A 57541-nucleotide genomic window follows, 5' to 3' on the forward strand; every position below is an offset into this window, starting at 1 on the left:
TGGGGCCCGAATTTGGTACTTAATTAAAAGTTAGGTACTTAATAATTTAGAAAGGACGCTTTAGAGTCGATCGGCGAACAACGGTTCGTCGAGCAGCTTCATGCCGAACTCGCCGCTGCGCTGATAGCCCAGTGATTCATAAGCGCGTTGGGCAGCAAAGTTGTCGTGGCCGGTAAACAGCACCGAGCGCTGCACGCCCTGATCACGCGCCAGCAACAACGATCCCGCCACCACCGCCCGGCCGTAACCATGGCCACGCTGTTGTTCTGGTGTGAAGACGCCGCCGATCTGCACCGTCTGCGCTGCCTGCGCATTAAAACCGGACATGGCGACCGGCTGGTCACCGCGACACAACACAAAGAGATTGCCGCTGGGAATTTCCTGCTGCATCAGCGCACGGGCACGGCGTCGGGTTTCGGCATTATCCGGTTCGGCCATGGTTTCCCCGGCATAGACAATGCGCCATTCCACCAACAGATCTTCATCGGCCGGCGTCGCCAGACGGATGTTCAGTTCACCGCTCAACAAGGCTTCAGGAATTTGCAGTTGATCCAGATCGAGGCTGTAGAGCGGTTCGGGGTTATCCATGCGCCAGTGCTGCACCTGAAAGAAATCCCCCAACCAGTCGACTTGCGCCCGTTCGCCGATAATCCCCTGCACTGGCCGGTCGGCCTGTTCAACCACCAGGGGTGCTAGTTGCTCAAGCCCTCTGGGCGCCGAGGGTAACAACATGCCTTGCCAGTAGTGCGCCACCACGCCAACCAACTGACCGTTTTCGAAGGCGCCCCAATACTGCCCCTGATAGGGCACATCACCGGCGACCACGCCGCTGTGTTCAAGGTTGTTCAACAGGAACAGGCTGACATCGCGGTGGCTCAGCAAAAACTCTCGCAGTTGGGATTCGTCGGATGCATTCAGGCGGCGGGCGGCAAGGGACACAGCAACTCTCCAGAACCTTGGAAACCGCCAGTATCTCAACTCGCTCTCTGTCCGCAAGGGCTTTTGCCCTGATCGCCAGGAGTCGCTATATTCTCGGCCACTGCGCCACCGTGCGCCCAATGCCGTCGCCGAGGAACTTTTTTTGTCCCGCCGCCTGACCGACCTTTGTGTTGCCCTGACTGTCACCATTTTGTTGCTACCGCTGGTGGCGCAGGCGGACGTCATTCATGTCGGTGGCGACGATTCCTTTCCGCCTTATGAGTTTGTCGATGACGACGGCAAGGTGACCGGCTACAACGTCGACATGACGCGCGCCATTGCCGAGGTGATGGGACTGGATATCGAGATCACTCTGAGCAGCTGGTCGTCGATGCGCTCGGCGCTGGATAACGGCGAGATGGATGTGCTGCAGGGCATGATAGCGTCACCCGAACGGGCCAAGGATTATAGCTTCAGCCCGCCCTCGGTGATCGTGAATTTTTCCTTCTTCGCGCGCAGTGACGATCCTGAACCGAACAGCCTGGTCGATATTCGCGGCAAAACCGTTGTGGTGCAGCGCGAAGACATTATGCACGACTACTTGCGCGAGCGGGATTTAGGCGTGCGCATTGTGCCGGTCCGCACCCACTACGATGCGCTGCGTCAGATCGCCGCCGGGCGTTTCGATTACGCCCTCGGCGCCACCTTGCCGAGCCTCTATTACAGTCGCGAATACGGTCTGTCGAATGTCGAATCGGTGTGGCGACCGGTGCAGGCACAGCCCTATGGCTATGCGGTGAAAAAGGGCAATGAAGACATCCTGGCGCTGTTCTCCGAAGGCCTGGCGATTCTCAAAAACACCGGCCAGCAACAGGCCATTTACGACAAGTGGCTGGGCTCATTGGAAAATCCACAAAGCCGCGACTGGCGCCTGGTGGGCATCGCCACCGGTGCGACTTCAGCGGTGTTGCTGTTCGGTCTGGGTCTGGTGGTGATCTGGAACCGCACGCTGCAGCGCCGGGTCGAACGCCAGACTGAAGAAGTGCGCAAACAACAGCAGCAATTGATTCAGGCCGACAAGATGAGTTCGCTCGGTACCCTGGTGTCGGGCGTGGCGCATGAAATCAATAATCCGTCAGGACTGATTTTGCTCAACCTGCCGATGCTCAGCGACGCCTGGGATGACGCGCTGCCGTTGCTGGACCGCCTCTACGACAGCGGCCGTTTCGACATCGCCGGGCTCGACTACCAACGCATCCGCAGCGAAATCCCTTACGTGATCAGCGAGATGAACGAAGGCGCCCAGCGCATCCGCCGTATCGTCAACGACCTGCGCGATTTCGCCCGCCAGGAAGCCAAAGACACCGCCGTGCCGATCAACCTCAATGAGGTCGTCGCCACCGCCGCGCGCCTGCTCGATGTCACCATTCGCGGCTACACCCGCCACTTCTCGTTGGTGCTCGATCCCTACCTGCCGTCGATGCTCGGCAACGCTCAGCGCATTGAACAGGTGGTGGTCAATCTGATCATTAACGCCTGCCAGGCCTTGCCGGACGACAGCCGGGCGGTCAAGGTGGAAACGCGCATCCACCACGCCAGTCAGCGCCTGGTGCTGGTGGTAGAGGACGAAGGCTGCGGCATCGAACCGGAAGCGCTGTCGAATCTGACCGATCCGTTCTACACCACCAAGCGCGAAAGCGGCGGTACCGGCTTGGGACTGTCGGTGTCGGCCGGTATCGTCACCGCCTATCAGGGCAAAATGAACTTTTATTCCCAGCCGGGTGAAGGCACACGCGTTGAAGTGACTTTCCCCTGGAATCACCACGAAGAGACAGCCGTTCATGAATAAGAGTGCCGATCAGACCGATAGCCGCTACCCGGAATTCGGTATCCTGCTGGTGGATGACGAGGCCTCCTATCACCGCAGCCTGGGGCTGATGCTGGAACGCAAAGGCGGCATCAACCATCTTTATTACTGTCAGGACAGCCGCGATGCCATGGCCATGCTGGAAACCTATCCCATCGGCGTGGTACTGCTCGATCTGAACATGCCGCATCAGTCCGGCCAGTCACTGCTGCGCGAAATGAGCGAAGCCTTTCCCAACGTTGTTATCGTCATCATCAGTGGTCTGAACCAGGTCGAGACGGCGGTCGAATGCCTGCGCATGGGCGCCTTCGATTTTTATGTGAAGACCACCGAATCGACGCGTCTGCTCGAAGGTATCAAGCGCGCCATCCAGTTGCAGGAAATCAAACGCGAAAACGAAGAGTTGCGTCACCGGGTGCTCAGTCGCCGGCTGGATTCGCCCGAGGTGTTTTCCGACATCCTGACGCAAAGCCGCGCCATGGCCTCGGTGTTTCAGTATCTGGAATCGGTGGCGCGGTCGTCCCAGCCGCTGATGATCTGCGGTGAAAGTGGCACCGGTAAAGAGCTGATCGCGCGCGCCGTGCATCGTTTATCCGGGCGAACGGGGAAACTGGTTACTGTCAATGTCGCCGGCCTCGACGATCACATCTTCAACGACACCCTCTTTGGTCACCGCAAAGGTGCCTTTACCGGCGCCGACACCGAACGCGCCGGCCTGGTCGAAGAAGCCTCCGGCGGCACGCTGTTTTTGGATGAAATTGGTGACTTGCCGCCGCCAGCGCAGATCAAGCTGCTGCGCCTGTTGCAGGAAGGTGAGTATTACCCCATCGGCGCCGACCGACCCAAACGCACCCAGGCGCGCATTTTAGTAGCCACCCATCAGGATCTGGCAGAACGTCAGCAAGCTGGCGAGTTTCGGCGCGACCTCTATTACCGGCTGTGCACCCACCAGGTTCAGATCCCGCCACTGCGTGCCCGGCGCGAAGACATCCGCCTGCTGTTCACCTATTTCGCCGAGCTCGCCGCCGAAGACCTGGGTCAGTCGGTGCCCGATTACAGCCCGGAACTCTGGGCCGTACTGCAGAACTACGACTTCCCCGGCAACGTGCGTGAGCTGCGCGCCATGGCGTTCGATGCGGTCAGCCGGCACCAATCCAGCGGCCCGCTCAAACCCAGCGATCTGCCCTGGCAACAGGACCGCGATCCGAATATCGACGCCAGCCAGGGGGGCGCTCTGGTGAACTTCCCGCTCGACGCCCGCCTGCCCACGCTCAGTGAAATGGATGAGCTGCTGATTCTCGAAGCCATGCACCGGGCTGACAACAATCAGTCCATCGCTGCCCGCATTCTGGGCATTTCCCAACCGGCGCTGAGCAAGCGGCTGAAACGGCAGCGCGATGGTGAATCGCGCAAAACCAGCCTGTCTGACTGATCTCGACTATTCCTTTGGTTATAACTATTCCAAAAGTTATAGGCACTTTGTGATCTTGGTCACACGCACAACGGCTGTGCATTTGCTCTATGCCACCCATGGAGGGCGATTGAGCATTGTTCAAAGTTTCCACAGGCGCACTTTTATCGCCCATCAAAACGCACCCATTTAGTGCTATGACTCATGACGGTGCAAAGGCTTTGTTGAACCCGCTGCACCACTTTATTCCATTCGTTATAGTCCCTTGACCTTGTCTTTACGCCGCAAATCGCTTATTTCTACAATAAAAACAATAACTTAACTTGTATCGATACAAGTTGGCCCTGTCCTTGCTCTATGGAACCGGGCGATAAAAAGAACGATCTGATAACGAGAATAACAATGCCGGTTTGCCCGATACTCGATGCCCCGCTTTGTGTAAGCCCACCAGACCCTGCGTGTCTGCTGTCATGACGAAGATTCAAGGCGTCCTCACCTGGCGGTGACTGGACGACCGGAATTCGGATCGTCGGGCTGTGATGACCGTCCGGCATCGTGAATAACCCGCCTGCCAAAAGCAGTCGAGGTTGTAGGGCCGAAGGAAGACGCTTTCATCTTTCGGCAATAAAAAAAGCAATGTGAAACGGAGAGTAAGATGCTTAAGAAACTGACCAGCACGACGGCTGCTGCCGCTCTGTCCCTGTCTATGGTGGCTGGCGGCGTTCAAGCCGGCGATACCGTCGACGCCGTTATGGATCAAGGTTACGTCCAGTGTGGCGTTAACACCTCCCTGCCGGGCTTCGCTTCCAGCGCTAGCGGTTCCTGGGAAGGTCTGGACGTGGACGTTTGCCGCGCTGTTGCGGCTGCCATGTTCGGTGATTCCGAAGCCGTTCAATACACCCCTCTGACCGCTGCTCAGCGTTTCACCGCGCTGCAGTCTGGTGAAATCGACGTGCTGTCTCGTGTAACCACCTGGACACTGACTCGTGACACCAGCCTGGGTCTGAACTTTGCCGGTGTGAACTACTACGACGGTCAAGGCTTCCTGGTTCGTAAAGACCTGGGTGTGACCAGCGCGACTCAACTGGACGGCGCTGCTGTCTGTGTTGAACCGGGTACCACTACCGAGCTGAACCTGGCTGACTACTTCCGCGCCAACGGCATGGAATTCGAACCGGTGGTTATCGAAAACACCACTGAAGTAACCGCTGCCTTCTTCTCTGGCCGTTGCGACGTTTACACCACTGACCGTGGTGGTCTGGCGTCTGCCCGCATGGTTTCCGCTGAAAACCCGGACGACTACGTGGTACTGCCTGAAGTGATCTCCAAAGAGCCGCTGGGCCCGGTTGTTCGTCACGGTGATGACGAGTGGCTGGACATTGTTAAGTGGTCTTTGATCGCTATGATCGAAGCGGAAGAGTACGGCATCACGTCTGAAAACGTTGATGACATGCTCGACAGCACCAACCCGGGCATCCAGCGTTTCCTGGGCGTCACTCCGGGTATGGGTGAAGCTCTGGGTCTGGAAGAAGACTGGGCTTACAACATCGTTAAGCAAGTCGGTAACTACGGCGAAGCTTATGACCGCAACATCACTGAGAAACTGGGTCTGGACCGTGGTCTGAACGCCCTGTGGAAAGACGGCGGCCTGATGTACGCCTACCCGGTTCGCTAAGTCAGTGAACCTGAGTCACTCCCAAGGGTGACTTTTCCTGAGCGGGCCCAACCGGGCCCGCTTTATACGCTCTGTTAATCACGGTATTTCCAATTTTTTTGGAAACCTCGGGCACTTCATTGGAGACCTCGGGTTATGGATCCCAAACACCCAAGCGACGCCTCCCGATCCCTGATGGCTCTTCTGTACGACAAGACCGTACGCTCCATTATCTATCAGGTGCTTGTCTTCGGCGGCGTCTTCTTTCTCGGCTGGTATCTGGTCAGTAACGTCCAGACCAACCTGGATGAACAAAACATCGCCACCGGCTTTGGCTTTCTCGATCGCGAAGCCTCCTTCGGCATCAGCGAAAGCGTTATTGCCTACAGTCCGGAAAGCAATTACGGCCGCGCTTTGCTGGTCGGCATTCTCAACACCATCAAGGTGTCACTGACCGGTATTATTCTGGCCTCCATTATCGGCACCCTGATCGGCATTGGCCTGGTTTCAAAAAACTGGCTGGTGCGCTTTATGGGCAAGACCTATATCGACGTTTTCCGTAACGTCCCCTTATTGCTGCAACTGTTTTTCTGGTACGCCATCATCACCAACGGCTTACCGGGTGTGCGTCAGGCGTTGAATCCGCTGCCGGGCACTTTTCTGACCAACCGTGGCCTCTATCTGCCCATTCCGGCGGATAACCCGGCCTGGTTCTGGGTCTTTATTGCTTTCATTGTCGGCATCATCGGCGCCTTTGTACTGCGTAAGTGGAGTTTCAAACGGCTCGAAGCCACCGGCCAGGTGTTCCCACACCTGAGTGTCGGCCTGGGCATCATCGTCGGTTTACCGATTCTGGCCTGGCTGCTGTTCGGTGCGCCGCTTGAGATGAACGTGCCGTCACTGCAGGGTTTTAACTTCAAGGGCGGCCTGAATATGTCGCCGGAATTTTTCACCCTCTTGCTCGGGCTGACGGTCTACACCGCCACCTACATCGCCGAGGTGGTGCGTTCCGGTATTCAGTCAGTGCCCAAAGGCCAAAGCGAAGCCTCCACCTCCCTGGGTTTGAAATCCAGCTGGACCATGCGTCTGATCGTGCTGCCCCAGGCCTTGCGCGTCATCATTCCGCCGCTGACCAACCAATATCTGAACCTGACCAAGAACTCCTCGCTGGCGGTGGCCATCGGTTATCCCGAACTGGTCTCGATCTCCAACACCACCATGAACCAGACCGGTCAGGCGGTGGAAGGTGTGGCGATCTTCATGACGGTTTATCTGGGTATCAGCCTGCTGATTTCCCTCTTTATGAACTGGTACAACAAGCGCATGGCGCTGGTGGAGCGTTAAGATGGCAACCATGATTCCAAGTCAGGCGCGTCCGACCGGTGGCAACACCCTGCGTCGCAGCACGCGCTGGTTGAAGAGCAATCTGTTTTCTTCGCCCACCAACACCATTATCAGCCTGCTGTGCATTTACGTGCTTTGGGAAATCCTTAGCGCTGCGGTTGGCTGGGCCCTGGTTAACGCCAGCTTCAGTGCCAACAAGGAATTCTGCGGCGATGTCAGCGGCGCCTGCTGGGCGTTCGTGCACGACAACTATCGCTTCCTGATGTTCGGCACCTATCCGGCCGAAGAACAGTGGCGTCCGTTGATTGCCATCTTCATGTTGGTCGGCGGCATTCTGGTGAGCATGAACCGCCGCTTCTGGAGCCCCTGGCTGGCAGTTGCCTGGATCGTCGGTTTCTTCGTCATGTACATCATCCTCGGCGGTGGTGTACTGGGCCTGGAACGCGTCTCCAGCAACAACTGGGGCGGTCTGACACTGACGCTGATTCTGGCCGTGGTCGGTATCGCTTTCGCGGCACCGCTGGCGTTGATTCTGGCGCTGGGTCGGCGTTCAGAAATGCCGTTCGTGCGCGTCATCTGCGTGGTCTTTATTGAGATCTTCCGTGGCGTACCGCTGATTTCGGTACTGTTTATGGCGTCCTTAATGTTCCCGCTGTTCCTGCCCGATGGCGTGTCTATCGACAAAATGCTGCGCGCTCAGGTGGGCATCATCTTCTTCCAGGCGGCCTATCTGGCAGAAGTGTTCCGCGGCGGCATGCAAGCGATTCCATCCGGCCAGTACGAAGCGGCCGATGCACTGGGTCTGACTTACTGGCAGAAAATGAGCAAGATTGTTCTGCCGCAGTCACTGCGTCTGGTGATTCCACCGACGATGAGTACCTTCATCTCGCTGTTCAAGGACACCTCTTTGGTGACCATCATCGGTCTGTTCGATTTGCTGGCGGCAACCAAGGCAGCCATCAACGACCCGGCCTGGCGACAGCAGTACATTGAAGGTTATGTATTCATCGCGCTGATTTATTTCTGCTTCTGTTTCTTTATGTCGCGTTACGCCCTCTATCTCGATCGCGAAATGCATAAAGGCATGTCTCACTAGGAGAGTTCGACCATGACTGAACAACGCCAACTGGCCGATCGCGAATCGGTGATTCAGGTCAACAACATGAACAAGTGGTACGGCGAATTTCACGTACTGCGCGACATCAATCTGGACGTCAAACAGGGCGAGCGGATCGTTATCTGTGGCCCATCCGGCTCTGGCAAATCGACCATGATTCGCTGCTTTAACCGGCTCGAAGAACACCAGCAGGGTGATGTCATCGTCAACGGCATCGAGCTGACCGACAACGTTAAGAACATCGAAGTCATCCGCAAGGATGTCGGCATGGTGTTCCAGCACTTCAATCTGTTCCCGCACCTGACGGTGCTGGAAAACCTGACGCTGGCACCGATGTTTGTCTTGAAGCGGCCCAAAGCGGAAGCCGAAGAGACCGCGATGAAATATCTGGAGCGGGTCAAAATTGCCGAACAGGCGCATAAATATCCGGGTCAGCTGTCCGGTGGTCAGCAACAGCGTGTGGCCATCGCCCGCTCGCTGTGCATGAACCCCAAGGTCATGCTGTTCGATGAGCCGACCTCGGCGCTCGACCCGGAAATGATCAAAGAAGTACTCGATGTCATGATCGAGCTGGCCAAAGAAGGCATGACCATGCTGTGCGTCACGCACGAAATGGGCTTCGCCAAAGAAGTGGCCGACCGGGTGATCTTTATGGACGCCGGTCAGATTATTGAACAGAACGAGCCACACGAGTTCTTCAATAATCCGCAGAACGATCGTACCAAGCTGTTCCTCAGCCAGATTCTGGGACACTGATGCCAGCCGGGGGAGGCGTTCTGTCTCCCCCAGATTCCTGCCAGCCGGGACCTTCACCTCAAGGTTCGCTATAGTTTGAGCAAGTCGTACAAACAGGCGAACGTCCATGACCCCTTTGCGTGCTTTGTTGTTGTCGACACTGCTGTCGATGCTGGTGCTGATCCCGCTCATCAGCCATGCCGAAACCGGCACCGACATCTACCTCTATACCGAAAATTACGGCCGCTATAACTACTCCCTGAACGGTCGGGATTTTGAGCATTGGCGCGATGACATCGGCGGCTCCTCGACCGAACTGGTCAAGGCCATCCTGGCAGAATCCGGGCTCAGCTATCGGCTGCGGCTGCGCACCTGGCGGGTGGGTTACGAACGCACGCTGGAACGACCCAACTACGGCCTGTTCTCCACAGCCCGCACCGAATCACGCGAAGAACTCTTTGACTGGGTCGGCCCTATCGCCCAATACAGCTGGGTGCTGTTCAAGTACGCGGGCAAGGATCTGAACATCGACAGCATTGATGATCTGGCCGGGCTGCGCATCGGCGGTTATCAGGATGACGCTGCCACGCTCTTTCTGCAGGAACAGGGTTTCAGCGTCTCCACCCTGCCCAATGATTCACTCAACCCCCAGCGCCTGGCGCAGGATCAGATCGACGTCTGGATCGCCTCCGATGCCAGCGCTTACCAACTGGCGCAGGACGCCGGCTACCCGAATATCGAGCCGGCGCTGATTATCCGCAGCGTCGATATGTACCTGGCGATGAACCCCGATACCGATGCCGATAAGCTGCGACGACTGCACGAGGCGTACGATCGAGTCATGGCCGAAGGTGACTCTATCGCTGTTCAGCAAAACCACGGCGGAGTAGAGTAAGCGGTCGCCAACACTGTTCGAGAAAGGTTTCACCATGACAGGGATTCAGTCACGGAAACTCCTGCGCCATCGCTTGGAAAAACAGGTCGCCGGCACCATTCGCCGCGCCCGCCGCCACACCACTATCCTCTTTACCGATGTCGAAGATTCCACCCGCTACTGGGATAACCAGGGCGATGTGCGCGGCCGTCTGGCGGTCGATCTGCACAACCGCCTGGTGTTTCCGGTGGTCAAACGCTACGGCGGTAAGGTGATTAAAACCATCGGCGATTCGGTCATGGCCACCTTCCGCAAACCCAGCGATGGCGTTCGCGCTGCCATTGGCATTCAACAGGCACTGGCGGCCGAACGCACGCGCAATTCCGACTTCCACCTGAAAGTTCGCATCGGTTTGCACGCCGGCGAAGCGCTGGTGGAAAAGGGCGACGTTTACGGCAATGCGGTCAACACGGCGGCGCGCGTGGAATCCTGCGCCGAAGGCGACCAAATTCTGATTTCCGGTACCACCTTGAAGCAGCTCGGCAAGGGCGCTCAACAGCGTTACGCCATCGAACGCGGCGAGCGCATCACACCACGCGGGCAAAAACGCGCCATGACCTTGTATCAGGTCGGCTGGACGCAATTGGAGGAAAACCTGGCCGGCAATATCGATCCGGACCAATGGATGACGCCGCGCGACAAAGGCCGACTGCTGCTCTACGCCCTGGGCACGCTAGCCGGGCTGGGCTGGCTGTTTTTCGATCTGGGTCGTTACCTGCTGCTCGATTGGGACCGGGTCGCCACCCTGGTGCTCAATCCACAACAAATTCTGACGCACCCCTGGGTTGTCGCTGCGCTGGCACTGGCGGTGCTGGCATTGGTGATGACCCTGGTGCGCTTGCAGCGTCGGCCGGTCGGCATGCTGCGCGCTTTGCGCGGCAGCTTCAGTTTCAGCCTGGCTTTGATCGTGGCGCAGCTGGCCATCGCCTTCTGGCCGACAGTCTGGACGCCGCCGCATCACTGGCAGCAGCCGCTCTATGAATCCGACCATCTGTTTGTCGAGGTCCAGGCGCCGCGTGCCTGGATTTACAGCGAACCCAACGAAAGTGCCGAGCCGCTGCGCGAAGTGCGGGCCGGCACGCTGTTGCTGTTAGCCGATGTGCGGCAAAGCGACGCCTTAACCTGGAACCGCGTGCTGATCGACGCTGAGCAATACGGTTGGATTGTCCGCGTGCTGCCGGCGCGCATCGGCGTACCGGAAACCCGGGTCAGCCTGACCGACAAATTCTATCTGCGCTGGACCGACCTCTATGCGTTGGCGGCCGGTCTGGTTGGTCTGCTCTGGGGTCTGATCGGTTTCCGACTGCGGCCCATCTGAGTCCCCGACTGCGGCCGTTATGAATCAAAGCATCAACAGGCCGCGGCTGATGTAGACCACGCCGACCACATTCAACACCCAACGGGTATAGCGCCGGAACTGCTGATCATCGAGACGATGCAGCACTTCCGCGCCCAAACGAGTGCCCATAAAGGCCGCGGGAATCACTGCCACATAAACCCAGACCGGAATGCCCAACGACTGCGGCTGGGCGAACACCAGCGTGCCATAAAAAGTCAGCTTCATCAGATGACCGCTGGTCTGGGTAATCGCCTTGGTGGCAACCACCTGATAGCGATTGAGCTTGGCGTGCACAAAAAACAAATCCAGCAGACTGCCCGCCACCCCAACAAACAATTGCCCGCCAGTGACCAAAGCGCCACAGACCACCGACTGTATAGGCCGGGTCACGTCGAGTTGCCACGACTTGGGCAGCACATTACCGAGTAGCGCCATCAGCCCCAGGCCGATAAAGAACCACGACTTGGGCACTTCAAACCAGAGAAAGAAAAACAGCCCCAGTACCACCAGACCGCCGAGCAGATACCAGCGCAAAACGCCCCAGTGAATATGACGCCGATGCAGCCAGGCGCGACTGCCGTTGGCGGCAATCTGCGTTAAGGCGTGCAACACCATGGCGCTGGCCAGGGGCAGCAGCAACACCAGCACACCCATCAAAATGATGCCGCCGCCCATGCCTAAAATACCGGACAAAAAACTGGTCGCGGCCATCACCGCAACAATGCCAAACCACATAGCCTGATCCTCTGTCTTATTAGCGACGCCACTCAGCCTGGCCAGGACCGATGGCGGAGACACAGTATCGACTGGGCAGATCCCTGAAAATAGCGAATAATTGGCCATTATCAGTTTCCATTTAGGAATACTATGTTCAGTCAATTGGAAGCGCTGCTGGCGCTGGTTCACCACGGCACTATGAGTGCAGCGGCCTTGTCGTTGCGCATCAGTCAGTCGGCCGTCAGCAAACGCATCGGTCAACTGGAACAACAGCTGGGCAAAGTGCTGGTTCGGCGCCAGGGGCGACGCGCTGTCTTGACCGCCGAAGGTGAAGCCCTGGTGGCCGAAGTCGCGCCACTGATGGCCGATCTGAAAACCGTACTCAACCAGCGGCAGTCGGGCGCGCGTGAGCAAATTGCCATCGCCGTGTCTGAAGCCATCCTCAGCTCCTGGGGTGCGCCCTTGCTGGTGCAACTGCGCGATGCCCTGCCGCAAGCCGATCTGATCGTCCATACCCACCGCTCACCGACCATCGTCGACCGGGTACTGGCCGGTACTTATCCCTTTGGGCTCTGCGCTGGCGAGTTGCCCAACCACACGGGTCTGATGGTGGAACAATTGCTCGATGAACCGCTGGTGCTGGTCGCCAGAAATGGCGACCGGGCGGCGCTGGAAGCAGAGCGGGCCAGCAGCAACGCCTTGCCGATCATCTGCATCGAAGAGAAATCGCACACCTGGCGCGGTATCGAAGGACGCGCCCGGGCGCTGGGACTGGAACCGAAATGGCCGGTGGAATCGTCGCTGGCGGCGACGCGATTAGCGTTGTCGGGCTGGGGTCATGCACTGGCGCCGCGCGGTATTGCCCGACTGTTAGCCGACGACAGCGCCTGCATCGATCTGGGTCAAGCCGGGCTCAGTCGCCCGGCTTATCTGATTTGCCGCAAGCAGGTTTATCACCAGAGCAGCGGCCAGGAACTGCGCCGGGCGCTGGCACGCCTGATGCCGGCGTTAGGTGCGTAAAATCCCCACCACCAGACGGCCGGCCAGCGCGATCAAAATGACGCCGAACACCCGCTCCAGCCACAGGCTGCTGCGCCGCAACGCCGCCATCCAACGCGGATTGGAGAACAGCCAGACCACCAGCAGATACCAGCAACCATCGATGACCATGGCCGTAGCCGCATAGGTCAGCTTGGCCACAAAGCTGGTGTCCAGACCCACCACCTGCGAGAACAACGCCAGAAAGAAGACCGCGATTTTGGGGTTCAAAAACACCACCAGAAAGCCATCACGCGCCGAACTGGCCTGACTTGGCCCGGCCTGAAAATCACTTTCCGACGCCGGCCGGGCGCGCAAACCCTGAATGCCTAACCAGACCAGATAAGCCGCGCCACCCCATTGCAACACCGCAAAGGCCAGCGGCGAAGCGGTGATAACAGCCGCGAGACCGAGAATGCTCAACAGCGCGTAGAAGCCGACGCCCAGACCGTGCAGTAAAGCGACGGTCACGCCATTGCGACGTCCACCGGTCAGCGTATGGCGCAACACCACCGCCAAAGATGGCCCGGGCGACATGGCGCCGAGCATGCAAATTCCGACCACTGCCAACCAAGTTGCCCAACTCATAGAGGTGTCTCCATAAAGTGAATCGCTAAAGGGTGCTGCCTTAAAGAAGGGCGACTCTACCCCAGGGCTGTGAGCGCTGTCATCCGACTGTCGTCCCACTGTCATCTTTGATCACTAGGCTCTGCGGCCACAGCCATTCAAACAACGAGAATCTCATGCCTACCCTGACACACCGCCTTGCCAGTGGTTTGCTGGCCTTTGCTTTAACCGGCACTGCCTTTGCCGAATCAACGCTGTCAATCGACGTGCTCGGTCGCCACACCAGTGGCATTCTGGGCGAAAGTGCCGCCGAGATTGTGTCCTACCATCCGGCGTCCGGCTACGCCTACATGACCAACGGCGCCACCGGCCAGATTACCGCCATCAATCTGAACCAGTTACCCACCAGCGCTGCAGCCGATCCGCTGCGCCTGAGCAACCTGCGCGCCCGCGCCGGTGATCTGCCCGGCTCAGTGCGCGTCGCCACGCCCGGTGGTGGTATTCGTGGCATCGATATCGGCGGCGCCAACAGCCTGGCGGTGAGCAACGACCTGCTGGCCATCGCCGTTGAACACGACGACAAAACCCAAGCCGGCGCCGTGTTGTTTTACCGCCTCAACGAAGACGGCGACACCCGCTTCGTTAAAGGCGTGCTCGCCGGCGCGCTGCCGGATATGGTGACTTTCTCGCCCGATGGTCGCTTTGCGCTGGTCGCCAACGAAGGTGAGCCGCGCAGCGACTATCTGCGCGATCCCGAAGGCAGTGTCACCGTCATTGCCATCGATAACGGCATGCCGGCTGATCTCGGCATCCAGCTCGACTTCACCGCCTTCGATCACAACCTTCCAGCCGACGTGCTGATCGGCAACAACCCGAGACCGCAAGTCATTCGTGCGTCGCAGGACATCGAGCCGGAATACATCAGCGTCAGTGCAGACAACCGCACTGCCTTTGTCTCGCTGCAGGAAAACAATGCCGTCGCGCGCATCAGCTTGACGGGCACACCGCGCATCACCGCCATACTGCCGCTCGGTTTTAAAGACCACGGTCGCCCGGAAAATGCGCTCGATGCCGACAAGGATGACGAGGCTGCGGTGCTGCGCAGCTACGCCAAGCTGTGGGGCACCTACCATCCGGATACCATCGCCAGCTATTCAGTGGCCGGCCAGGATTATTTCGTCACTGCCAACGAGGGCGATGCGCGCGAATACATCACCGATGTTGATAGCGAAGCCGACTGCAGCGGCACCTTACCCAATGCCCAGTACGATTTTGATGCAGACGACGGCTGCCTGGTGTACACCGATGAAAGCGAAATCGGCGATGCCAACCTCGACCCGTCGCTGGCGCATCTGAACGCCATTGCCGATCTGAAAATTCAGGCCGGCCGCGGTGACACCGATGGTGATGGCGATCTGGATAAGGTCTACGCCTTTGGTGCCCGCTCCTTCTCCATCTTCAGCGCCAACGGCGAGCTGGTGTACGACTCCGCCGATCTGCTCGAACGCGTCACCGCCGACGCCTATCCAGACTTCTTCAACACCACCGACGATGCGCTGGCAATCGACGACCGCAGCGACAACAAAGGCCCGGAACCGGAAGCTCTGGCGCTGGGACAGGTTGGCGAGCGCATGCTGGCCTTTGTTGGTCTGGAACGGATGGGCGGCTTTGTCGTCGCCGACATCACCAACCCGCGTAACGTCCAATACCTGCAGTACATCAACAACCGCAACTTCAACGCGGCGCAAGCCACCGAAGACGGCGATGTCACCGACGCCACCCTGGCCGAGGCCGGCGATCTGGCCCCGGAAGGCATGGCTTTTATCCCGGCCGACATCAGCCCTACGGGCGACGCCCTGCTGGTGGTTGCCAACGAAGTCAGCGGCACCACCACCGTTTATCGCATTCGCGATTAAACACCGCTGAGTTCACTCCAAACCCGGCCCAGCGCCGGGTTTTTTACGTTCAGTGCAGCGTTAGAACTGAGAACCCAGGTTGACTCCTTCCGGCTTTTATTGAGAATGCTTATCAAATTAAAAATGAAACTCTGTTGGAGACAGCACGATGCGAGCACTGACCAAAGCCATCTGGATGGCCCTTCCCCTCGCCGGTAGCCTGGCGGTAAGTTCCGCCCAGGCCGACGAAGTCAACATTTACTCCTACCGCCAACCCTTTCTGATCGAACCTCTGCTGGAAGCCTTCACTGCCGAAACGGGTATCGAAACCAATGTCGTCTACGGCGATGGTCTGGTTGAACGGATGGAAACCGAAGGTCGCAACAGCCCGGCCGATGTGCTGATCACGCCCAACACCACCATCCTGATGAGTGCTTACAACAAAGGCCTGACCCAGGCGGTCGACAGCGATGTGCTGACCGACAATATCCCGGCCCAGTACCGCGCCGAGGATAACCACTGGTTCGGTCTGACCACCCGGGCGCGCATCATCTATGCGTCCAAAGAACGCGTCGCACCCGGCGAAATCACCACTTATGAACAATTAGCCGATCCCGAATGGCAAGGCCGGTTGTGCACCCGCAGCGGCAAACACAGCTATAACCTGTCGTTGTTCGCCTCGATGATTGCCCACCACGGCGAAGACTACACCCGCGAATGGCTCGAAGGCGTCAAAGACAATCTGGCGCGTCGTCCGCAGGGTAACGACCGCGCTCAGGTTAAAGCCATCTACGAAGGCGTCTGTGATATTTCTCTGGGTAATTCCTATTACTTCGGCGCCATGCTGACTAACGAAGAAGCGCCGGAACAGCAGGACTGGGCACGCTCCGTTAACCTCATCTTCCCCAACCAGGATGATCGCGGCGCGCATATGTTTATCTCCGGTATCGCGCTGTCCGAACACGCGCCGAACCGCGACAACGCCGTCGCGCTGATGGAGTTTATGGTCAGCCCGGAAGCGCAGTTTCTGTACGCTCAGGACAACTTCGAATTCCCGGTCCGCCCAGGCATTGAGCGCTCTGAACTGATCAACGAATATATGGGCGAATTTAAAGAAGATCCGCTCAGCCTGACCACCATTACCGATCACGTCGACGAAGCCTCGCGCCTGGTCGATGAAGTGGCTTACGACTTCTAATGCTGTGACCGGCTCCCAACCTTCACTGACGGCTGCGGCCGTCAACGCCATTTCCCGCAACAAGGCTGCGCTGGGTCAGAATCGTCTGGCCCGGCGCTGGCGTTTTGCAGTGATCATGACCGCTGCCCTGGTGTTGCTGCCGGTGGCCTCGGTGTTCTATCTGGCGCTCTTTCCCAGCCATAACATCTGGGCGCATCTGGTCGACACGGTTTTGTTCTACTACCTCGACGCCACGGTGCGATTGCTCGCTGGCGTCGGTCTGGTGGCCTTGCTGATCGGCGTCAGCACCGCCTGGCTGGTCAGCACCTGCGACTTTCCCGGGCGGCGTTTTTTCGAATGGTCGCTGCTGTTGCCCTTCGCGGTACCGGCCTACGTGATCGCCTTCGTCTACACCGACCTGCTGGAATACGCCGGCCCCGTTCAGGCCACGCTGCGCGACTGGTTTGGCTGGCGCACCATGCGCGATTACTGGTTTCCGGAAATCCGCTCCATGGGCGGCGCCATCGTTATGCTGGCGCTGGTGCTCTATCCCTATGTGTATCTGCTGGCGCGCGCCGCCTTTGTCGATCAGGCACACGCCATTCAGGCCGCCAGTCGTTCACTCGGCTGCACGCCCTGGCAGAGTTTTCGCCGCGTCTCCCTGCCCATGGCACGACCGGCCATCGCCGTCGGTTTATCGCTGGTGTTGATGGAAACGCTGAACGATTTCGGCACCGTCGATTACTTTGCCGTACGCACCCTGAGCATCGGCATTTACGACACCTGGCTGAACCAGTCGAACCTCGGCGGTGCCGCCCAGATCGCCAGTTTGATGCTCGGCTTTGTGGTGCTGTTGATAACGCTCGAGCGTTTCGCCCGGCGCCGACAAAAGCATTTCACTCAGGTTGGCCAGCCCGGCGACACCGCTCGCTATCAATTGCGTGGCCTGCGCGCCGGTTTGGCTTTGATGGTTTGTGCCTTGCCGCTGATCGTCGGTTTTGCAGTGCCGGCACTGCGCTTGTCGTACTTTGCGCTGCGTGGTTTTGGTGCTTATTGGACGCCGGACTTTATTCAGTTATCGCTGAATTCTTTACTGCTCTCGGCCAGTGCCGCATTGGTGACCGTCGCCCTGGGTTTATTGCTCGGCTATGGCAAACGCTTGTTTCCCGGTCGCGGTTTGAACGCCAGCGTCGGCCTGGCCAAACTCGGCTACGCCATGCCCGGTACGGTGCTCGCCATTGGCGTGATGATTCCGCTGGCCGCTTTCGATAACGGCATCGATGCACTGCTGCGCAGTACGCTGGGTATTTCCACCGGTTTGATTTTAAGCGGCACTCTTTTCGCGTTGATCTTTGCCTATTCAGTGCGTTTTCTGGCGGTCGCCGCCGGCGCCGTGGAATCGAGTCTGGCCAAGGTAACGCCGGCCATGGATCGTGCCTCGCGCTCCCTCGGTCACAACAGTCTGCAAACGCTGTGGCGCGTGCACCTGCCACTGATTCGTCCTGGCTTGTTGACTGCGGCCTTGGTGGTCTTTGTCGATTGCATGAAGGAATTACCGGCCACCTTGATTTTACGGCCGTTCAATTTCGATACGCTGGCCACGCACGTTTATCAGTTTGCTTCGGATGAAAAACTCGAAGCCTCAGCGCTGGGTGCGCTGTTGATTGTGCTGGTGGGTTTGGGGCCAGTGATTTTGCTGAGTCGTTCGGTGCGGGGGCAAAGACGGGAGACGCCGGTTAGCTAAAACTCGGCTGACTGGCTGAATTAAATCATCGCTGCCTGGCGCGAAACAGGGCGCTCAAAGGCTACCAACTGACTCGGTGCAAAGTGCAGTTGCACACTGTCATTCAGAACATGCGCTCGTGACGGCAACAAGGCCTGAACCTCAGTCCCATCGGCCAAAGCCAGACGCAGTCGAATCTGAGTGCCGAGAAAGGCACGGCTCAGCAGGCGTGCCGGCACGCCATCCTGGGTGACCAATTCAACCTCATCGGGACGCACATACACCTCAAGCTCGGTACCGACCGGCCAGTCAGTCGCGGTCATTACCTCGCCCAAGGCGGTGCGCACCCGACCGACGGCCACTACCGTTCCGGCAATAAAATCACCATCGCCGACAAAGCGCGCAACCGCCGGTGTTGCTGGCTGATGGTAAACCACATCCGGGGTGTCCCATTGTTGCAAGCGGCCTTTGTCGAGCACGCCCAGTTTGTCGCTGACTACAAAGGCTTCTTCGCGATCATGAGTCACCAGTATGGCGGTGGTGCCGGCAATCTTAAGGATTTCGCGCACCTCGGCAGACAGGGTGCGACGCAATTCGGTATCGAGATTGGAGAAGGGTTCGTCCATCAGCAGCAGGTCGGGTTGCGGAGCCAGCGCTCGCGCCAGCGCCACTCTTTGTTGTTGCCCGCCGGATAATTCATGCGGATAGCGCTCGCCAAAACCCTCGAGTTTGACCAGCGCCAAGGTATCGGCAACACGTCGCGCGCGTTCCGCTGCGCTTAACGAACGCAACCCAAAGCCGACGTTGCCAGCCACGGTTAAATGCGGGAACAGCGCGTATTCCTGAAACACCATGCCGATGCCGCGTTGCTCCGGCGGCACCGAATCTTCCTCGGTCGCAATGCTCCGACCATCCAGTTCAATACGACCGCCACTGGGCTGGCTAAAACCGGCGATGGCATGCAGCAGGGTGGATTTGCCGCAACCGCTGGGACCGAGCAATGCACAGATTTCGCCGCGCTCCACCGTCAGCGACAACGCATCGATAACGACATTGTCACCATAACGGCACTGCAACTGATCCAACCGCAACAACATGGCATTTCCCCAAAGCGCGTGAACGCAGCAGTGTAAAACAAAGCCGCTGCGCCAACCACGAGCCAGGGACGACAAAACTCATCCAGAGCGCTAAGCTGTGCGCCCTTCGCCCACTGTGATTGTTGGAGTTCCAGCCATGGCCGACCTGTACCGCGCCCACCTCGACACCCTGATGCAACGTTACCAAGCCAGCCTGGAGCGCTGCGGTTTCGATGCCGTCATCATCAGCGCCGGTGTGGCGGAAAAGGTGCGCGACGACGACCATGCCTATCCCTACCATCCGGGCGCTTTCGCCCAGCAATGGTTGCCCGAAGCCATAACGCCCGGCACCTGCCTGCTGATTCGACCGGGCCAGACACCGCAACTGTACTGGCCGGCACAGGCCGATTTCTGGCATCTGTCACCGACCGCACCAAGCGGTGACTGGACCGCACATTGGCAATTGCAGGGCGCGGCCGACCTTAATGACTGGTTACCGGCCGTATCCGGTCGCCTCGCCTGGATCGGACCGGCCCATCCGGGCCTGAAAAACTCAACCAAAGACGTTGAGTTAAACCCGGCCAATTTGTGTTCAGACCTGGCTTTTGACCGCGCCTACAAGACCGAATTTGAAGTCGAACAACTCTGGCTGGCCAGTCGCAAAGCCGTGCCTGGCCATCGCGCCGCGAGCGACGCCTTTAACGCCGGTGCCAGCGAAGCCGAGATCTACGCCGCCTTTCTGGCCGCCAGTGGTCAGCTGGAAAGTCTGGAACCTTACCCGGGCATCATCGCGCTCAACGAAAATGCCGCCACCTTGCATTACGAGCGCCGTTTGTTTGCCAAGCCGCAACAGCATCGCAGCCTGTTGATCGACGCCGGCGCTCAGGTCGGTGGTTATGCCAGCGACATCACCCGCACCCAGGGTCAGGGCTCGGCGAGCTTCGATGCGCTGCTCGCGGCCATGGAAAAATTCGAACTGGATTTATGCGCCGCTGTGCGTCCGGGCTTGCCGATGGCTGAGTTGCATCAGCAAGCGGTCGAAGGCGTCGCCGGTATTTTGAAGGAACTGGATCTGTGTCGGCTAAGCGTCGCAGAGCAACTGGAAAAACGCGTTCCCCAAGCGTTCTTCCCGCACGGTCTGGGTCACTTATTGGGCTTACAAGTGCACGACATCGGCGGTCATCAACAGGATCGCGCCGGCACCCTGGCGCCGAATAAAGATGCGCCCTTCCTGCGTCTGACGCGCACGCTGGAAGCAGGCATGGTACTGACCATCGAACCCGGTCTGTACATCATTCCGATGCTGCTCGATCAGCTGCGCGCTCGTGGTGACATGGGTTTGAACGAAACCGCCATCGCCGAACTGCGTCCCTGGGGTGGTGTGCGCATCGAAGACAACCTGGTGGTCATCGCTGAAGGCTCGCGCAACTTAACGCGCGACGCCTTCAGCGAACTGGATTAAAGCCAGCCGCTGAACTGAAAGCCGATGCCCAACGTCTGGGAGCGTCTTCTGTAGTCGATCAGGCTTTCGCCATAACCATCGAAGTAATGCACCCGGCCACGAATGTGGTCGGAGATGGGGAAGGTCCAGCCGGCCTCTATGGCGCCTCGGTTATGTTCCAGATCGAGGTTATTACGCGCCGTCAGCGAGAGGGTGTTGTACTCGCCGACCCAGGCGGTGGTGAAATCGAAATGCCCCAGGTAATCGAGAATATCCGGGTTGTCATCAGCCAACGGATCGCCTTCAAAGCGCGGCTCCGGTGCCGGTATGCGCAGCCAGGGGCGAAACTCGAAATGCAGCCGGTCGCGTTCCCACTGGGTTTGCAGAATCACCCGGTTCCAACTGCGCGAGTCTTCACCGCTGCGGCCGTTGGATTCGTGATTCAACGACACCGCATTGGACACATTGGTAAAGCCGAGCAGATCGAAATCGTTGGCGAAGGTCAGAATCATTTCCGGTTCGTGGTTGGTTTCACGAAACGGCGATGACAGATCAAAGTTGTAGGCCTGCCAGAACGATTTACCGGTGTAGGCAAAGGCCAGATTGCCGTGATCACCAATCAGACCATCGACAACGATCACCTTCAGGCTCAACTGAAACTGAATCTCAATGGGCTGAAATTCGCCGTTACCCGGCACCTGGGCGGAGTCGTCATCGAAATCGGAATAATTCACCGGCATTAAATAATTGGGCCGATGCGGCAACAAGCTGAACGGATTGTTCAATACCAGCCGCTCCATTTCGCGGCGCTGCTGTAACGGCGTATCACTGGTTTGCGCCGTCTCGCCTTGTTCGCGTGCTTCACGGGCACAGTAGTTACGAACGTTGCCAGCGCTGAGCATATTGGATGCACTTTGTGTCAGCCGAATCAGGCAGGTCTCGTAGGCCGTCAGTGATGACGACTCTTCTTGCTTTTCCGGCTCAGCGTCTTCCGCTGTGGGCGTGTTTTCTGCCGCGACCGGCATAACCACTGACATAACGACAGCCAGCAGGCCAAATGCCAGCGAGAGGAAACCTCTGAAGGCTGGCCGGACGCCAAATTTCAACATTGAGTGGGTTATCCTAAGAATCAAATTGAGGCAGCACCCTACCAGAGTCTGAGCACGCCGTTTCGAACAAGCGCACAATTTTTGACCACAAAGACAAGATATTGCTTCGATCGGTGTCGATCTTGCTTTACAGCAACACTATCACGCCGGCCAACATAACCACCGCCCAACTCAAGCGATGGCGCAGATAGCCTTCATTAAGCAACAACGAACCCAAGAGCACGCTGAACAAGACGCTGATTTCCCGGGTCGGCGCCACATAAACCAGGGGCGTAAAGGTCATGGCGGTCAACACCAGAATATACGCCAACGGACTGAACACGGCGATGCCAACCACCTTCCAGCGATGCGCCTGCCAGACATCGCGCACCGACGACCAGCGACGCACGGCGACCGGTGTGAGTATCAAGGCACGCACGATGTTGGAGCCGTAATCCAGCAGCAACGGCGGGATCAGCAAAGCGGCAACCGCATGGGCGTCCCAGAGTGTGTAAGTGCCAATCAGCAAACCGACCAGAATGCCAAATCCCATGGACTGAAAGGTTGGTTGTGATGAGCTGCCCGGCTTACGGCTTAAATTCAGCACGCCGAATAAAATCAGCGCAATGCCAACGGCCATCCAGGCATTCAGATGTTCGCCAAAAAGCAGCACCGCCATAACGGTGGAAATCAACGGGCCGGTGGCGCGAGCGGTCGGATACACCACCGATAGATCGCCCACTCTATAACCCTGTTGCAGCAGCAGAAAATAACCGATGTGGATCACCGCGCTGCCAACAATAAAACCGATTTCCAGCCAGCCCCAGCCGCGCCAGTCCCAGGCGAAATACACCGCCAGCGGGAAATAAATAATGACCGTCAGAAAAGAAAACAGCCAGGTTAAAGCAGCATCACCATTGATGCGTTTCAGCAGGAAATTCCAGGTGGCGTGACACAGAGCGGCAGCAAAAACGAGTAAAAAACCAGCGAGAGACATAGGCGTTCCAGATAGATGCACCACGGCTAAGCGCAGTCATACCCGTCGGCACACCAGCCCGCCAAAGATGACAAGGTTAACGCCCTGTCATCAAAACGTCACGGACGCAGGCTGTCGAACAGCAGGGTGGTTAAATTACGCAGCGTCTCATCAAAGAAGTCCGGATCATCCAGAGTGCGGCCGGCGACCGCTTCGATCTGCACGCGGAAATCGGCGTAATGTTGCGTCGTCGCCCAGATGGAAAAAATCAGATGGTAGGGTTCGATCGGTTTCAGTTTACCCTGATCAATCCACGACTGAATCACTGCTACTTTGGCTTGCACGCGATCGTGTAGTGGCTGTTGTAATTCGGCCAATAACAGCGGTGCACCCTGCAGAATTTCCATACAGAACAGCCGCGATTCTTCCGGATTATCGCGCGAAAATTCCAGCTTGATGCGCAGGTAATCGCCCAGCGCTTCGAACGGATCCTGATCCTCGCTGAAACTGCTCAATGGCAATAACCAGACGCGCAACAACTCGCGCATCACCTGCACATAGAGTTCTTCTTTGGTGGGGAAGTAATAGAGCAGATTGGTTTTGGAGACGTCCGCTTCCTGAGCAATCTGATCGAGGCTGGCACCGTGCAGACCATAGTGAGAAAAGGTGCGTAGCGCCGCATCCAGAATCGCCGCCCGCTTAATTTCCTGATTGCGCTGACGACGTTTGATCGACGCTGCAGTCGGGGTGCGCTTAGGTCGGTCTGCCGCTGTGGCGGTCTTATCGTTCAACGCTCTCTCCTGCCGATTTTGCGGGCCTCATTCTAGCATCGACCACCCGGCGCACGGCCAGCGTCTTATCGGTTAATGCATCGCGTGCTTTATTGCACCGCCATGGTTCGCACTGGTGGATTTTTGCACAAACCATGTGCTCTAAGTTAGACCATTTGGTCCAACTTAAACCGCATAAATTTAATAACCAATTGATTTATATAGATAAAACAGAGTTGGCCGGCTTTCTGCAAAGTGCTATCGCATTCGCACCCAGACGAGGACGTAGCATCATGAAGGTTGGCGTATTTATCCCCATCGGCAACAACGGCTGGCTGATTTCCAAGAACGCGCCGCAGTACATGCCGTCGTTCGAACTGAACAAAACCATCACCCAACGCGCCGAGCATTACGGCTTCGACTTCGCGCTGTCGATGATCAAGCTGCGCGGCTTCGGCGGCGAAACCGAATTCTGGGATCACAACCTGGAATCTTTCACCTTGATGGCCGGCCTTGCCGCCGTCACCAGCAAGATTCAATTGTTCGCGACCGCCGCGACCTTGACCGTGCCACCGGCAATCGCTGCGCGCATGGCGTCAACCATCGACTCCATTTCCAACGGCCGTTTCGGCATCAACCTGGTCACCGGCTGGCAGAAGCCGGAATACTCGCAAATGGGTTTGTGGCCGGGCGATGAATTCTTCGCTTATCGCTACGACTATTTGACCGAGTACGCGGAAATTCTCACCGAACTTTGGCAGACCGGAAAAAGCGATTTTAAAGGCGATTATTTCCAGATGGACGATTGCCGCGTCAGCCCCAAACCCAAAGGCCCGCTGCAAATTATCTGCGCCGGTCAAAGCGACGCCGGCCTCGCCTTCACCGCCAAGTACGCCAACTACGCCTTCTGTTTCGGCAAAGGCGTGAACACGCCGACTGCTTTTGCACCCACAGCCGAACGACTGGTCAAAGCCACCGAAGCATCCCAACGCGACGTTAAAGCTTGCCCATTATTTATGGTCATCGCCGATGAAACCGACGCTGCTGCCCGTGCCAAATGGGAAAGCTATAAAGAAGGCGTCGACGAAGAAGCCGTCGCCTGGCTGGGTGTTCAGGGCGCCGCCGATACCAAATCCAAGGGCGACACCAATGTGCGCCAGATGGCTGACCCCACATCCGCCGTTAACATCAACATGGGCACGCTGGTCGGTTCTTATGAAAGCGTTGCTGCCATGCTCGATGAAATCGCCGAAGTGAACGGCACCGAAGGCGTGATGCTGACCTTTGATGATTTCGTCCAGGGCGTCGAGAACTTTGGCCAGCGCATTCAGCCACTGATGAAAAGCCGCCAGCACATCGAGCTTGAGGCGGAGGCCACCGCATGAGCATCGAAGCCAAAGCCAGCGGCTATGCGCTGAGCAGCAGCGGTGAAGACGCCATCACGCTCGACGCCAAGCCGGAACCGATCCGACTGAAAGCCAGCGAAACGGCGGTCATCGTCGTCGATATGCAAAACGCCTACGCCAGCAAAGAGGGTTACCTCGATAAAGCCGGCTTCGATGTCTCGGCCACCGGCCCGGTGATCGCCAACATCAATAAAACGCTGACCACGGCGCGCGCTGCCGGTATGACAGTGGTGTTTTTCCAGAACGGCTGGGACCCGCAATACCGCGAAGCCGGCGGACCCGGTTCGCCCAACTGGTACAAATCGAACGCCCTGAAAACGATGCGCAAAAACCCTGAGCTGGACGGCACCTTGCTGGCGCGCGGCGGCTGGGATTACGACCTGGTCGATGCGCTGAAACCCGAGCCGAGCGATCTGGTGTTGGGCAAAACCCGCTACAGCGGTTTTTACAACACCCCACTCGACAGCCTGTTGCGCGCGCGCGGTATTCGCAATCTGGTGTTTACCGGCATCGCCACCAACGTCTGCGTCGAATCGACGCTGCGCGACGGTTTCTTTCTGGAATATTTCGGCGTGGTGCTGGCCGACGCCACTCATCAGGCCGGACCGGAATCGATCCAGGCGGCCTCGCTGTACAACATCGAAACCTTTTTTGGCTGGGTGTCAGACGTCAACACTTTCTGCAACACCTTCGCCACCGAATCCACCCGGACGGCAGCCGCCGCCACTCACTGAACGAGGAAGTTTCCATGCCTAAGCAAGCTGTGATTCCCGCTGGCACCAGCACACCCATCGCACCCTTTGTGCCTGGTTCCATGGCCGATAACGTGCTGTACGTGTCCGGCACCCTGCCGTTCGATAAAGACAACAATGTGGTGCACGTCGGCGATGCTGAAGCGCAAACCCGTCATGTACTGACCACCATCAAAGGCGTCATCGAAACCGCCGGCGGCACCATGGACGACGTCACCTTTAATATGATTTTCGTTAAAGACTGGGCCGACTACGCAGCAGTCAACAAAGTCTATGCCGAATTTTTCGCCGGTGAAAAACCCGCGCGTTACTGCATTCAGTGCGGCCTGGTGAAACCCGAAGCGCTGGTCGAAATTGCCAGCATCGCCCACCTGGCATAAACCAAGGCAGGCGCATGATGTATTTGGAAATCGTCGGGCAATTAGAAGCGGATCAGACGGTGGTGCTCAGTTCGGGCCTCGGTGGTTCGGCGCGTTTCTGGGAGCCTCAATTAAGCAGCCTGACCGAGCGTTACAAGGTAGTGCTGTACGACCAACTCGGCACCGGGCGCAGCCCGGCCGAGTTGCCCGACGGTTACTGCGTCACCGATATGGCCGATGAACTGATCAGCGCTCTCGATAACGCCGATATCGACGACTTTCATTTAATTGGCCATGCACTGGGCGGCCATATCGGTTTAACGCTGGCGCTGCAACAGCCGCAGCGATTGCGCTCTTTGGTGGTGATTAACGGCTGGCATCAACTCAGCCCGCACACCCAGCGTTGTTTTTCAGTGCGCCGGAAGATTCTCGATGAGATTGGCGCAGCGGCTTATATCGAAGCTCAGGCGTTGTTTCTTTATCCACCGACCTGGATCGACCAGCACGCCGACCAGTTGGCTAACGAAGATGTACAGATGCTCAGCCATTTTCCGCCGGCCGATAATCTGCGCCGGCGACTGGAAGCAGTACAAGGCTTTGCCATGAACGATGAGCAGCTGGCGCAGATCGAAGCACCAACGCTGTTGATCGCCAATCGCGACGACCTGCTGGTGCCCTGGACCTGCTCGGTACAACTGGAGCAAAAACTGCCCCGGGCGCGACTGGAATTGATGGACGTTGGTGGTCATGCCAGCAGCGTTACGCAGGCGGAACGCACCAATGCCTTGCTTGTTGAGCATTTGACCCGATTTCAGGGCCTGTTGTCTGAATCTGTCTAAGGGTCAGCCAAATACGTCATCTTCCTATTAACGTTGTATAAGGATTCTTCATGTCCAGCTCTATCGACACCTCGGCCATCCAACAAGTTTTCACCGAAGCCCGCACCCACAGCTTCTGGCAGGACAAAGCCGTCCCGGACGCGGTGCTGACCGAACTCTACGACCTGGTCAAAATGGGCCCGACGTCGGCCAACTGCGAACCGGCCCGATTGATTTTCGTGCGCACACCCGAAGGCAAAGAGCGCCTTAAACCGGCCTTGTCCGCCGGCAACCTGGACAAAACCATGAGCGCCCCGGTCACCGTTATTCTGGCTTTCGACAATCGTTTTTATGAGCACCTGCCAGAATTATTCCCGCACGCCGACGCCCGTTCCTGGTTTACCGGCAATGAAGCTTTTGCGCAAAAAACTGCCTTGCAAAACAGCTCCATTCAAGCCGGTTATCTGATTCTGGCGGCGCGTGCGTTAGGCCTCGATGCCGGTCCGATGGCGGGTTTTGATGCCGAAAAAGTGAACGCCGAATTCCTCAACGATCGCAACTGGTCGGTCAATATGCTGATCAACCTCGGCTACGGCCAGGCCGACAAACTGCACGATCGACTGCCACGTTTGAGCCTCGAACAAGCCGTCGATTTCTGCTGATACTGATTACTCCAAGGAGAATGCCATGAACGCGCCCGCTGTTGCCGCAACCGAAACGGCTCCCGAACTGAGCTCAAAAAGCTATCGCGATGCCATGTCAGGTCTGGCGGCGGCGGTTAACGTCGTCACCACCGACGGCCCTGGCGGGCGCGCCGGCTTCACTGCCACTGCTGTGTGCAGCGTGAGTGATAAACCACCAACGCTGTTGGTCTGCCTGAATCGCAGTGCTTCGGCGTTTCCGGCGTTCGCACAGAACGACGCTCTGTGCGTGAACACCCTCACGGCCGATCAGATGAGTCTGTCGAACCTGTTTGGTGGCAAGACCGAGATGGACGAGCGCTTTGCCGCGGCCAGCTGGAGTGAAGGTGAATCCGGCGCACCGGTGCTCGATAATGCTCTGGTCAGTTTCGACTGTCGCATTATCAAGCGCGTCAGCCTGGGCACGCACGATACGTTGTTTTGTGAAGTTCTGGGTGTGAGCGCACCGCAAAGCACCGATGGTTTGCTGTACTTCGATCGCGGTTATCACGGTATGAAACGGCTCTGAGCAGAGCCGTTATTTCACGCCCTGCAAACAGGCAATCGCCCGCTCCAAGCCGCCGACGCTGAGTGAGAACATCCGCTTGTCGGCCAGTTCACGCACCATATTAATGCTCTGTGTATGGCCCCAAAACCGTTCCGGAAAAGGGTTTAACCAAACCAGTCGCGGAAAGTGCTGCGCCAGCCGATCAAAGCTGGCCGCGCCCGGTTCAGTATTCATAAAATCGATGCTGCCGTAAGCAGCGGCAATTTCATAAGGCGCCATGGCGGCGTCACCAACGAAGATGACTTTGTAATCGGAACCGTAAGTCCGAATCACTTCATCCAAAGAAGTCACCGCTTGTCGATGCAGGCGGTTATCGGTCCAGACATGGTCGTAAATAAAGTTATGGAAATAGAAATGCTGCAGATGTTTGAACTCGGCACGGCAGGCCGAAAACAACGTTTCACAGATCTGCACATGTTCGTCCATAGAACCGCCGACATCGATAAACAGCAGCACCTTAACGGCGTTGTGTCGCTCCGGGCGCATCTTGATATCGAGCATACCGGCGTTACGCGCAGTAGAGCGAATGGTGTCGTCGAGTGCCAGCTCTTGCTGCGCGCCGGTGCGCGCAAAACGACGTAATTTGCGCAACGCCATTTTCAGATTGCGCGTGCCCAGTTCAACGCCATCATCCAGATTTCGATACTGCCGCTGCTGCCAGAGTTTCACCGCCCGGCGCTGGCCACCTTTGCCACCGACACGCACGCCCTCTGGGTTATAACCGCCGTGGCCAAACGGACTGGTGCCGCCGGTCCCAATCCAGCGATTGCCGCCTTCATGACGTTCACGCTGTTCATTAAGGCGTTCTTCCAGCGCTTTCATCAAGGCTTCGAGTCCACCCATGGCTTCGATGGCGGCGCGTTCTTCCGCGCTGAACTGACGCTCCAGTTCTAAGCGCAACCAGTCGTCTGGAACTTCATCACCAAACGGATTGGGCAAGGCTTCCAAACCTTCCGCGAAATGCGCAAAGGCGCGATCAAAACGGTCGAACTGAGTTTCGTCTTTAATCAGCGTCAGCCGTGACAACTGATAAAAATCATCCAGATCGAAACCCGCCAGCCGCGCCTGCAACGCCTCGATCAACACCAGTAATTCTTTCGGTGTGACCTTGATGCCGTGTTGGCGCAATGTCGAAAAGAAGCGGATCAGCATGACATCAAGTGCCCGAACGGCGACTCATAAAAGCCAGGCGTTCCAGCATGCGCACATCTTCTTCATTCTTCAGCAGCGCGCCGTAGAGCGGCGGCAGTGCTTCACGAATATCGCCACCTTTTAACGCCTGGGCGGAAAGACGATCGCTGGCGAGCAGTTTTAACCAATCAATCAGTTCCGACGTCGATGGCCGTTTTTTCAAGCCGGGCACATCGCGCACCTCGAAAAAAACTTCCAAGGCATCGCGCATCAGTTCTGCTTCGATGTTCGGGAAATGCACCTCGACAATGGCTTTTAAGGTGTTGGCATCGGGGAATTGAATGTAGTGGAAAAAGCAGCGCCGCAAAAACGCATCCGGCAATTCTTTTTCGTTGTTCGAGGTGATGATCACTACCGGGCGTTGCGCCGCTTTTATCGTCTCGCCGGTTTCATAAACATGAAATTCCATGCGGTCGAGTTCGACCAGTAAATCATTGGGAAATTCGATATCGGCCTTATCGATTTCGTCGATCAATAACACCGAGCGCTGTTCACTGGTAAAGGCTTCCCATAGCTTGCCGGGCTTAATGTAGTTATGGATGTCGTGCACTCGATCGTCGCCCAACTGGCTGTCACGCAAGCGCGATACCGCATCGTATTCGTACAAACCTTGCTGAGCGCGCGTCGTCGATTTGATATGCCACTGCACCAGTGGCATTCCTAAAGCCGCCGCGATTTCTTCGGCCAGCATGGTCTTGCCAGTGCCGGGTTCACCTTTTACCAACAGCGGACGTTGTAAGGTGACGGCAGCATTCACAGCAAGGCGCAAATCCTCACTGGCGATATAGCGGTCTGAACCTTCGAAATTCGACATAGACGTCTCTCGATTAAAGCGGTTTGTGATAAAAACTCAGTGTCTTTTCGGTCTCCCGATCGGCATCAACATCCTGCCAGGGGAAACGAGCCTTCACGCCGGGCAACAGTTGATAACCATAGCGCCGCCAGATGGCATCCAGCGGCTGATAATCGGCCGGCTTTAACGGATGATCATCGGGCCGGTCCACCGCGCAAAACACCACCCGATTCAAACCCAAACGCTCGGCCTGAGCTTCGCGCTCGGCAAAGAACTGTCGGTAGATACCGCGTCCGCGATAAGCCGGCAACAATACAGACTCGGCACAATAAAAGACCTCGTCGACATCAAAACCCGCCTCGGTTAACGGCTGACGAAAAGCTGCTTCTTCATCGCCCATCGCCAAGCCGGTCGCCGCGCCAACCACTGCCTCGCCATCAAGTGCCAACACACAGATAGCGCTGCCACTCTCAATGTAGGTTTGCAGATATTGGCGCTCGTAATCGAGTGAGCCGTCATACAAATAAGGGAAGTCGCGAAACACCTGAATACGTAACTGGGCAACGTCACCGAGCCAGGATTCCAGCTCGGCGCCCATGCAGGTTCTTGTTGTTATGTCAGGCACGATTACTCGATTCTGCCCACAAATTAATACCACCATCGGTAGCGAGCTGATCGATTTTGCTCAGCTCATCCGCACTGAACTCCAGCTTATCCAGCGCCTTAACGCAGTCTTCCACTTGCGAGACTTTACTGGCGCCGATCAAAGCAGTGGTCACGCGTGGATCACGCAGTGCCCAGGCAATGGCCATTTGTGGCAGCGTCTGACCGCGCGCTTCGGCGATGTCGTTCAGGCCACGGATTTTGGCGAGGTTGTCATCGTTGATCAGGGCGGGATTGAGCGCCGCGCCTTTGCTGGCACGACTGGCGCGGCTGCCTTCAGGAATGCCGTTCAGATATTTGCCCGACAACATGCCCTGCGCCAATACCGAGAACGCAATGCAGCCGATGCCTTCGTCTTCGAGCACCGGCAGCAGGCCGTCGTTTTCGATCCAGCGGTTAAGCATTGAATAGCTCGGTTGGTGAATAAGACAGGGTGTGCCCAGCTCTTTCAAAATCGCCGCGGCTTGGCGGGTTTTTTCCGGGCCGTAAGAAGAGATACCGACATACAAGGCTTTACCTTGGCGCACGGCGCTGTCGAGCGCTTGCATGGTTTCTTCGAGCGGCGTTTCCGGATCGACGCGATGCGAATAAAAAATATCGACGTAATCCAGACCCATGCGTTCCAGGCTTTGGTCGAGACTCGCCAGCAGATATTTGCGGCTTCCCCAGCTGCCATAAGGACCAGGCCACATGTCGTAACCGGCCTTGGAGGAGATCACCAGTTCGTCGCGGTAGGGCGCAAAGTCAGTCTTTAATATTTTGCCGAAATTACGCTCCGCTGAACCCGGAGGCGGGCCGTAATTATTGGCCAGATCGAAGTGGGTGATACCCAGATCAAAAGCGCGTCGGCAAATCGCCTGGGCGTTATCGAACGGCACGTTGTCGCCGAAGTTGTGCCACAGGCCGAGCGAGATCGCCGGCAGTTTCAGGCCACTGCGACCACAGCGGTTGTACTGCATCGATTCATAACGGTTTTCAGCAGCGCTATAAGGCATGGGTATCTCCACGAATAGAACGAGGACGGCTAGCTTAACAGATGCCGACGGTACTCAGGCAAAGACGGTGATGGTCTGGCGGCTGACGGCGATCAGTTCACCGTGTTCATCCCAGACGTTGGCATCGGTATGGCCATAGCCTTCGCCGGCCTGACGGGTGACGGCGCGGTAACCAAACCAGGCGTCCGAACTCATCGGCCGATGCGGATGCAAAAATTCCAGGTTCCAGGTCAGGGTGCTGGCGGGTGCGGGTTTTTTCAGTTGCTGCAACAGTGTCGGCGGCCAGGTGTCGATCAGGGCAATGAGGTGGGCTTCGGTCCAGGCGGCGGGTTGATCTTTAAAGCGCATAAAGCCGCCGTGGTGTGATGTCTTGCTGCCGCTGAATGGGAAACCGCCATCGAGCAAGGTCATATCCAGGTGCTGAAAAAACTGCGGTGTGACACCGGTAATATAAGGAAACAGCGTGGGTTTTTCCGGCATGACAAAGGGCATTTCGTCGCTGGCTTCTGCGCGGGTTACGCTGTCGCGCCGGTCGCCAAAACTGGCCAGCAACACCACACAAACCTGGCCGTCCTGAATCACCCGGGCTTCGGCCTGAGTGACGTACTTGCCCGAACGCAGTACTTCCGTTTTAAAAGCAAAATCCTGGTCGGTCGCCAACGGCCCGACAAAGCTGATATTGATGCTGCGTAACGGACGTTCGGCAGCAACCTGATCACGCAATACCCGAAACGCCATGGCGGCCGACAAACCACCTAAGACGGTGCGGCCCTGGCCCCAATCATCCGGGACTGCTATTTGTCCGTCGGTGCCGCAGACAGCGGCGGCGGCCAATAATTGATCCAGCGTCATGAGCAGAATTCCTTCGTATTATTGTCGAGGTGATCGCTGACGGCGCCTATCGATCTAGCGACAAGACACCCGATTCTGCCACGGCTTCACCCAGGGCCCGGAACGCCGCTTCGGCTTCGCTCAGGTTGGAGCTGCCGCGCGCGCAGGCGGCAATGATGACGCCTTCAGCCGGCACCTGCCCCGGCACAGTGGCGAGGCCGATATTACAGGCACGTCGATGCTGGGTCCCGGTTTTGTGAGCAAAGCTCACGGATGCGGGCAAGCCGGCTTTGATTCGATCATCACCGGTCTCAATACGCTCCATGGTCGACAACAACAACGTCGTACTGGCCGGACTGAGCAAGTCGCCACGCGCCAGCGCCTCCAATAAACCACTGTACTGATCGAGCGGCGCCGAGTTCAGGCCGGTGGCGTAATAACGCTCAAAGGCTTCATCGAGATCCGGGGCGGTAAATTCACTGCGCGGCACGTCCAACACCTGTACCAGCGCCGCGACTCTGTCTTCGCCATAGCCGGCCGCCTTGATGGCAAACATTCCCTTGGGTGCAAGGTTCATGGCGTCGGGATGAAATTCACTGTAGGCATAGCGGCGCACATCCGCCAGGGTGGTGATGCGGCCCACACCCAGACCGACCACGCGCCGTACCATGGCGTTCACATTGTCGGTGCCTAGATAGCGCAGCAACACATCGGTGGCGGTGTTATCACTGTGAATCAGCATCTGATCAAACAGATACTGCAAGGTGACGGCGGTACCGGGTTCCTGCCAGTTGGTTTCGCCCGCGCCATCGACGTAATCGAGCGGATCCAAGACGATGCGATCGCTTAAACTAGCGCGGCCATCATCGACCGCCTCAAGCAAGGTAATGGCCACCGCCACCTTCACCGTCGACGCCAGATACCAGGGTTGCATTTCACGCAGGCCAACCACTTCGCCTGTGGATAAATCCTTCACATAAATGCCCAGTTCACCCGGGTAATTGGCATCGATTTGTGCCAGGCGAGTGCTCAGTTGTGTGGTCCATTGCGGCGCTTCTTCGGCGTTGGGAGATTCAGCCCAGGCCGGCGCAATGCTCAGCGCCAGCCAAAGCAATATCAGCTGTAGCGACGGAAGAGGTCGATAGTTTTGATCCATAGTGCGGTTGCGAATACCAGTCCAAGTGTCAGGGTCAGGGCGTAGCCATAGCTGATGCTGTCTTCGTAGCCGAGCAGGAAACGAAAACCGACAAAGATGACCACGATGTGAAAAATAAAAGCCTGCAGTGAGTTACTGCCGATGATGGTGATGGGTTTCAACAGCAACGCCAAAGCGCGCCCGCCAAATAGCGCCAGCGCCAGAATGGCGAAGGCACCGGCCATACTGAAGGCCATAAATTCAGCCTGAGGCGGATGCTTGCCGACGTTGTACGCCAGGTTATAAAAGCTGCGCTGAAATTCCGGCCAGGCCAGGACGACATAGAGCAGCGCGCACAGAGCGCTGGCACCGCCGAGCACGCCAATCAGCCGCAAGCGCTGGCGCCAGTCGTCCTGAGTGACTCTGATACTTTCGCCAATCAACAGACCGATCAACACCAAAGGTCCGCGGGTTAATTGCCCCCAGGTATAGAGCTCTTCGTCTTCGATCAAAATGGCTTTCAACGCCAGGCTGTTGAATCCGTCCCAGACACGCAGCGTTTCAGCCAGGGCGATCATCAATAACGGACTGAGCAAGCGCAGCCACAACGGCATGCGCATCCACAGCGATAAAAAGAAAGGCACCCAGAGCAGGGCGACGGCGTAAAAACCGAGCACTTCAACAAAGGAGGGAAAGATCTCGTACAACAAGGCGCCGACAATCAACGAGGGCTCAACGCCGTCGAATAATTCGATCACCGTTAGCACCTTGTACCAGAACAACACCTTGAAGCCGGTCAGGAAAAGTTTTAACCGGTAGCGAGGCCAGTCGTCGGTACCGACGCGGGGCAGGAAGGCGGCACCGAGCGCGATGCCGAACACCATAATAAAGAGGGAGGAGGAAAACTTGGTGACCATATGCAAGGGCACCAGGCCCCAGTCAGGCATCTGATCGTAGTCGACCAGACCGCGAATACCATGACTGAGGATCATCAAAGCCACGGCCACACCACGCGCCAGATCGATGGCGTCGACGCGGCCAGACAACGCCAGGGTCGATGGCCGCGCCCACAAATTCAATGGCGCTGCTGCGCCGGCAAGCTGAGTCACAACGTCATTCCTCTAGGTGACAGCAGCCTCCAACTTACCCAAGGCCTAACAACTTCGCCACCTAAGAGGTCTCAGTTTGCGCATCGGCTGCTTCTTCCAGACCGAGAAAACCACCGGTCTGATGTGCCCACAGCTGCGCATAAATTCCGCCGCTGGCAATCAGTTCGCTGTGCGTGCCCTGCTCAACAATACGGCCCTGGTCCATCACGATCAGCCGATCCATCGAAGCAATGGTCGACAAGCGGTGGGCGATGGCAATCACCGTCTTGCCCGCCATCAGGGTATTCAGACTGTGCTGAATGGCGGCTTCAACTTCCGAATCCAGCGCCGAGGTGGCTTCATCCAGAATCAGAATCGGCGCGTTCTTCAACAGCACCCGGGCAATGGCAATACGCTGCCGCTGACCGCCGGATAATTTCACGCCGCGCTCACCCACCTGGGCGTCGTAACCGGTGTTGCCGTAAGGGTCGGTCAGGCCTTCAATAAACTCATGCGCTTCGGCCTGACGCGTTGCCGCCAGCAGTTCTTCCTCGCTGGCGTCGGGCCGGCCGTAAAGAATGTTGTCGCGCACCGAGCGATGCAGCAAAGAAGTATCCTGAGTCACCATACCGATGCTGGCGCGCAGACTTTCCTGAGTCACTTCGCGCAAATCCTGGCCATCAATCCGCACCGCGCCACCTTCGACATCGTGAAAGCGCAGCAGCAGATTCACCAGCGTCGATTTACCGGCCCCGGATCGTCCCACCAGACCGATTTTTTCACCCGGCTTGATGGTTAAATCGAGCGCCTCGAAAACGCCTTCGTCCTTGCCGTAATGGAATTTGACGTTGTCGAATTCGATGCGGCCCTGATGCACGTTCAGAACCTTGGCGTTGTCGTTATCGATGATCTCGTGCGGCCGCGACAAGGTGGTAATGCCATCGGCCACGGTGCCGATATTTTCAAACAGCGCCCCGACTTCCCACATAATCCACTGCGCCTGGCCATTCAGTCGCAATGCCAGACCGACCGCAATGGCCATGGCGCCAACGGTCACCGCCTGGTTGATCCACAAGCCGATGCACAAGGCGGCGATGGAAAACACCAGCAGATAATTCAACAGACTGACGCTGAAATTAAAGCCGGTGACCAGACGCATCTGACGATACACCGTGGTCATAAAATCGCTCATCCCCGAACGCGCATAATCGGCTTCACGGGCGGTATGCGAAAACAGTTTTACTGTGGCGATGTTGGTGTAGCTGTCGACAATACGGCCGGTCATAGCGGCGCGCGCATCGGCTTGCTCGGTCGACACCTTGCGCAACCGTGGCACGAAATACAGCATGATGGCGGCGTAACAACCAAACCAGATCGACAACGGCAACAACAGCCAGGCATCGGCGCGCACCAGCATCACCGTCATGGTGGTGAAATAGACCAATACATAAACCATGACATCGAGCGTTTTCATCACCGACTCGCGCGCGGCAATCGAGGTCTGCATCACCTTGGTGGCAATACGGCCGGCGAAATCGTTCTGATAAAAACCCAGACTCTGTTTCAACAGATAACGGTGCGCCATCCAGCGAATGGACATCGGGAAATTACCCAGCAACGCCTGATGAATAACCGCCGTTTGCAGCAACACCACCAGCGGCAACACCACCAGCGTGATGACCGCCATAAACAACAAACGCCCGCCTTCATCGCGCAAAAAGGTGGCGCGATCCTGATCAGCTAACCAATCAACCAACTGACCGAGAAACCCAAACAACATCACTTCCAAAATGGCCAGCGTTGCCGTGAGCGCCGACATCAATAACAAGGGCGCACCCATGCCGCGGGTATAGTGACGCAGAAACGCCATCAGCGTTGCAGGAGGTTGGACCGGTTCTTCAGGCGGGAAGGGACGTATCAGACGTTCGAAAAAGGCGAGCATGCAATCCTCGGTAGCCGGCAGGAGGGGCGCCAAGGATAGCCTAAATTGCGCAGCGGCTCTGCCCAATCAGGCAACTTTATCAGCAATCCTTTGGCAGCCGTCGCGTACAGCCATTATTCCAGGCGACGTTCCCGTTCACAGGCCCAGCAATGATCGAAGCTGGCCGCGTTCAATTCACCACACTGACCGCAATACCAGTCACGTCCTTCGGCCTGTGACTGGTCGGCTTCGATCAGCCGCTGCGCCAGTTCGACATCGCGTTCATCAAGCACCCAGAGCTCGGGCCAGACATCGATCGGCGCCAGTTCGCCCAGCGCACCGGCGGCGAATTCATTGCGCACTTCGCACTCAATACCGCGCTGCAACAAACGGTTGCGCACGTTATTCACGGCAAAATGATGCGGATGGGTATAGACCAGTTTCATAGCAGCAACGACGGCCTGGTTATGATGACTGAAAAACTAGCACAGCCATGAACGACTGTAGACATTGACCGGCAAAGACGTTTCCATGACCGCATCGTAACGACGCTGGAGCCAATTACTCATGTCTGCCAACAACGATGCCTGGTCGTCACTTCAGCTGCGTTATCCCATCATTCAGGCACCGATGGTCGGTGTCTCCACACCCCAACTGGCGGCGGCGGTATCGAATGCCGGCGGCCTCGGTTCCATCGGCCTCGGCGCCAGTTCAGTGGCGCAGGCGCGCGAGCTGATTGCGGCGACCCGGGCGCTGACCAAGCAACCGTTCAACGTCAATCTGTTCTGTCACCGCACGCCCAGGCCAGACCCGCAACGCGAGGCCGCCTGGCTGAATTATCTGCAACCCTGGTTCGAACAATTCGGCGCCGAGCCACCCAGTGCGCTGGATGTTCCCTACCCTAGTTTTAATGACGATCCGGATATGCTGGCACTGCTGCTGCGCGAGAAACCCGCCGTGGTCAGCTTTCACTTCGGGCTGCCACCGAAGGATTGGATCACCCAACTAAAAGCCGCGGGCAGCGTTACGCTCGGTTGCGCCACCAACGTCGATGAAGCGCTGCAAATCGAAGCTGCCGGTGTCGATCTCATCGTGGCTCAAGGTTTTTCTGCCGGCGGACACCGAGGCACTTTTGAACCGCAGGACGGCGATTCGGAACTAACAACCGAAGACCTTTTGCAACAGATTCTGACCCATTGCCAGCGCCCGGTGATCGCCGCCGGCGGCATCATGACGGGCCAGCATATCCAAACCACCTTGAACGCCGGCGCTCTGGCGGTACAGCTGGGCACGGCTTTTATTCTCTGCCCGGAATCGTCTGCCAGCACCACACATCGTCAAAAGCTGGGTTTAAGTCAGCACATCCAGACTGGCATTACCGCGGCCATATCCGGGCGGCCGGCGCGCGGCATCATCAACAGCGCCTACAGCAAAATAACCGGGCCGGATGCGCCAGCCTTGCCGGATTACCCCATCGCCTATCAGGCCGGTAAAGCGCTGGCGGCGGCAGCGGTGGCCGCAGGCAGCAGCGACTTTGCCGCTCATTGGGCCGGCACCGGTGCCGCCCAGGCTCGTGCCCTGCCAGCGGCCGAACTGATCAGTATCCTGGCTGACGAAGCCGGCTTTAACCGCGTCTAGCCCGCAACACAGCGCGAAAGCGTTGAGCAAGGCCGGTACTGCCACTAGAATCAGGCGGCATTACAGTGGAGAAACCCATGCAGCCCTCGGCCCCGACTGGCTTTGCCGCCCACCTCAAGCGCATCGAATCGAGCCCGCTTTTTCAAGGCAGCGTTATCTTTATCATCATCCTCTCGGCGCTGACCATCGGCGCCAAGACCTATGATATTCCACCGGTTTTCGAACACACACTGTCGGTGCTCGACAACGCCATCACGCTGTTTTTTCTGGTCGAAATTCTGCTGCGTTTTATGGCCTGTGATGACCGCAAACGCTTCCTGCTCGACGGCTGGAATTTATTCGACACCCTGGTCGTGATCGGCAGCCTGATTCCACTTGAAAATTCCGACGTTATTCTTATCGGCCGACTGTTGCGCGTCTTCCGCGTACTGCGTCTGGTGTCGGTGGTGCCGGAACTGCGCTCGCTGATCAACGCCCTGTTCAAAGCCATACCGCGCATGGGCTATATCGCCCTGCTGATGTTTATCATCTTCTATATTTACGGCGCCCTCGGCTCGCTGTTTTTCAGTCGCATTAACGAAACGCTGTGGGGCGATGTGTCGATCTCCATGCTGACCTTATTCCGCGTCGCCACCTTCGAAGACTGGACTGACGTGATGTACGAAACCATGGAAATTCATCCGCTCAGCTGGATCTATTACCTGACCTTTATCTTCCTCACCGCCTTCGTGTTTTTAAACATGATGGTCGGTGCCATTCTGGAAGTGATGCAGGCGGAGCAGGAAGCGGAAAGCCAGGAGCAGGCGCAGCAGGAACGTCAGGATATGAACGAACAATTGAATCGCATCGAGGCGCAACTCGAAGCGCTTCAGCAGCAGCGTAAAGGCGACCACTAGATAGCGACGAGCGCCTGCTTTGCGTTAGTTCAACGCGCGCATGATTTCAGCCGGGATGCTGTCCAACGCTATGATGCGATCCGCGGCGTCCATCGCCAACGCCTCTTTGGGCATACCAAAGACCACACAGCTGGCTTCGTCCTGAACCAGCGTCAGCGCACCCGCTTCGCGCATCTCTTTCAGACCCCGGGCGCCATCATCGCCCATGCCGGTCAGTAAAAAACCGGTGGCGTTGGCACCGGCCCAACGCGCCGTCGAACGAAACAACACATCCACCGAAGGTCGGTGTCGACTGACCAAAGGACCATCAAAGACTTCGGCGCGATACTGAGCGCCACTGCGCACCAACCGTAAATGCCGACCGCCCGGCGCAATCAATACCTGCCCCGGCAGAATACGATCACCGTCCTGAGCTTCCTTAACACGCATGGCGCACAGTCGATCGAGTCGTTCAGCAAACTGGGCGGTAAAGCGCTCCGGCATATGCTGCACCACAGCAATGCCCGGCGCCGTCGCCGGCAAGGCGCGAAAGATACGTTCCAACGCCTGGGTGCCGCCGGTTGAGGTGCCAATAACCACCACTCTGTCGGTGGTCGTCACCATGGCGTCGCGCTGGCGCGGCGCAGCAACATGAGCCAGAGGTTCGGCAGCCGGCTTGATATTGGATAGCCGGGCCTGGGCGGCACCGCGTACGGCCTGCACGATGTCACCGGCGTCGTCTTCGAGGAATTTTTTCAGCCCCATCTTGGGCTTGTTGACGATGCTGACCGCACCGGCGGCCATGGCTTCCATAGCAGTCGCGCTACCGCTTTCGGTCAGCGATGAGCAGATCACCACCGGAACCGGGCGCTCGACCATCAGCCGCTTAAGAAATGTAATGCCGTCCATGCGCGGCATTTCCACATCGAGCACAACAACATCGGGCCAATCCTGACGCATGCGCTGCTCGGCAAACACCGGATCGGACGCAGCCCCGATGACGCTAATGCCCGACGCTTCATTGAGCATTCGAGTCAGCACCTGTCGAACGACTGCCGAGTCATCGACAATCAATACCCTGATATCCCGGCTCACCCGTTATCCTTCTGGTTTATTACTAGCAAAGGCATTTCCCTTTCGGACCCAGACATCACCGTTCCAGACTTCCATAAACAGCGTGCGGTGCACGTTGCCGCCAACATCCTGCGCCAACACCTTGATATTACGCTGCGCCAACACCTTGCTGGTCCACTCGATGTTGCGCGCGGAAATATCGACCGATCCGGCCTTACGTTCGATGCCGTGAAACATATTACCGCCGCCAAAAACCTTGGCCTGAAAAGCGCTCAACTCCAAGCCTGACAGGGCCGCCTGGCGTTCAAAAAAAGCCATCGCCTGACTGCCATAATAGCCCGGACGCTCCGAACGTTGTTTGGCATCCCGGCCCGGTTCAGGCAACAGAAAATGGCACATACCACCCAAGGCGTATTCGCGATTCCACAGGGTGATGGCGATGCAGGATCCGAGCAGTGTGCGCACCACCTTGTGACCACTACCAAACCAGATGTCGCCGGGTGACAGCACCACGACCTCCGGATTTTTATCCACTAAATGCATACATTATTGAGCAAGATAAACGGACGGCCGAACCAGTTTGTAGCCATCCACGATGCCAAAGAGACTTTCCGAATGTCCGACCAGCAGGTAACCGCCAGGCTTCAGGCACTGGCGTAAGCGCGTCAGTATTCGCGCCTTGGTATCACGGTCGAAGTAAATCATGACGTTGCGTAAAAAAATCATATCGTAAGCTGCCGTTTCCAGGTGAACATCCAGCAGATTGCCTTGCTCGAAATGCACCCGCTCACGCAGCGGACGCTCAATCAACAAGGTGCCTGCTTTGTCATGGATCCCTTTCAGACAATAGCGTTTCAAATAGCGTTCGGGTAAGCGTTGCGCCCGCGACATCGGATACACAGCCTTGCGTGCCGCTGTCACCATACGCGCACTGATGTCGGTACCATCAACCCGCCAACGATCTGTCGGGCTGTGTTCGGACAACACCATGGCTAAAGTGTAGGCTTCTTCTCCGGATGAACAAGCCGCGCTCCAAAAACGCAGTTCGGATGTTTTAACACTGGGCAGGAATTGCTCGCGAATAAAGTCGTAATGGGCGGGTTCGCGATAGAAGTAGGTTTCATTGGTGGTCAGTAAATCGACCGCTAATTGCCGCTCCGCACGCTGTTCGACATTGCCGGTTTGTGGCGAGACATAATCGAAATAGGCCTGGTAACTGTCGAATCCCAGGAGTTTCAGGCGCTTGAGCAAACGACCACTCACCAGCGCCTGTTTAGCATCCGGTAAATGAATGCCGGCCGCTTCATACATAAAGCGCACAAAGAGCCGGAATTCTTCCAACGATAAAACGGGTTGCAAATGCCTTCCCTCAGCCTGACACGATCAGCGGTGCTGAATAATGATCAGTGGTCATCCGCTGGCTGTGACGCAGCAGGAATCTCGTTGACCATGGCCAGTTCCTGAGTCGACAACACACAGTCGACATCGAGAATAATCACAAACTCACCGTTCACCTTACCCATGGCGTCCATAAAATCGGCGCGAATATGGGCACCGAAGGACGGCGGTGGTTCAATTTCTGTGGCTGGAATTTCCAGTACTTCCGAGACCGAATCCACCATGATGCCGATGTCATGGTGGTGATCTTCGTTCATGATCTCGATGATGACGATGCAACTGCGCTTAGTGACCTGATTGACGGCACCACCAAAACGCACATTCAGATCAATCACCGGCACAACAGAGCCACGCAAGTTGATCACACCCCGAATAAAAGGCGGCATCATCGGTACCTTGCTCAGGTTGCCGTATTCCAGAATTTCTTTAATCCGCAGGATATTGATGGCGAACATTTCCTGACCCAAATGAAAGGTCAGGTACTGTCCGGCCGTGCCTGATTCAGCCTCATCCGCCTTGGCTTTAGCGTCGGCTCGACTTATCGGTAGATTCATTCTGCCTCCTAGAACCGGACGTAATTGGACTCATCAACATCGTCCTTGGGCGCCTTCGGTGCAGAGCGTTGGCTGGTTTTGGCAACGGCCGGAGCAGAACGCTGGCGGTTACCAGCGTCGCGTTTTTTATCGGTCGAATCTGCTTCGCCCTCATCGGCTTGTTCGGCAATGCGGAAGAAGGTCATCAGGTTTTGCAGTTGCTCAGCCTGACTGCTCATTTCTTCAGCCGTGGCGGCCAGTTCTTCCGATGAGGAAGCACTCTGTTGCGTCACGCTGTTGAGCTGTTCCATGGCGTCGTTGATCTGCAGGGCACCGGTGCTTTGCTCTTCCGACGCAGCGCTGATTTCCTGAACCAGATCGGAGGTTTTCTGAATTGACGGCACAATTTCATCCAGCAACTGACCGGCACGTTCAGCCAATTCAACACTGCTGCCAGCCACTTCACTGATTTCCTGAGCGGCTACCTGGCTGCGTTCGGCCAGCTTACGAACCTCAGCAGCCACCACGGCAAAACCTTTGCCATGATCACCGGCACGCGCCGCTTCAATGGCCGCATTCAAGGCCAACAAATTGGTCTGATAGGCGATGTCATCGATGATGCCAATTTTCTCGGCAATGGACTTCATCGCCGACACCGTTTCGCTGACCGCCTTGCCACCTTCTTCAGCTTCGCGCGCGGCTTTGGAAGCCATATCGTCGGTCACCCGGGCGTTCTCAGTATTCTGACGAATAGAGGCCGACATCTCTTCAATTGAAGACGTCGCTTCTTCAACGCTGGAGGCCTGTTCGCTGGAGCCCTGGCTCAGGCTTTGAGCGGTGGATGACACCTCTTCCGAGGCTGACGCCAGCGACTCAGCCGAACCGCTGACATCGGCGATAATCTGGCGCAGCTTCTGAACCATGATGCGCATACCGGCCAACAACTGACCCACTTCGTCTTTGGATTCATAGTTCAATACGACGGTCAGATCACCATCGGCCAACTGATCCATCGCATCACGGGCACGAGCAACCGGCACGGTAATACCCCGGGTGATCACCCAGGCCAGCGTCACCGACATCAACACCGCTATGATCGACAAAGTCAGCATAATAACCAGCGCCGTGCTGTAAGACTCAGCGGCATCGACTTCGTCCTCGTTCAGCAAACGATCCTGATGCGCCAGCATTTCCGTCAGCACATCGTCATAGGGCGTATAGGCATCACGTAACGGACCGGTCAGCTGTTCGATGGCGGCATTTTCATCCAGCCGTTGCGTCATCAAATTAATGAAAATATCCATCTCGCGATAATACGCATCTCGGGCACGCTGAATATTATCCAGCAACCTCAGACCATTATCTGAGACAACACGGCTCTTCATCTCATCGTACATAGCCGTAGATGATTGCTGAAGGTCGCGCATCTCAGCAGCAATTTCGCGACGCTCAGCAAGACTCAGGAAGGGCATCAAGCGCAGGTTACGAATCATCGCATTGGTATTGGTCAGCATGCCATTGGCATTGACTGTATTGGCGTAGCGATCGTTGGCAATGGAATCCAACTCTTCATGTATCTGTGCCATATAGTGCATACCCATATAGGCTATAACGCACAGCAGCACCGTCAGTACACCAAACCCGAGCCCGAGTTTGACGCCTATTCTTAAGTTCTTGAGCATAAGAACATCCTCTAATTAGGTGACCGGTTTCAACTGAATCCGGATCTCTATTTCTTCCCTGAACTCATCTTCCATTGCTATCAAATTGCTTGTTTAAACTTTCTGATAACGACCCGTGACTGTTTGATATTCCCGGGTCGCTACGCGAGAAATTAACGACATCACATCGACGATCAACGCCACACCACCATTACCCATGATGGTTGATCCACTGATCCCCGACAGATGATTGAAAATCGGCCCCAACGGTTTGATAACGGTCTGGAATTCACCGTGCAGACGATCAACCACCAAACCCACTTTCTGGCTTCCTGAACGCACCACAACAATGTTTTCACGTTCATCATGATCGCTGTCGATACCGAATAAATCGTGCAACGAAATATAGGGCAGCACTTCATCGCGCAAGTTGACATAGCGCCGATTCGATTCGACGTGAATCTGGGAACGATCCAGCTCCACACATTCCAAAATGGTTTCCAGCGGAATAACAAAATAAGAACCGCCAACCTGCACCAGAAAACCATCAATAATGGCCAGCGTCAGCGGCATATGAATGCGGAAAACTGAACCGGCGCCAGGCTCGCTTTCAACCTGAATACGGCCGCCGAGCTCTTCAATATTGCTGCGCACTACATCCATGCCGACACCACGACCGGAAACGTTGGTGACTTTATCGGCCGTCGAAAAACCCGCTTCAAAGATCAGACCGTAAAGATCGCTGTCGTCCAGTTGCTGGGAATCCTGAATCAGCCCTTTCTCAATCGCCTTGGCGCGAATCTTCTGCGCATTCAAACCACCGCCATCGTCTGACACTTCGATAACGATGCTGCCAGAATCATGATAGGCATTCAGGCGAACCGTGCCTTCTGCCGGCTTGCCCGCTGCCAGTCGCTGCGCTTCCGGCTCAATGCCGTGATCGATGGAATTGCGCACCAAATGCATCAGCGGATCATTGATTTTTTCGACGACGGTTTTGTCCAGTTCGGTATCGCCACCTTCCAGACGCAACTGAATACGTTTGTTCAGTTCGATGGACAGATCACGGACCACACGCTTAAAACGCTCAAAGGTGTTACCGATCGGCACCATGCGCAGACGCAGTGCCGATTCGCGGACTTCTTCGACCAGGCTGGTGAGATTACCGATCGACTCCATCACGTTGGCATCGCCGCTGTCGCGCGCACTCAAAGACGCACCTGCGCCCATGGTGACCAATTCACCCACCAGGTTAATCAGTTCGTCGAGCCGGCGGGCATCCACCCGGATCGATTGCTGCTCACCACGCGCTTTTTCTCGCGCTTCGGTCTGTTTTTGCACCGCTGCTTCAACCACCGGCTGCGCAGCATGACCCTGCTCAACCAGCATCTCACCCAAGGGTGGCGCACTGCCGGCCTGTTCAGTGGCGGCTTGCTGCGCGGCCAGGGTCGCATCCAGTTCGCGTTGCGTCAGCGAACCGCAGGCCACCAGAATTTCACCCAGCCGGCGTTCGCCTTCGGGTGATTCTTTGATTAAACGGATGTAATCGGACAACAAACTCTTCGGTGGCAGGATGCGAATCTGACTGTCTTCCCAGACAAATTCGAACACATCCTCCAATGCCTCTTTACTGGCATCGCTGTACAAACTGACTTCAAAACTCAGGTACAGATGCTCGGCATCAAAGTCGTCGGCAGGCGGTAAATTCGTGTCGATCACCGCGACGCTTTCGATCTCACCCAACTTCTGCAAATAGCGCAGGAACGACAACGGATCCATACCATCGCGCAGCGAATCCGGTCCGAAGCGCAGTGATAAATGCCAGCGCGGTGTTTGCGCACGGACGGCATCGTCGCCCTCACCGAAAAAGCCAATCAGATAATGATCAAAAGGATCGCCGCTCATCGAATCATCACGGTGCTGATCATGGCTAGATGGGTCGGCTGTTTCAGTGTCGCTGGTGGAAGGCTGGACGGGTTCGGCAGCGTCTGGCTGCAAACCGGCCGCCTGTTTCAAATCCAGGTGGGCCTGTTCGCACTGAGCTTGCAGTTCGGCACTGGCTTCACTGTTGCCGTCAGCGGCCACGGTTTCGACAAACTCAGCCATACAATCGCGGCATTTGAACAGCGCGCTGATCAGTTGGCTGCTGATGGCGACGCTGCCGGCACGCATCGAATCCAGAACGTTTTCAACCACGTGCGTAAAGCTGACGATTTCATCGAGCCCAAATAATCCGGCTGAACCCTTGATGGTGTGAGCCGCCCGAAAGATGGCATTGAGATGCTCGGCAGTGTCGCCGTCGCCGGTCTCCAGCGCCAATAAACCCTGGTCGATGTCGACCAACAGTTCCCGGCTCTCTTCGATGTAGGTTTGCAGCGCCGAATCCAGACTCACAATGGATGCTCCTTAGCTCGCTTGCGACTGGCCGGACAACACCAGCGGATCATTAAAAGTACCCGCCAGATTCATCAGCTCAATCACATCGATAACCACCTGGCTGTGGTTGATAAAGGCCACACGGGTGCCTTTGGGCGGATGCTTTTTCAGCAACACCAATAACTGCAATCCCGCCGTATCGAGCTCTTCAACCTGGCTTAAATCCACCTCAACGCTGGGCGCAGCCTGGACGGCTTCCAACAAAGGTGCCTTCATTTCTGCGGCAGAATAGATAGTCATTTCGCCGGTAATCGAAACGTGACTAACGCCATCAACCAGCTGATAAGACACCATGATGCCTGCCTCCAGTTAACTGATCAGTTTGCTGACCGCACCGATCAATTGTTGCGGCTGGAACGGTTTAACAACCCAGGCTTTAGCACCTGCTGCTTTACCTTCTGCCTTCATTCCTTCTTGTGATTCAGTGGTCAGCATAATCACCGGTGTGAATTTGTAATTCGGCAATTTTTTCAATTCCTTGAGAAAGGTAATGCCATCCATATTGGGCATATTGACGTCGCTGATAACCAGATTAATGCGCTTACCATCGAGTTTTTTAAGAGCGTCCTGACCATCGCTGGCTTCTATCGTTTCGTACCCTTCATCCTGCAAAGCAGTGCACACTACTTGCCGCAATGATGCCGAGTCGTCGACCACCAGAATTGTTTTGCTCATACTGCTGTCTCCTAAAAAAAGGTGATATCACCGTCATCGGTAGTGGATTTTTGTTTCGCCGAACCATCGTGATTATCACGCTGCTCAAACATCGCATAACCATCGGCCATGCGTTCAAGCCAGCGGTCGACGTCTAACTCCTGCAATACTGCCTCCTCGTCCAGGCGCAGCAGATGCTCTTCCATATCGGTTATGGTGCGATTGACTTGGGTCAGAATCTGACTGGTCCGATCCTGGAACTGCAAATCCAGTAATACCTGGTCAATATCGTGTCGGGTACGATCGGCTTCATGGCGCAGTTGCTCCGCCGACTCATCCATCTCTTTGGCCATCGACGATAAAGACGTTAGTACGCCAGAGAGTTCTTGCTGCGCCTGTGCCTGGGCTTCTTCCTCGGCTTGCACCAGGGTTTCAGCCAGGGTGAACGTCTCGTTGATATCGCTATTAGCGGCGTTCACCTTGACCGACATACTTTCAGCGGTTTCGCGCGAGCGTTGCGCCAACTTTCTGACCTCATCGGCGACCACCGCAAAGCCACGGCCTGCCTCACCGGCACGAGCCGATTCAATGGCCGCATTCAACGCCAATAAATTCGTTTGTTCGGCAATGCCGACAACCTCGCTGGCCAGGTCACTCAGGTCACGGGTATAGGCCGTCAATGAACGCACGCCCTCGCGAATTTCGCTGCGCGTATGCTGTGTGGATTTCAGTCCTTCCATAACGCGCGCCAGTTCCTCCTGGCTGTTATTGAAGACCTGAGCCACGGAAGTATTACTGCTGGAATGCTGACTGCTAGCAGTGCTTTCACGCAGCCGGCGCGCCAGGCCACTGAAGGTTTGAGAAAGTCCTTGCACCGCCGATTCAGTTTGCTGCTCAGCGGTTCCGATATGACGTTTCCACAGAGGTAATGACGCCAGGATGGCAGCGATGGCGACGGCATTTTTGTCATCGACCGAGGACAATGGCTCTGCAGCAATCGCCGGTTCGGCCAGCGCAGCAGGTTTATAAAGCAGAGCTAGAATCAAGCAGAGAACAGCGACAATCGCCAGGCCGATCATCCAACTGAGTGGAGCCCCCATCAGGCTCAACATGACGATACCGATAACGGCTGGAAGGGCCACTATCAGTTTACCGAGCGCCCAAACCCCATGACCCTGAGTCAATTTATCCGTTAGTATCATTACGCTGCCTTGGAATAAAATCTAAGGAAAACAATGAGTTAAAACTGAGGCATCCTTGTCGGGCTGCCAAACGTCAACAACCAAACATGTCGGTTTGTAACAAGACAGCTTCTGTTTATATCGGCAAGCGTAGCAGATTGTTTAAAATCCGATTGACCACCGTTGCAACGGTCGGTTCCAAAACCGGGCAAGCTCACAGCCATGTGCTATTACTAAAGATTAGCCCAATTCTGCGGCTATAAAGCCAACAACCTATTCAGAGAAAGGAACCAGCCCCATGGTCATATGGTCCGTGGCGAACCAAAAAGGGGGGGTCGGCAAAACCACCACCGTTGTCAGCCTTGGCGCCTTGCTCGCCGAGCAGGGCAAGCGCGTCTTATTGCTCGATCTGGACCCCCAAGGCAGCCTGACCAGCTATTTCAAAGACGACCCGGAGTCACCACAGCCGGGCAGTTATCATCTGTTTCAGCCAGCCGAAACGCGGCCGCACCCGGTCAGCCTGCTGGTTGAAACCGGTCTGCCCAATCTAACCTTGATTCCCGGCCGCACCGCTCTGGCGACGTTGGAGAAAAACCTCACCCGCCAGGCCGGCATGGGCCAGACCATCAGCCAGGCGCTGAAGCTGTTGAGCAACGATTTCGACCATGTGCTGATCGACACCCCGCCGCTGATCGGCCTGTTGTTAATCAATGCCCTGGCCGCGGCTCACCGCCTGATTATTCCGGTCCAGACCGACCCCATGGCACTGTCGAGCCTGCAAGGTATGACGGCGACGCTGAACCGCTTGCGCTCATCGATTCACCGGCCGCTGCCCGACACCCTGGTGCCAACGCTCTACGACCCACGCACCCGTTCCTCGCAGTTGTGTTTGCAGAATCTTAAAAAAGAATACGCCGACCGCCTGTGGCCAGAACCCATACCGGTCGACACCGGCTTTCGCGATGCCGCTCGCCTGGGTGTGCCCCTAGGTGACCGCAATGCCGATAGTCCGGGTTGGTTGGCTTATGGTCGTTTGCTGAATTCGCTGTTGCAGGAAGATCGTGAACAGCTGAGTGCTTAATGATTTAAATCGTTCAACCTTTAAAAAAGCGAACCGCTCTGGTTCGCTTTTTTTGTATCTGCTGAGCGCCAAGCGGGAATCCTGTCGCGATAGTTATTTACAAAAAGTGATATAACCCAGGAACGCACGACGCGAAGGATGCCTAAGGATAGCGGCGAGCGTAACGGACTCATCTGCGCAAAAGGAGAAAACCCCATGTCAGCAATCCAGCAAGTCGCTGTTATAACCGGCGCCGCCAGTGGCCTGGGCCAGGCCGTCGCCTTGAAACTGGCCGACCAGGGCAAGCGCCTGGTGTTGGTCGATATCAATGCCGACGCCGGCCAGGCCACTCAAGCCCAATTGGAGAAACTCGGCGTTGAGGTGCTCTTTGTACACGCCGATGTCAGTCAGGCCGAGCAGGTAAAGCACTACGTCGATGTCGCTGTGGAACGCTTTGGCCGCATCGATCTGTTTTTCAATAACGCGGGTATTTCCGGGCCGGGTACGGCCTTTGTCGACAACAGCATCGAGCAAATCGATGAGGTACTGAACATCAACCTGCGCGGCGCGCTCTATGGTTTGAAATACGTACTCGAAGTGATGCTCAAGCAAGGCGGCGGCAACATCGTCAATATGGCGTCGTCGGCTGGTTTGGTCGGCATCGAAGGCGTCGGTACTTATTCGGCCACCAAACACGGCATCGCCGGCATCACCAAAACCATCGCTGTGGAAAACGCTAAAGACGGCATCCGCATCAACGCCGTCGCCCCGGGCGCCACCGATACACCGCTCATCAAAGCCTATCGCCAGGCGCACCCTGACATCGTTGCGCGCAACGAAGCGTCCATTCCGCAGCAACGCTTTGGTACACCCGAGGAGGTCGCCGAACTGGTGTGTTTTCTATTCAGCGATTTGGCGCCGCATATTCATGGCGTCATTGTGCCGATTGATGGTGGCTTTACGGCGCAATAAAGCGATGCCTGACACCAGGCTGAGCTGCAGCTAACTTCGACGGCGTCATCGAGCGGCGACAAAACCTTCTTGCCAGGCTTGCCGCAGTATCTGCAACGCCGAGCGCAGGAAGAGCGTCGCCATTAACGCAGCCACCAGCAGATCCGGCCAAGCGCTGTGGGTGAAGCCGACGGCAATGGCCGCAGCAATCACGGCCAGGTTGCCAATGGCGTCGTTGCGACTGCACAGCCAGACCGAGCGGACATTGGCATCACCGTCGCGATAACGCATTAACAGCGCTACGCTGATCAGGTTCGCCGCCAGGGCAAGCACGCCGATAAAGCCCATGGTCGTGGCATGGGGCACGCCCAAGACTGTCACCTGATAGAGGGTGTAACCGAGCACCCAGATGCCCATCAGCGCCAGACTGACGCCTTTGATCATGGCGACCCTGGTGCGGCTGCGCAACGAACGGCCGATGACCACGAGGCTCAGACCATAGGTCAGGCTATCACCGAGAAAATCCAGAGCATCGGCCTGCAAGGCCTGCGAACCGGCCAAGGCACCCGCCAACATTTCCACACCGAACATGAGCGCATTGATGGCAATGATCACCCACAAAACGCGTCGATACGCCTTGGATTGGCCATCAAAACCGAGGTTCTGACCACAACAATCGCTCACCTTTATCCCCTTGCTTTGAGCTTGGACAGGCGACACCCTAATACCTAAAGCCACTTTAGCTTCAAGCACGAAAGGACAATAAGGATGGATTACAGCATCGGCCAGGTGGCCAAGCAGCTTGGCTGCAACGTCCAGACCATTCGTTATTACGAGCAGATCGGACTGATCCAGGCGCCGCAACGCACCGCGGGTCAGCAGCGCCGTTACCGCAGTGCCGATCTGGATCGGCTGATGTTTGTGCGCCACGCGCGCGAACTGGGGTTTTCACTCGACGCCATTCGCGCCTTATTACGGCTGTCCAATCACGTCGATGAACCTTGTCATCAGGCGGACCAAATCGCCGCCGAACAATTAGCCGAGGTGCGTTCACGCATCGCCCGGCTAAAAGCATTGGAAGAAGAGTTAGTCGCCATGGTCAGCCACGGCGCTCATGGCACCGTAGCCAACTGCAAGGTGATCGAGGTGCTCAGTGACCATGCCTTGTGCCTGCACGATCAACACGCAACACCCAGCTCACCAGGCGCATCCTAAACCCAGCACTTCCTAGCCACTGTGCGCAAAGCTGTCTGCTAACGACTGACTGCGTTGCTGTTCGGTTGTGGATGGCAATCGTTGCAACGGTTCCACCTTGCCACGGGCCGCAGCAAAGTCGGGTCTCGGCCGATTGCCACAGAAGGGTTCAACCATTTGGTTTTCGATCGAGTTATAAACAAAGAACAAATTACGTCTTGGCCAGGGCGATAAATTATTTGCCGAGGCGTGCAGTAAATTGCTTTCAAATAAAATAACCGAACCGGCTGGTCCCTGCGGTGCGACCAAGCCTTTTTCTTCGCTAAGCCGATGCAACACATCGGTCGTTGGCACCCCAATGGTTTGGTTTTTCAACGACGATTTCCAGTTCTGCTGCGGCGTTTTGCCACCGGTCGGCACGAACCAGCGATGCGAACCAGGGATCAACATCAGCGGTCCATTAAACTGGTTATTTTCACTGAGCAAAATCGACAAACTGAAACAACGCGGCCGTGGCATGCCGTCTTCGCAGTGCCAGGTTTCAAAGTCGGAATGCCAGTTAAAACCGGTGCCGGTAAAACCGGGTTTGTCGTTGATACGCGACTGATGGATATAGACTTCGCTGCCGAGAATCTGATGCGCCATATCCAACAGGCGCGGATCGCGCGTTAGCCGGTCGAAGCGTTGCGACAATTTATGAATCGCAAAGATGGAGCGAATTTCATCGGCATAGGGCTCGATAATAACCTGGTCTTTTTCCTTCAGCTCAGCGTCCTTGTCGTAGTCTTTCAGGTCGTCGACAAAACCCTGCATTTCCTGCGCGGAAAAGAACGATTCAAAAAATATAAAACCCTTGTCATCGTAGTCGCGTAACTGAGCTTCGCTGAGCGGCCCGTCACGACGTGCTGACCCTTGGGTATAGACCACAGGGTCATGACGCTCGAACGGTTCCGGTCGCTGTTCGAGACGAGTCGGATAAGTGTCCTGTGCTTCACGCATATCAATCTCTCCCTTGACGAGTGACAGTTCAATTCGATGATTTTTTCGAGTTTGAGGTGATTAACAGCATCACCTTTCGGTGCCGACATGGCGTCGGTCGAACGCGCAATTAAGCGGTATTTGAAGAGCCAGAACGCAACATCGGGCGATACTGCCTGGCCAGGCTGGGCACAGCGATACTCAATCGCCCAACGGCTTTCTGTGTGAGGCTGTCAGAGTTACTTTCAAGGGTTCGGGTAGCCGACCCGATCACAGAATCAGCGATAAGCGCGCAATAATTCTTTGTACGTGGCGTCCTTGCCCAGGCGCGAACGAATCTGCGCCAGCAACAATTCCGCCGTCCCCAGTGCATCGCTCAAGGCGTGATGCGAACGATAAATTGGCAAGCCATAACGGCGACGACAGGCGGTCAGCGTTAAATCGCGATAGCCGGGCGGCACATCGCGTGGCAAGCGTTTGTGCTCGAACGCCAGGGTGTCGAGCATGGTGGGTTTGGGCCAGTGCAATTGAAAACGACGACACTGTTCTTTCAGAAAACCGCTGTCCAAAGGGGCGTGATGAAACACCCAAATATCCTCAGCGTGCTGTTGCAGGGATTGTTCTAACCAGCTGGATAATTGCTCGCCGCTTTCGCGTTGCTGGTCAGTAATATGATGCAAATGAGCGCTGCCCATAACATCGTCACCCATGATGGCGCTTTGCTGAAACAAACAATGACCGGCTTGCTCAAGGCGGATTTCCCCGCCTTCAATGCTCACCCAGCCGGCGCTCAGCACATGATCTTCGGCCGGGTCCAGACCGGTCAGTTCCAGATCCAAAACCCAGAAGCGTCGTTGATACCACAGCGGCTTAGCCATATTGGCCTCGGGCATAACGCTGCAGCGCCGTCTGCTGTACCTGACCGATGGCACCGAAGGCGTCTTTGAGGTGAGCGCGCATCAGCGGACTGAGAGCATCCGGGTCGAGAAAACTGGTCGGCGTTTCATCGCGGCGCACCGCTTCACTTTGTTCTTCAATGCGCAGCGCTGCGATTAAATGCCAGGCTTCGATCAGGCTGTGGGCCAGATCGGCTTCGAGCAAACCCGCCTCCAAGGCCGCCTGCAAACGCGCTGTGGTGCTGACCGCGCTGATGCCACCAGCCAGCGCATAGATGCGCGCCAGATCGTTGATTAACGCGACGCCACGATGTTTTAAATCGAGCGCGTCTTCGTGCGCGCCGCCACTTTCCACCACAAAGCGACGAAAGAAACCCAGCGGCGGTCGGTTGCGAACCGCTGTCTGAGTCAGTAACGCCAAAAACAAATCGGCTTTGGGTGTGCGCGCCAACAAAGCGCGGTGAATGGGGATCAGCAAATCGGCGTCCCCATCAATGACGCGAACATCAAAAAAGATGGTGCTGTGCAACAAGGCTTTGGGCGTGGCTTCGTCAATCCAGCGGGTGAATTGTTGTTGCCAGCCGTCTACGGATAACCGCCATTTGGGATTGCTCGCCATGATGTCGCCCGGACACAACACATAGCCGCAGCGCGCCAAGGCCGGGCACACCCAGTCGGCCAGGTGACGAAAATAATCGGCTTCGGGTTCGTTGGGTTCACGTTCGAGTATCAGAGCGTTGTCCTGATCGGAAGCAAAGGTCTGGTCCATGCGCGCCTGGGAGCCAAACGCCAGCCAGGCGAATTTCATCGGCGCCTCGCCCAATTCTTCCTGCGCCAGGGCTATGCAGCGCTGCACAAAGGCATCGCCAATGGCCGCCAATACCCGACCCATTTCCACCGGGCTGATTTCCGCCTGCACCCAGTTGTGAATCAGCGCCGGCACGCGATGGCGCAATTCGGCCAAGGCGTCGAGGTTGGTCTGGCGTTGAATATCGTCGATTAAAAACAGCGGCGAAACCTGCTGGGCGCGCACCAGATCGGTGGCGGTAATCATGCCGACCAGACGCTCGCCGTCCATAACCGGCAGGTGATGAATGCGATGCTGACTCATCATTTTTTGCGCATCAAACAGGGGTGCGCTGGCGCTGACAGTGACCGGATCGGTGGTGGCAATATCGGCCACCGGGCGACTCAAATCCAGACCTTCGGCGACGGCGCGATTGCGAATATCGCGGTCGGTAACGATGCCGCCCAGAACGTCACCATCGAGCAACATCAAGGACGACACACGCTGGTCACGCATCAGCCGGGCGGCATCCTGGATGCTGGTGGTGGGCGCGCAGGCAACCGGCGCGGCCGCAGTGGTGACATCGCGCACGCTCTGCGTTAATTGCAGCTCCAGACGCGGCCGGTTTTGGCGATTGTGCGCCAGCCGATTCAACCGCTGCCGCTGGCTGCTGACCTGCTGAAAAAAACTACCCACCGGTTCATAACTGGCACTCAAGGCCTTAACTGCTTCGGCGCTGAGTTTGTAGACCAGCGCATCTTCAATCGGAAATACCGTCAGGCCTTCGGGGTTGCCGGTGAGCAAAGTATTGAGACCGAATAAATCGTGCTCGCCAAGGCGGTCGAGTAATTCGCCATCGGCGGTGCGTAATTCGAAAGCGCCGGTGCGGATGATGTACAGCGTTGGCGCCAGCGCCAGGGGTTCGTTAACGTGACGCGGAATGTAATCGACACTCAGACGTTGCGCGACGTCCAATCGATCGTCCGCAGGCAGCGCCGAAAACGGCAAAGTTTCGGCGAGAAAATCGACCACATCTTTGAGATCGTCGGCATTGGTCATAACGGCCTCCTATACGCTGTTTCAGCATAGCACTGCGAGCTTTGTTCACTCATAAAAAAACCGGGGCACAGGCCCCGGTTTTTTATCAATCACAGCAGTGATCAGTGTGAAGAAGCAGCGCCAGACCCTTTCGGGAAGCGGATGCTTTCAACCACGTCTTGAACATCATCCGGCGCATCGCCAGTCACTTTGTGAACCACGAAAGCGACCACGAAGTTCAGAATCATACCCACGGTACCGATGCCTTCCGGCGAGATACCAAAGAGCCAGTTGTCAGAGACATTGGCGCCCGGGTTGATGAACTTGAAGTAGATGATGTAAGCGGCGGTGAAGGTGATACCAACCACCATGCCGGACAACGCGCCTTCTTTGTTCATCTTCTTGTGGAAGATGCCCAGAATAATGGCTGGGAAGAAGCTCGACGCTGCCAGACCGAAGGCGAAGGCCACCACCTGCGCTACGAAGCCGGGCGGATTAATACCCAGATAACCGGCCACAATGACTGCCACCGCAGCGGCCAAACGCGCGTACATCAATTCCTGTTTATCGGTGATATCGGGCATCAGATTTCGCTTGAGTAAGTCATGCGAGATCGAGGTCGAGATCACCAGCAACAGACCGGCAGCGGTCGACAGTGCAGCCGCCATACCACCCGCAGCCACCAGCGCCACTACCCAGTTCGGCAGTTCAGCAATTTCCGGGTTAGCCAGAACCATGATGTCACGGTCGATGCTCATCTCGTTGCGCTCATCGGCAGCGTAGAACATACGGCCATCATTGTTCTTATCGGTCCAACTGATCAGACCGGTTTTTTCCCAGTTGCTGATCCAGCTCGGGGCGTTTTCATAGAGCGTGCCCTGAGCGTCTTCACCGTTGATGGTGTTGATCATGTTCACCCGAGCGAAAGCCGCAACGGCCGGCGCAGTGGTGTACAGGATGGCGATGAACACCAAGGCCCAACCGGCAGAGCGGCGAGCATCAGACACCTTAGGTACAGTGAAGAAACGTACGATCACGTGCGGCAAGCCAGCAGTACCGACCATCAGCGCGCAGGTAATGGCGAAGATGTCGATCATCGGCTTGGAGCCTTCGGTGTACTGAGCAAAGCCCAGCTCCGTCGACAAACCATCGAGTTTCGTCAGCAAAGAGGTGCCATCGGCAACGCTGCCGCCGAAGCCCAACTGCGGGATGATGTTGCCGGTCATCAGCAAGGAGATGAAGATCGCCGGTACGATATAAGCGAAGATCATCACGCAGTACTGAGCCACCTGGGTGTAGGTAATGCCCTTCATACCACCGAGTACGGCGTAGAAGAAGACGATGACCATACCGATGACCACACCGGTGTTAACGCCCACTTCCAGGAAGCGCGAGAACACCACACCCACACCACGCATCTGGCCGGCCACATAGGTGAACGACACGAAGATGGCACAGATTACCGCGATCACCCGGGCGGTTTGGCTGTAGTAACGATCACCAATGAAGTCGGGCACGGTGAACTTACCGAACTTACGCAAGTAAGGCGCCAGACACAGAGCCAGCAGCACGTAACCACCGGTCCAGCCCATCAGGTAAACCGAACCGTCATAACCGGCGAAGGAAATAATCCCTGCCATGGAAATGAAGGAGGCGGCTGACATCCAGTCCGCGGCGGTCGCCATACCGTTAGCTACAGCAGGAACACCACCACCGGCGACGTAGAAGTCGTTGGTAGAACCGGCACGCGACCAGATCGCGATGCCGATGTAGAGCGCAAAGGTCGCGCCCACAAAAATATAACTGAGTAATTGGATATCCATGGGGCGCTCCTTAGTCTTCTTGGACGTTGTACTTGCGGTCCAATGTATTCATCTTCTTCACGTAGACGAAGATGAGCACAATGAAGGCATAGATCGCGCCTTGCTGAGCGAACCAGAAGCCCAGCTTGAACCCAAAGAATTTAATTTCGTTCAACACATCTACCAGCAGAATTCCGGCGCCGAATGAAACGACAAACCAGATCACCAGCAGTGTGAGCAACAGCCGAACATTTTCACGCCAGTACTGGGCGGCGTGCTCTTTGCTCTCGAAGCTCATCGAGTTTTCCTCCATCTTGTTGTTGTTTTACTGCCACCGGACGGGACGGGATAAAGGCAGTTGCGAGCGATAGCAACCTAACACTCCGCCTGCAGGTCAG

General features: G+C 56.7%; 56 protein-coding genes (1 of these 56 running past the window's edge). 25 read left to right on the plus strand and 31 right to left on the minus strand.

Going from position 1 to position 57541, the window contains the following annotated elements; translation table 11 throughout:
- A protein-coding gene (locus ABMA60_RS00305; protein ID WP_392797254.1) for a succinylglutamate desuccinylase/aspartoacylase family protein crosses the window boundary here: on the plus strand, positions 1-23 show its 3' portion. It extends 985 nt beyond the left edge of the window; only the last 23 of its 1008 coding nucleotides appear in the window; its start codon lies beyond the left edge, outside the window; it ends in the stop codon at positions 21-23.
- Between the two features lie 37 nt (positions 24-60).
- Here ABMA60_RS00305 and ABMA60_RS00310 read toward each other — a convergent pair whose 3' ends face one another.
- Complete coding sequence (locus ABMA60_RS00310) at positions 61-939, minus strand: GNAT family N-acetyltransferase (protein ID WP_392797256.1); 879 nt, start codon at positions 937-939, stop codon at positions 61-63.
- A gap of 142 nt (positions 940-1081) precedes the next feature.
- Between ABMA60_RS00310 and ABMA60_RS00315 the strand changes: the two genes are divergently transcribed.
- The 8 genes from ABMA60_RS00315 to ABMA60_RS00350 all read left to right on the plus strand — a co-directional run bounded on the left by ABMA60_RS00315 (position 1082) and on the right by ABMA60_RS00350 (position 11298).
- Positions 1082-2767: a transporter substrate-binding domain-containing protein gene (locus tag ABMA60_RS00315; RefSeq protein ID WP_392797257.1), complete on the plus strand. Its 1686-nt coding sequence runs from the start codon at positions 1082-1084 to the stop codon at positions 2765-2767.
- Positions 2760-4217 carry a sigma-54-dependent transcriptional regulator gene (locus ABMA60_RS00320; RefSeq protein ID WP_392797259.1) on the plus strand — a complete coding sequence of 486 codons (1458 nt, stop codon included), beginning with the start codon at positions 2760-2762 and terminating at the stop codon, positions 4215-4217. The genes ABMA60_RS00315 and ABMA60_RS00320 overlap by 8 nt, the downstream gene beginning before the upstream one ends.
- 634 nt (positions 4218-4851) lie before the next feature.
- Entirely contained in the window at positions 4852-5871 is a 1020-nt protein-coding gene (locus ABMA60_RS00325; protein ID WP_392797261.1) for an amino acid ABC transporter substrate-binding protein, read from the plus strand.
- Between the two features lie 174 nt (positions 5872-6045).
- A complete protein-coding gene (locus tag ABMA60_RS00330) occupies positions 6046-7194 on the plus strand; it encodes an amino acid ABC transporter permease (RefSeq protein WP_392797263.1) in 1149 nt (382 codons plus the stop codon).
- A gap of 1 nt (position 7195) precedes the next feature.
- Positions 7196-8290 (plus strand): amino acid ABC transporter permease, encoded by a 1095-nt coding sequence (locus tag ABMA60_RS00335; protein WP_392797265.1) that lies wholly within the window; start codon positions 7196-7198, stop codon positions 8288-8290.
- 12 nt (positions 8291-8302) lie between these two features.
- Positions 8303-9067, plus strand: coding sequence for an amino acid ABC transporter ATP-binding protein (locus tag ABMA60_RS00340; RefSeq protein WP_392797267.1), 765 nt, complete (start codon positions 8303-8305; stop codon positions 9065-9067).
- A gap of 106 nt (positions 9068-9173) precedes the next feature.
- Positions 9174-9941: a substrate-binding periplasmic protein gene (locus tag ABMA60_RS00345; protein ID WP_392797268.1), complete on the plus strand. Its 768-nt coding sequence runs from the start codon at positions 9174-9176 to the stop codon at positions 9939-9941.
- 34 nt (positions 9942-9975) lie between these two features.
- Positions 9976-11298 (plus strand): adenylate/guanylate cyclase domain-containing protein, encoded by a 1323-nt coding sequence (locus tag ABMA60_RS00350; protein WP_392797270.1) that lies wholly within the window; start codon positions 9976-9978, stop codon positions 11296-11298.
- 24 nt (positions 11299-11322) lie between these two features.
- On the opposite strand, the gene ABMA60_RS00355 is transcribed toward ABMA60_RS00350, so the two are convergent.
- On the minus strand, positions 11323-12054 hold the full coding sequence (locus tag ABMA60_RS00355; RefSeq protein ID WP_392797272.1) for a TSUP family transporter: 732 nt from the start codon (positions 12052-12054) through the stop codon (positions 11323-11325).
- A 132-nt stretch (positions 12055-12186) separates the two neighbouring features.
- On the opposite strand from ABMA60_RS00355, the gene ABMA60_RS00360 reads away from it, so the two are divergent.
- Positions 12187-13056, plus strand: a complete 870-nt coding sequence (locus ABMA60_RS00360; protein ID WP_392797273.1) for a LysR family transcriptional regulator — start codon at positions 12187-12189, stop codon at positions 13054-13056.
- Here the strand turns inward: ABMA60_RS00360 and ABMA60_RS00365 are convergent.
- Positions 13045-13662 carry a LysE family translocator gene (locus ABMA60_RS00365; RefSeq protein WP_392797274.1) on the minus strand — a complete coding sequence of 206 codons (618 nt, stop codon included), beginning with the start codon at positions 13660-13662 and terminating at the stop codon, positions 13045-13047. The two genes, ABMA60_RS00360 and ABMA60_RS00365, sit on opposite strands and share 12 nt — an antisense overlap.
- Before the next feature lie 155 nt (positions 13663-13817).
- Between ABMA60_RS00365 and ABMA60_RS00370 the strand changes: the two genes are divergently transcribed.
- The 3 genes from ABMA60_RS00370 (at position 13818) to ABMA60_RS00380 (ending at position 18457) form a co-directional block, all read left to right on the plus strand.
- Positions 13818-15557 carry a choice-of-anchor I family protein gene (locus ABMA60_RS00370; RefSeq protein ID WP_392797276.1) on the plus strand — a complete coding sequence of 580 codons (1740 nt, stop codon included), beginning with the start codon at positions 13818-13820 and terminating at the stop codon, positions 15555-15557.
- Positions 15558-15705: 148 nt separating this feature from the next.
- Positions 15706-16734 (plus strand): Fe(3+) ABC transporter substrate-binding protein, encoded by a 1029-nt coding sequence (locus tag ABMA60_RS00375; protein ID WP_392797278.1) that lies wholly within the window; start codon positions 15706-15708, stop codon positions 16732-16734.
- A 4-nt stretch (positions 16735-16738) separates the two neighbouring features.
- Positions 16739-18457, plus strand: a complete 1719-nt coding sequence (locus ABMA60_RS00380) for an ABC transporter permease (RefSeq protein ID WP_392797280.1) — start codon at positions 16739-16741, stop codon at positions 18455-18457.
- Positions 18458-18477: 20 nt separating this feature from the next.
- Here the strand turns inward: ABMA60_RS00380 and ABMA60_RS00385 are convergent, their stop codons facing one another.
- On the minus strand, positions 18478-19533 hold the full coding sequence (locus ABMA60_RS00385) for an ABC transporter ATP-binding protein (RefSeq protein ID WP_392797282.1): 1056 nt from the start codon (positions 19531-19533) through the stop codon (positions 18478-18480).
- A 136-nt stretch (positions 19534-19669) separates the two neighbouring features.
- Between ABMA60_RS00385 and pepQ the strand changes: the two genes are divergently transcribed.
- On the plus strand, positions 19670-20974 hold the full coding sequence (gene pepQ / locus ABMA60_RS00390) for a Xaa-Pro dipeptidase (protein WP_392797284.1): 1305 nt from the start codon (positions 19670-19672) through the stop codon (positions 20972-20974).
- Here the strand turns inward: pepQ and ABMA60_RS00395 are convergent.
- The 3 genes from ABMA60_RS00395 to rutR form a co-directional block, all read right to left on the minus strand.
- On the minus strand, positions 20971-21990 hold the full coding sequence (locus ABMA60_RS00395; RefSeq protein ID WP_392797285.1) for a phospholipase A: 1020 nt from the start codon (positions 21988-21990) through the stop codon (positions 20971-20973). The two genes, pepQ and ABMA60_RS00395, sit on opposite strands and share 4 nt — an antisense overlap.
- A 199-nt stretch (positions 21991-22189) precedes the next feature.
- Positions 22190-23038, minus strand: coding sequence for an EamA family transporter (locus ABMA60_RS00400; protein ID WP_392797287.1), 849 nt, complete (start codon positions 23036-23038; stop codon positions 22190-22192).
- Between the two features lie 98 nt (positions 23039-23136).
- Positions 23137-23808, minus strand: coding sequence for an HTH-type transcriptional regulator RutR (rutR, locus tag ABMA60_RS00405; protein WP_392797289.1), 672 nt, complete (start codon positions 23806-23808; stop codon positions 23137-23139).
- A gap of 272 nt (positions 23809-24080) precedes the next feature.
- Between rutR and rutA the strand changes: the two genes are divergently transcribed.
- From rutA to rutF, 6 genes are read left to right on the plus strand one after another with little or no spacing between them, the layout of a single operon-like run.
- Positions 24081-25172: a pyrimidine utilization protein A gene (rutA, locus tag ABMA60_RS00410; RefSeq protein WP_392797291.1), complete on the plus strand. Its 1092-nt coding sequence runs from the start codon at positions 24081-24083 to the stop codon at positions 25170-25172.
- Positions 25169-25927, plus strand: a complete 759-nt coding sequence (rutB, locus tag ABMA60_RS00415) for a pyrimidine utilization protein B (RefSeq protein WP_392797293.1) — start codon at positions 25169-25171, stop codon at positions 25925-25927. Before rutA ends, rutB begins: the two co-directional genes overlap by 4 nt.
- Before the next feature lie 14 nt (positions 25928-25941).
- A complete protein-coding gene (rutC, locus tag ABMA60_RS00420) occupies positions 25942-26325 on the plus strand; it encodes a pyrimidine utilization protein C (protein ID WP_392797295.1) in 384 nt (127 codons plus the stop codon).
- Between the two features lie 14 nt (positions 26326-26339).
- Positions 26340-27143: a pyrimidine utilization protein D gene (rutD, locus tag ABMA60_RS00425; protein ID WP_392797297.1), complete on the plus strand. Its 804-nt coding sequence runs from the start codon at positions 26340-26342 to the stop codon at positions 27141-27143.
- A gap of 50 nt (positions 27144-27193) precedes the next feature.
- The gene (locus ABMA60_RS00430) at positions 27194-27784 is read left to right on the plus strand and encodes a malonic semialdehyde reductase (RefSeq protein WP_392797299.1); all 591 of its coding nucleotides are present in this window, start codon (positions 27194-27196) and stop codon (positions 27782-27784) included.
- Between the two features lie 25 nt (positions 27785-27809).
- Positions 27810-28331 (plus strand): NADH-dependent FMN reductase RutF, encoded by a 522-nt coding sequence (gene rutF, locus ABMA60_RS00435; protein ID WP_392797300.1) that lies wholly within the window; start codon positions 27810-27812, stop codon positions 28329-28331.
- Positions 28332-28340: 9 nt separating this feature from the next.
- Here the strand turns inward: rutF and ABMA60_RS00440 are convergent, their stop codons facing one another.
- The 9 genes from ABMA60_RS00440 to ABMA60_RS00480 form a co-directional block, all read right to left on the minus strand.
- Entirely contained in the window at positions 28341-29522 is a 1182-nt protein-coding gene (locus ABMA60_RS00440) for a VWA domain-containing protein (RefSeq protein WP_392797301.1), read from the minus strand.
- Positions 29523-29526: 4 nt separating this feature from the next.
- Positions 29527-30375 (minus strand): AAA family ATPase, encoded by an 849-nt coding sequence (locus ABMA60_RS00445; protein ID WP_392797303.1) that lies wholly within the window; start codon positions 30373-30375, stop codon positions 29527-29529.
- A gap of 13 nt (positions 30376-30388) precedes the next feature.
- Positions 30389-30952, minus strand: a complete 564-nt coding sequence (locus tag ABMA60_RS00450; protein ID WP_392797305.1) for a GNAT family N-acetyltransferase — start codon at positions 30950-30952, stop codon at positions 30389-30391.
- 19 nt (positions 30953-30971) lie between these two features.
- A complete protein-coding gene (mgrA, locus tag ABMA60_RS00455) occupies positions 30972-32012 on the minus strand; it encodes an L-glyceraldehyde 3-phosphate reductase (protein ID WP_392797306.1) in 1041 nt (346 codons plus the stop codon).
- 54 nt (positions 32013-32066) lie between these two features.
- Complete coding sequence (locus ABMA60_RS00460; protein WP_392797308.1) at positions 32067-32864, minus strand: acyl-CoA thioesterase; 798 nt, start codon at positions 32862-32864, stop codon at positions 32067-32069.
- 46 nt (positions 32865-32910) lie between these two features.
- Positions 32911-33999: a serine hydrolase gene (locus ABMA60_RS00465; protein WP_392797310.1), complete on the minus strand. Its 1089-nt coding sequence runs from the start codon at positions 33997-33999 to the stop codon at positions 32911-32913.
- Complete coding sequence (locus ABMA60_RS00470) at positions 33960-35087, minus strand: acyltransferase family protein (protein ID WP_392797312.1); 1128 nt, start codon at positions 35085-35087, stop codon at positions 33960-33962. The genes ABMA60_RS00465 and ABMA60_RS00470 overlap by 40 nt, the downstream gene beginning before the upstream one ends.
- A gap of 61 nt (positions 35088-35148) precedes the next feature.
- On the minus strand, positions 35149-37008 hold the full coding sequence (locus ABMA60_RS00475) for an ABC transporter ATP-binding protein (RefSeq protein ID WP_392797314.1): 1860 nt from the start codon (positions 37006-37008) through the stop codon (positions 35149-35151).
- A gap of 113 nt (positions 37009-37121) precedes the next feature.
- Positions 37122-37433 carry a DUF2007 domain-containing protein gene (locus ABMA60_RS00480; RefSeq protein ID WP_392797316.1) on the minus strand — a complete coding sequence of 104 codons (312 nt, stop codon included), beginning with the start codon at positions 37431-37433 and terminating at the stop codon, positions 37122-37124.
- A gap of 121 nt (positions 37434-37554) precedes the next feature.
- On the opposite strand from ABMA60_RS00480, the gene ABMA60_RS00485 reads away from it, so the two are divergent.
- Positions 37555-38625: an NAD(P)H-dependent flavin oxidoreductase gene (locus ABMA60_RS00485; protein ID WP_392797318.1), complete on the plus strand. Its 1071-nt coding sequence runs from the start codon at positions 37555-37557 to the stop codon at positions 38623-38625.
- 77 nt (positions 38626-38702) lie between these two features.
- Positions 38703-39521: an ion transporter gene (locus tag ABMA60_RS00490; RefSeq protein WP_392797320.1), complete on the plus strand. Its 819-nt coding sequence runs from the start codon at positions 38703-38705 to the stop codon at positions 39519-39521.
- A gap of 24 nt (positions 39522-39545) precedes the next feature.
- Here ABMA60_RS00490 and ABMA60_RS00495 read toward each other — a convergent pair whose 3' ends face one another.
- The 9 genes from ABMA60_RS00495 to ABMA60_RS00535 all read right to left on the minus strand — a co-directional run bounded on the left by ABMA60_RS00495 (position 39546) and on the right by ABMA60_RS00535 (position 48458).
- Entirely contained in the window at positions 39546-40595 is a 1050-nt protein-coding gene (locus ABMA60_RS00495; RefSeq protein WP_392797322.1) for a chemotaxis response regulator protein-glutamate methylesterase, read from the minus strand.
- 3 nt (positions 40596-40598) lie between these two features.
- Positions 40599-41084 (minus strand): chemotaxis protein CheD, encoded by a 486-nt coding sequence (locus ABMA60_RS00500; protein ID WP_392797324.1) that lies wholly within the window; start codon positions 41082-41084, stop codon positions 40599-40601.
- Positions 41085-41120: 36 nt separating this feature from the next.
- Positions 41121-41933 (minus strand): CheR family methyltransferase, encoded by an 813-nt coding sequence (locus tag ABMA60_RS00505; protein ID WP_392797326.1) that lies wholly within the window; start codon positions 41931-41933, stop codon positions 41121-41123.
- A gap of 44 nt (positions 41934-41977) precedes the next feature.
- Positions 41978-42526 carry a chemotaxis protein CheW gene (locus ABMA60_RS00510; RefSeq protein ID WP_392797328.1) on the minus strand — a complete coding sequence of 183 codons (549 nt, stop codon included), beginning with the start codon at positions 42524-42526 and terminating at the stop codon, positions 41978-41980.
- Between the two features lie 8 nt (positions 42527-42534).
- On the minus strand, positions 42535-44187 hold the full coding sequence (locus ABMA60_RS00515; RefSeq protein ID WP_392797329.1) for a methyl-accepting chemotaxis protein: 1653 nt from the start codon (positions 44185-44187) through the stop codon (positions 42535-42537).
- 93 nt (positions 44188-44280) lie between these two features.
- A complete protein-coding gene (locus tag ABMA60_RS00520; RefSeq protein ID WP_392797331.1) occupies positions 44281-46560 on the minus strand; it encodes a chemotaxis protein CheA in 2280 nt (759 codons plus the stop codon).
- Between the two features lie 12 nt (positions 46561-46572).
- A complete protein-coding gene (locus ABMA60_RS00525; RefSeq protein ID WP_392797334.1) occupies positions 46573-46896 on the minus strand; it encodes a lipid asymmetry maintenance protein MlaB in 324 nt (107 codons plus the stop codon).
- Between the two features lie 15 nt (positions 46897-46911).
- Complete coding sequence (locus ABMA60_RS00530) at positions 46912-47277, minus strand: response regulator (protein ID WP_392797336.1); 366 nt, start codon at positions 47275-47277, stop codon at positions 46912-46914.
- 11 nt (positions 47278-47288) lie between these two features.
- Positions 47289-48458: a methyl-accepting chemotaxis protein gene (locus ABMA60_RS00535; RefSeq protein WP_392797338.1), complete on the minus strand. Its 1170-nt coding sequence runs from the start codon at positions 48456-48458 to the stop codon at positions 47289-47291.
- Positions 48459-48735: 277 nt separating this feature from the next.
- Between ABMA60_RS00535 and ABMA60_RS00540 the strand changes: the two genes are divergently transcribed.
- Both ABMA60_RS00540 and ABMA60_RS00545 read left to right on the plus strand, forming a co-directional pair.
- The gene (locus tag ABMA60_RS00540; protein ID WP_392797340.1) at positions 48736-49518 is read left to right on the plus strand and encodes a ParA family protein; all 783 of its coding nucleotides are present in this window, start codon (positions 48736-48738) and stop codon (positions 49516-49518) included.
- 195 nt (positions 49519-49713) lie between these two features.
- Positions 49714-50469 (plus strand): SDR family NAD(P)-dependent oxidoreductase, encoded by a 756-nt coding sequence (locus ABMA60_RS00545; RefSeq protein ID WP_392797342.1) that lies wholly within the window; start codon positions 49714-49716, stop codon positions 50467-50469.
- A gap of 45 nt (positions 50470-50514) precedes the next feature.
- Here the strand turns inward: ABMA60_RS00545 and ABMA60_RS00550 are convergent, their stop codons facing one another.
- Positions 50515-51132 carry a cation transporter gene (locus tag ABMA60_RS00550; protein ID WP_392797344.1) on the minus strand — a complete coding sequence of 206 codons (618 nt, stop codon included), beginning with the start codon at positions 51130-51132 and terminating at the stop codon, positions 50515-50517.
- 84 nt (positions 51133-51216) lie between these two features.
- Between ABMA60_RS00550 and ABMA60_RS00555 the strand changes: the two genes are divergently transcribed.
- Positions 51217-51663: a helix-turn-helix domain-containing protein gene (locus tag ABMA60_RS00555; protein ID WP_392797346.1), complete on the plus strand. Its 447-nt coding sequence runs from the start codon at positions 51217-51219 to the stop codon at positions 51661-51663.
- A 12-nt stretch (positions 51664-51675) separates the two neighbouring features.
- Here the strand turns inward: ABMA60_RS00555 and ABMA60_RS00560 are convergent, their stop codons facing one another.
- The 5 genes from ABMA60_RS00560 to ABMA60_RS00580 form a co-directional block, all read right to left on the minus strand.
- Complete coding sequence (locus tag ABMA60_RS00560; RefSeq protein ID WP_392797348.1) at positions 51676-52641, minus strand: phytanoyl-CoA dioxygenase family protein; 966 nt, start codon at positions 52639-52641, stop codon at positions 51676-51678.
- Positions 52642-52898: 257 nt separating this feature from the next.
- A complete protein-coding gene (locus tag ABMA60_RS00565; RefSeq protein ID WP_392797350.1) occupies positions 52899-53498 on the minus strand; it encodes an exonuclease domain-containing protein in 600 nt (199 codons plus the stop codon).
- A complete protein-coding gene (locus ABMA60_RS00570; RefSeq protein WP_392797352.1) occupies positions 53491-55362 on the minus strand; it encodes a DUF294 nucleotidyltransferase-like domain-containing protein in 1872 nt (623 codons plus the stop codon). Before ABMA60_RS00570 ends, ABMA60_RS00565 begins: the two co-directional genes overlap by 8 nt.
- A 101-nt stretch (positions 55363-55463) precedes the next feature.
- On the minus strand, positions 55464-57164 hold the full coding sequence (locus tag ABMA60_RS00575; protein ID WP_392797355.1) for a sodium:solute symporter family protein: 1701 nt from the start codon (positions 57162-57164) through the stop codon (positions 55464-55466).
- Between the two features lie 10 nt (positions 57165-57174).
- Positions 57175-57441, minus strand: a complete 267-nt coding sequence (locus ABMA60_RS00580) for a DUF4212 domain-containing protein (RefSeq protein ID WP_392797356.1) — start codon at positions 57439-57441, stop codon at positions 57175-57177.
- Positions 57442-57541 lie beyond the last annotated feature (100 nt).

Origin of the sequence: Saccharospirillum sp. HFRX-2 (assembly GCF_043196805.1) — a bacterium.
In the GTDB taxonomy this organism is placed as follows: Bacteria; Pseudomonadota; Gammaproteobacteria; order Pseudomonadales; family Natronospirillaceae; genus Saccharospirillum.

Excerpts from the sequence above, each read along its gene's own strand:
- ABMA60_RS00320 (WP_392797259.1), top strand. The coding sequence starts at position 2,760 with ATGAATAAGAGTGCCGATCAGACCGATAGCCGCTACCCGGAATTCGGT.
- ABMA60_RS00325 (WP_392797261.1), top strand. The coding sequence starts at position 4,852 with ATGCTTAAGAAACTGACCAGCACGACGGCTGCTGCCGCTCTGTCCCTG.
- ABMA60_RS00330 (WP_392797263.1), top strand. The coding sequence starts at position 6,046 with ATGGCTCTTCTGTACGACAAGACCGTACGCTCCATTATCTATCAGGTG.
- ABMA60_RS00335 (WP_392797265.1), top strand. The coding sequence starts at position 7,196 with ATGGCAACCATGATTCCAAGTCAGGCGCGTCCGACCGGTGGCAACACC.
- ABMA60_RS00340 (WP_392797267.1), top strand. The coding sequence starts at position 8,303 with ATGACTGAACAACGCCAACTGGCCGATCGCGAATCGGTGATTCAGGTC.
- ABMA60_RS00345 (WP_392797268.1), top strand. The coding sequence starts at position 9,174 with ATGACCCCTTTGCGTGCTTTGTTGTTGTCGACACTGCTGTCGATGCTG.
- ABMA60_RS00350 (WP_392797270.1), top strand. The coding sequence starts at position 9,976 with ATGACAGGGATTCAGTCACGGAAACTCCTGCGCCATCGCTTGGAAAAA.
- ABMA60_RS00355 (WP_392797272.1), bottom strand. The coding sequence starts at position 12,054 with ATGTGGTTTGGCATTGTTGCGGTGATGGCCGCGACCAGTTTTTTGTCC.
- ABMA60_RS00360 (WP_392797273.1), top strand. The coding sequence starts at position 12,187 with ATGTTCAGTCAATTGGAAGCGCTGCTGGCGCTGGTTCACCACGGCACT.
- ABMA60_RS00365 (WP_392797274.1), bottom strand. The coding sequence starts at position 13,662 with ATGAGTTGGGCAACTTGGTTGGCAGTGGTCGGAATTTGCATGCTCGGC.
- ABMA60_RS00370 (WP_392797276.1), top strand. The coding sequence starts at position 13,818 with ATGCCTACCCTGACACACCGCCTTGCCAGTGGTTTGCTGGCCTTTGCT.
- ABMA60_RS00375 (WP_392797278.1), top strand. The coding sequence starts at position 15,706 with ATGCGAGCACTGACCAAAGCCATCTGGATGGCCCTTCCCCTCGCCGGT.
- ABMA60_RS00385 (WP_392797282.1), bottom strand. The coding sequence starts at position 19,533 with ATGTTGTTGCGGTTGGATCAGTTGCAGTGCCGTTATGGTGACAATGTC.
- pepQ (WP_392797284.1), top strand. The coding sequence starts at position 19,670 with ATGGCCGACCTGTACCGCGCCCACCTCGACACCCTGATGCAACGTTAC.
- ABMA60_RS00395 (WP_392797285.1), bottom strand. The coding sequence starts at position 21,990 with ATGTCAGTGGTTATGCCGGTCGCGGCAGAAAACACGCCCACAGCGGAA.
- ABMA60_RS00400 (WP_392797287.1), bottom strand. The coding sequence starts at position 23,038 with ATGTCTCTCGCTGGTTTTTTACTCGTTTTTGCTGCCGCTCTGTGTCAC.
- rutA (WP_392797291.1), top strand. The coding sequence starts at position 24,081 with ATGAAGGTTGGCGTATTTATCCCCATCGGCAACAACGGCTGGCTGATT.
- rutB (WP_392797293.1), top strand. The coding sequence starts at position 25,169 with ATGAGCATCGAAGCCAAAGCCAGCGGCTATGCGCTGAGCAGCAGCGGT.
- rutC (WP_392797295.1), top strand. The coding sequence starts at position 25,942 with ATGCCTAAGCAAGCTGTGATTCCCGCTGGCACCAGCACACCCATCGCA.
- rutD (WP_392797297.1), top strand. The coding sequence starts at position 26,340 with ATGATGTATTTGGAAATCGTCGGGCAATTAGAAGCGGATCAGACGGTG.
- ABMA60_RS00430 (WP_392797299.1), top strand. The coding sequence starts at position 27,194 with ATGTCCAGCTCTATCGACACCTCGGCCATCCAACAAGTTTTCACCGAA.
- rutF (WP_392797300.1), top strand. The coding sequence starts at position 27,810 with ATGAACGCGCCCGCTGTTGCCGCAACCGAAACGGCTCCCGAACTGAGC.
- ABMA60_RS00440 (WP_392797301.1), bottom strand. The coding sequence starts at position 29,522 with ATGCTGATCCGCTTCTTTTCGACATTGCGCCAACACGGCATCAAGGTC.
- ABMA60_RS00445 (WP_392797303.1), bottom strand. The coding sequence starts at position 30,375 with ATGTCGAATTTCGAAGGTTCAGACCGCTATATCGCCAGTGAGGATTTG.
- ABMA60_RS00450 (WP_392797305.1), bottom strand. The coding sequence starts at position 30,952 with ATGGGCGCCGAGCTGGAATCCTGGCTCGGTGACGTTGCCCAGTTACGT.
- mgrA (WP_392797306.1), bottom strand. The coding sequence starts at position 32,012 with ATGCCTTATAGCGCTGCTGAAAACCGTTATGAATCGATGCAGTACAAC.
- ABMA60_RS00460 (WP_392797308.1), bottom strand. The coding sequence starts at position 32,864 with ATGACGCTGGATCAATTATTGGCCGCCGCCGCTGTCTGCGGCACCGAC.
- ABMA60_RS00465 (WP_392797310.1), bottom strand. The coding sequence starts at position 33,999 with ATGGATCAAAACTATCGACCTCTTCCGTCGCTACAGCTGATATTGCTT.
- ABMA60_RS00475 (WP_392797314.1), bottom strand. The coding sequence starts at position 37,008 with ATGCTCGCCTTTTTCGAACGTCTGATACGTCCCTTCCCGCCTGAAGAA.
- ABMA60_RS00480 (WP_392797316.1), bottom strand. The coding sequence starts at position 37,433 with ATGAAACTGGTCTATACCCATCCGCATCATTTTGCCGTGAATAACGTG.
- ABMA60_RS00485 (WP_392797318.1), top strand. The coding sequence starts at position 37,555 with ATGTCTGCCAACAACGATGCCTGGTCGTCACTTCAGCTGCGTTATCCC.
- ABMA60_RS00490 (WP_392797320.1), top strand. The coding sequence starts at position 38,703 with ATGCAGCCCTCGGCCCCGACTGGCTTTGCCGCCCACCTCAAGCGCATC.
- ABMA60_RS00510 (WP_392797328.1), bottom strand. The coding sequence starts at position 42,526 with ATGAATCTACCGATAAGTCGAGCCGACGCTAAAGCCAAGGCGGATGAG.
- ABMA60_RS00515 (WP_392797329.1), bottom strand. The coding sequence starts at position 44,187 with ATGCTCAAGAACTTAAGAATAGGCGTCAAACTCGGGCTCGGGTTTGGT.
- ABMA60_RS00525 (WP_392797334.1), bottom strand. The coding sequence starts at position 46,896 with ATGGTGTCTTATCAGCTGGTTGATGGCGTTAGTCACGTTTCGATTACC.
- ABMA60_RS00530 (WP_392797336.1), bottom strand. The coding sequence starts at position 47,277 with ATGAGCAAAACAATTCTGGTGGTCGACGACTCGGCATCATTGCGGCAA.
- ABMA60_RS00535 (WP_392797338.1), bottom strand. The coding sequence starts at position 48,458 with ATGATACTAACGGATAAATTGACTCAGGGTCATGGGGTTTGGGCGCTC.
- ABMA60_RS00540 (WP_392797340.1), top strand. The coding sequence starts at position 48,736 with ATGGTCATATGGTCCGTGGCGAACCAAAAAGGGGGGGTCGGCAAAACC.
- ABMA60_RS00545 (WP_392797342.1), top strand. The coding sequence starts at position 49,714 with ATGTCAGCAATCCAGCAAGTCGCTGTTATAACCGGCGCCGCCAGTGGC.
- ABMA60_RS00555 (WP_392797346.1), top strand. The coding sequence starts at position 51,217 with ATGGATTACAGCATCGGCCAGGTGGCCAAGCAGCTTGGCTGCAACGTC.
- ABMA60_RS00560 (WP_392797348.1), bottom strand. The coding sequence starts at position 52,641 with ATGCGTGAAGCACAGGACACTTATCCGACTCGTCTCGAACAGCGACCG.
- ABMA60_RS00565 (WP_392797350.1), bottom strand. The coding sequence starts at position 53,498 with ATGGCTAAGCCGCTGTGGTATCAACGACGCTTCTGGGTTTTGGATCTG.
- ABMA60_RS00570 (WP_392797352.1), bottom strand. The coding sequence starts at position 55,362 with ATGACCAATGCCGACGATCTCAAAGATGTGGTCGATTTTCTCGCCGAA.
- ABMA60_RS00575 (WP_392797355.1), bottom strand. The coding sequence starts at position 57,164 with ATGGATATCCAATTACTCAGTTATATTTTTGTGGGCGCGACCTTTGCG.
- ABMA60_RS00580 (WP_392797356.1), bottom strand. The coding sequence starts at position 57,441 with ATGAGCTTCGAGAGCAAAGAGCACGCCGCCCAGTACTGGCGTGAAAAT.